The sequence below is a fragment of the Diaphorobacter sp. C33 genome (assembly GCF_030503915.1).
GTDB classification, from domain to species: Bacteria; Pseudomonadota; Gammaproteobacteria; order Burkholderiales; family Burkholderiaceae_C; genus Diaphorobacter; species Diaphorobacter nitroreducens.
In genome coordinates this window covers 1896795-1952440 of the sequence record NZ_CP129980.1, presented here as the reverse complement: position 1 = coordinate 1952440, position 55646 = coordinate 1896795, and the positions used below count along the sequence as shown (strand labels likewise).

The following is a 55646-nucleotide window of genomic DNA, read 5'->3' as shown; positions in this document are numbered from 1 at the left end:
CATCCACCACGTTGTCGTCCTGCGCGGCAGCACCGGCGGAGCCACCGGCGGCAGCTTGCGCGCCGGCAGCCTCGGCCCCTTGAGCGGCCTGCGCATCGCCGTACATCTTCTCGCCGAGCTTCTGGCTGGCAGCCATCAGTGCGGTGGTCTTCTCGTCGATGGCGGCCTTGTCCTCGGTCTTCAGGGCAGCTTCCAGGTCCTTGACGGCGGCCTCGATCTTTTCCTTCTCACCGGCGTCCAGCTTGTCGCCGTGCTCGGACAGGCTCTTGTTCACGGTGTGCACGGCGGCCTCACCCTGGTTGCGGGCCTGCACCAGCTCCAGCTTCTTCTTGTCGTCGGCGGCGTTGAGCTCGGCGTCCTTCACCATCTTCTGGATCTCGTCCTCGGACAGGCCGGAGTTGGCCTTGATGGTGATCTTGTTCTCCTTGCCCGTGCCCTTGTCCTTGGCGCCCACGTGCAGGATGCCGTTGGCGTCGATGTCAAAGGTCACTTCGATCTGGGGCGTGCCGCGCGACGCCGGGGGAATGCCTTCCAGATTGAACTCGCCCAGCAGCTTGTTGGCGCTGGCAATCTCGCGCTCGCCCTGGAACACCTTGATCGTCACGGCGGGCTGGTTGTCCTCGGCCGTCGAGAAGGTCTGCGCGAACTTCGTCGGGATCGTGGTGTTCTTCGTGATCATCTTGGTCATCACGCCGCCCAGGGTCTCGATGCCCAGGGACAGCGGCGTCACGTCCAGCAGCAGCACGTCCTTGCGGTCGCCCGACAACACCTGACCCTGGATGGCTGCGCCCACGGCCACGGCCTCGTCAGGATTCACGTCCTTGCGCGGATCTTTGCCAAAGAACTCCTTGACCTTTTCCTGCACCTTGGGCATGCGGCTCATGCCACCGACCAGGATCACGTCGTCGATGTCGGACACGGAGATGCCGGCGTCCTTGATGGCCGTGCGGCAGGGGGCGATGGTGCGCTCGATCAGCTCGTCCACCAGGCTTTCCAGCTTGGCGCGGGTGAGCTTGATGTTCAGGTGCTTCGGGCCCGACGCATCGGCGGTGATGTAGGGCAGGTTGATGTCGGTTTGCGCGCTGTTGGACAGCTCGATCTTGGCCTTTTCGGCGGCTTCCTTCAGGCGCTGCAGGGCCAGCACGTCCTTGGACAGGTCCACGCCTTGCTCTTTCTTGAACTCGCCGATGATGTAGTCGATGATGCGCTGGTCGAAGTCTTCGCCGCCCAGGAAGGTGTCGCCATTGGTGGACAGCACTTCGAACTGCTTCTCGCCATCGACGTCGGCGATCTCGATGATGGACACGTCGAACGTGCCGCCACCCAGGTCATACACGGCGATCTTGCGGTCGCCCTTGTCCTGCTTGTCCAGGCCGAAAGCCAGCGCGGCGGCGGTAGGCTCATTGATGATGCGCTTCACATCCAGGCCCGCGATACGGCCGGCGTCCTTGGTGGCCTGACGCTGAGCGTCGTTGAAGTATGCGGGAACCGTGATCACGGCCTCGGTCACCGGTTCGCCCAGGAAGTCCTCGGCAGTCTTCTTCATCTTGCGCAGCACTTCCGCGGAGATCTGCGGGGGGGCCAGCTTCTGGCCGCGCACTTCCACCCAGGCGTCGCCGTTGTCGGCGCGGGTGATGGTGAAGGGCATCAGGTCGATGTCCTTCTGCACTTCCTTCTCGTCGAACTTGCGGCCGATCAAGCGCTTGGCGGCGTAGATGGTGTTCTTGGGGTTGGTCACGGCCTGGCGCTTGGCAGAGGCGCCCACCAGAATCTCACCGTCTTCCTGGTACGCGATGATGGACGGCGTAGTGCGCGCGCCTTCGCTGTTCTCGATCACGCGCGTGTTGTTGCCTTCCATGATGGCCACGCAGCTGTTGGTGGTGCCCAGGTCAATACCGATGATTTTTCCCATGTTTTTCTCCGTGATGTCTGAAATGGCTGGATAGCCAGTAACTTGTGGATAACTTGCCCGTCTTCAAGCGGCGGTGCTGAGATTTATTTACTTGGGCGCGGCCACCGTGACCAGCGCTGGGCGCAGGACGCGGTCAAAGATCAGATAGCCCTTTTGCAGCACGCTCACGACGGTGTTGGCTTCCTGGTCGGCGGGCACCATGCTGATGGCCTGGTGCTGGTGCGGGTCGAACTTGGTGCCGGTCTCGGGGTTCACGATGACCACCTTGTTGCGCTCCAGCGCCGACATCAGCTGGCGCAGGGTGGCGTCCGAACCCTCGCGCAGTTGCTCGGCCGTGGCGTTCTCGATGGCCAGGGCGGCGTCCAGGCTGTCGCAGACAGGCAGCAGGCTTTCGGCGAAGCTCTCAATGCCGAACTTGCGGGCCTTGGCTACCTCATCCTCCGCACGCCGGCGGGCATTCTCGGCCTCGGCTTTGGCGCGCAAAAATTGATCGGCCAGGTCGGCGCTCTTGGCTTTGAGTTCGGCCAGTTCGCCCTGCAGGCGGTTCAGTTCGTCGGCGGCATTGGCGGACATCGCCGCTTCAATCTCTTCAGGAGAGGGAGGGGGATTCTGGTTCTCGGACATGTCGACTCGGGTTGAATTGGAATGCTTGTGCGCGCCAGTTAGGGGCGTATCCGCGGTTTTCAAGCGCGAATGGTGCAAATGGCGTTCTTTGCGGGCAACGCGGGGGCTTTGGCGTGCCGCGTGCAGGAGTGTGGACGGTGCGCAGTGTACAAGGTGAGCGCGCGTTGCTATAATCTTGCGCTTTGCCTTGCCACACCGCTACACGACGCGGCGGGTGGTGTCATCCAAAAGGAGTTTGCATGCGTCACTACGAAATCATTTTGTTGATCCATCCGGATCAGAGCGAACAGGTTCCGGCCATGCTGGAGCGCTACAAGGGCATGATCGTTGCCGGCGGCGGCCAGGTGCACCGTGTGGAAGATTGGGGTCGCCGTCAACTGGCTTACCTGATCAACAAGCTGGCCAAGGCCCACTACCTGTGCCTGAACATCGAAGCCGACCAGGCTGTGATGGCCGAACTCGAGCACGCCTTCAAGTTCAACGACGCCGTGCTGCGTCACCTGACGGTGCAGAAGAAGAAGGCCGAAACGGGCGCGTCCTCCATGATGAAGACCGTCGAGCGCGAAGAAGCACGCAAGGCCAGCCAGGCCGAGTTTGCCGCTTCGAACGAGCGCTGATCGACCAGCCTGTCAGCCAGGAGGTGTGAACAACCATTGGGTCCTGACAGCCTGTATCGCCGAGGTCCAGCCTCTGCGCTACACGCCCGCCGGCCTGCCGGCGCTGGATATACGACTCGAGCACGAGTCGCTCCAGCGGGAAGCCGGGGCGGATCGGCAGGTCAAGGCCAGCGTGAAAGCCCTCGCATTTGGCGCTCTTGCGGAGCGTCTGGCCCGGCAAGCACTGGGAAGCGTCTGGAAGTTCCAGGGCTTCTTGGCCACGGGGCGCGGCGGCAAGGGATTGGTGTTCCACATCCAGGATATTCAACAAGATTAATTTTCAAGAGGTCCGAAAATGGCCACGTTCAAGAAATTCAACAAGGACAAGCGCCCGAAGCGCAACACCCAGTCGCTGCTGTTCAAGCGCAAGCGCTTCTGCCGCTTCACGGTCGCAGGCGTCGAAGAAATCGACTACAAGGATGTCGACACCCTGCGTGACTTCATCGCAGAGAACGGCAAGATCATCCCCGCGCGCCTGACCGGCACGCGCGCGATCTACCAGCGCCAGCTCAACACCGCCATCAAGCGCGCCCGCTTCCTGGCCCTGTTGCCCTACAGCGACCAGCACAAGATCTAAGGAGCACGATTACCATGCAAATCATCCTGCTCGACAAGGTCGTGAACCTCGGTAACCTCGGCGAGATCGTCAAGGTCAAGGACGGTTACGCCCGCAACTTCCTGATCCCCACGGGCCGCGCCCGCCGCGCCACCGAAGCCGCCAAGGCCGAGTTCGAGGCCAAGCGCGCCGAACTTGAAAAGGCCGCCGCCGAGAAGCTGGCTGCCGCCCAGGCACAAGGCGAAAAGCTGGCCGGCACCACCGTCAAGCTGACGCAGAAGGCTGGCGTGGACGGCCGTCTGTTCGGCTCCGTGACCAACCATGACATCGCCGAAGAGCTGAACAAGCAAGGCTACAACGTGGTGAAGTCGCAAGTCCGCCTGCCCAACGGCCCTATCAAGGTCGTGGGCGACAACACCGTCACGGTGGCCCTGCACACCGACGTGGCCGTTGAAGTCACCGTGTCCGTCTACGGCGAAACGGCCTGAGCGGTTCACACCCTGGCTCTGCCATACAAAGCCGCCCTTGGGCGGCTTTTGTTTTTTCACCCGCACCTGTGCACCTGCTGCCCACTGCCTTTGCACGCCTTATCCACAGAGTTGTGCAATGACGGGCATGGCACCGCCCGCTAGCATCGTCTGCTTGCCCTCCTGAAAGCCCCTGAGTCCCATGTCTGCCGTTGTGCCCACCCTTCCTGACGGTTATGCCGTCCCATCGCTGGATCGCGAGGTGGCCCAGTTGCGCGTTCCGCCCCATTCCATCGAGGCAGAGTCCAGCGTGCTGGGCGGCCTGTTGCTGGACAACATGGCGTGGGACCGCGTGGGTGACCTGCTGGTGGATGGCGATTTCTACCGCCACGAGCACCAGCAGATCTACGCCGCCATCGGCGCGCTGATCAACGCCAGCAAGCCTGCGGACGTGATCACGGTCTACGAGCATCTGCAGGGCATGGGCAAGGCCGAGGAGATCGGCGGGCTGGCCTATCTGAACAGCCTGGCCCAGTACGTGCCCAGCGCCAGCAACATCCGCCGCTACGCGGAGATCGTGCGCGAGCGCGCCATCCTGCGCAAGCTGGTGACCGCCAGCGACGACATCGCCACCAACGCCTTCAATCCCCAGGGCCGGCCGGTGGAGCGCATCCTGGACGAGGCTGAGCAGAAGATCTTCGCCATCGGCGAAGAGGGCTCGCGGATGAAGCAGGGCTTCCAGTCGCTCGACTCGCTCGTGATCGACCTGCTGGACCGCGTACAGGAGATGGCCGACAACCCCATGGACGTGACCGGCGTGCCCACGGGCTTCGCCGACCTGGACCGCATGACCAGCGGTCTGCAGGCAGGCGACTTGGTGGTGCTCGCGGCACGCCCCTCCATGGGCAAGACCTCGTTCGCGGTGAACATTGCCGAGCATGTGGCGCTCAACGAGGGCCTGCCGGTGGCCATCTTCTCGATGGAAATGGGCGCCGCCCAACTGGCGGTGCGTATCGTGGGCTCGATCGGGCGCGTGAACCAGGGCAACCTGCGCACCGGCAAGCTCAGCGACGAGGAGTGGCCGCGCCTGACCGAAGCCATCGAGCGGCTGCGCACCGTGAGCCTGCACATCGACGAGACGCCGGGCCTGACCCCATCCGAGCTGCGCGCCAACGCGCGCCGCTTGGCGCGCCAGTGCGGCAAACTGGGCCTGATCGTGGTGGACTATCTGCAGCTCATGAGCGGCTCGGGCAGCAACAGCTCCGACAACCGCGCCACCGAGCTGGGCGAGATATCGCGGGGCCTGAAGATGCTGGCCAAGGAGCTGCAGTGCCCGGTGATCGCGCTGTCGCAGCTCAACCGTTCGGTGGAGCAGCGCACCGACAAGCGTCCCATGATGAGTGACCTGCGCGAATCGGGCGCCATCGAACAGGACGCGGACATCATCATGTTCATCTACCGCGACGACTACTACAACAAGGAGTCCAAGGAGCCGAACATTGCCGAAGTCATCATCGGCAAGCAGCGTAACGGCCCCACGGGCACGGTGAAGCTGTTCTTCCAGAAGAACCAGACGCGCTTTGAGAACCTGGCGGTGGGCGCAGGTGACGATTACTATTAAGAGTCAAAAATGGCTCTAGCGCTTACTGGGTAAGCGCTAGTAGCTATTTATTTAGTAGTGATTGAGCGGTCTCAACGCGACAGTGCCCAGGCGAGCAGCGCCAGCGTGCATACGCCGAGCCCGCAGACGGCGAGCAGCAGGTGCAGGCTGCGCCGGCGCAACCCATCGACGGCGCGCACCAGTTGGGCGTTCTGCTCGGCCAGCGATTCGATCAGCGCGGCGGACGCGCGCTGGTCTTCTTCCAACTGGGCCATCCGCGCTTGCAGTACTGCCAGTTGATCGGGCGTGCTGTCGATCCGCTGCGCGGGCGCCTCGGGCGGTGGGGCTTTGCGCGTGTTGCTGATGAGTTTGCGCGCGGCCTGCATGATCTGGGGCGTGGCCTCGATCACGTCGCCCCAGGGCACAAGCTTCAGCGCGGACATCCAGCCCACGGCCATCAGAGCACCTCGCTGGCGAAGTCGGCCAGGCGCGAGCGCTCGCCGCGCGCGAGCAGGATATGCCCGCTGTGCGGCCAGCCCTTGAACCGGTCCACCGCATAGGTCAGGCCGGAGGAGCCTTCCGTGAGGTAGGGCGTGTCGATCTGTGCCAGGTTGCCCATGCAGATGATTTTGGTGCCGGGGCCCGCGCGGGTGACCAGCGTCTTCATCTGCTTGGGCGTCAGATTCTGCGCCTCGTCGATGATGACGTACTTGTTCAGAAAGGTACGCCCGCGCATGAAGTTCATGCTCTTGATCTTGATGCGGCTGCGGATCAGCTCGTTGGTGGCCGCGCGACCCCACTCGCCAGCATTGCCCCCGTCGCCCTTGGCAAGAAATTCCAGGTTGTCGTCCAGCGCGCCCATCCAGGGGCCCATCTTTTCTTCCTCCGTACCGGGCAGGAAGCCGATGTCCTCGCCCACGCTCACCGTGGCGCGGGTCATGATGATCTCGGTATAGCGGCGCTCGTCCAGCACCTGGGTCAGGCCCGCGGCCAGCGCCATCAGCGTTTTGCCGGTGCCGGCCGTGCCGGTCAGCGTCACGAAGTCCACGTCGGGGTCCATGAGCAGGTTCATGGCGAAGTTCTGCTCGCGGTTGCGGGTGTTCACACCCCAGACCGTATTCTTGGACGAGCCGTAGTCCTTGAGCGTCTCCAGCACCGCCGTCTTGTCCCGGATCTCGGTCACGCGCGCATACAGGCTGGGTTCGCCCGGCGCCTCGAAATACACAAACTGGTTGATCATCAGCTGCGCCACCACGGGGCCGCTGATGCGGTAGTACATGTGCACGCCGCTCTGCCAGCTTTCGACGTTCTTGCCGGCCTTGGTCCAGAAGTCCGTTGGCAGCGCAAGGCTGCCTGAATAGAGCAGGTCGCCGTCTTCCAGCGTCTTGTCGTTCTGGTAATCCTCCGCGACCAGGCCCAGGGCGCGCGCCTTCACGCGCATGTTGATGTCCTTGGACACCAGCACCACCTCGCGCGGCGCATGCAGCTTGCGCAGCGCTTCCACCACGCCCAGGATCTGGTTGTCGGCCTTGCCCTGTGGCAGGCTGGAGGGCAACTGGTAGTTCAGCGGGGCAGTCTGGAAATACAGGCAACCGCCGGCGGCGCGCTGGCCCGTGGAATCCAGGCGCAAGCCCAAGGCCATGTCGGCGCTGCCATGGGCTGCCGCCAGCGCATCCAGCGTACGGCTGGCCTGGCGGCCGTTGCGGGCCACTTCGGTCATGCCCTTCTTGTGGCCGTCGAGTTCCTCCAGCACGATCATTGGCAGGAAGATGTCGTGTTCTTCGAAGCGGAACAGGCTCGTGGGATCGTGCAGCAGCACGTTGGTGTCGAGCACGAACATCTTCTTCGGCCCGGCAGCACGCTTCTTGCGCAGTGCAGCGTCCGGTGCGGCGCGCGGCGCGGCAGCCGGGGGCACTGCGGTGACGGGGGGCCTCATGCGCACTGCGCCCTCATCCGCAGGGCGTGCGCGCGAATGGGCGGGTGCAGCAGATACCCCCGCTTTGGTTGAGCGGCCTGCACTGGATGGGATGGCGGTATCAGGTGCGGCGGCTTTCTTGGCGGCGCTGGTCTTGGTGGCCGCGCGCTTGCGAGTGGGGGCGGCCGCTGTAGCGGGCGGGGCCGCGGAAGCCTCCGCGGCCTCGTCATCCTCGAAAACCGTCATGCGATAGGCGTCTGGTTTGAGCAGGGCGGCGCGCTGGGTCGGGGCGGGGGGCAGGGGCATTGCAGGGAGCCTTGAGGAAAGTAACGTTCAAAAAGCACAAAGCCGCCTAGGAGACCGAGGCGGCTTTGGATTGCGGGGAGCGTGTTGCGTTTCTCAGCAGCATTGACCCATTATGCATGCTCCCCGTGACGGCCCACGGTAGAGCCGTTGGGTGTTCAAGCGGCTTTCTTGACAGGGGCTTTGATCGCCTTCACGGCCTTCAATACCTCGTCCACATGGCCGGGTACCTTCAGGCCGCGCCATTCCTGCACCAGAATGCCTTCGGGATTGACGAGGAAGGTGCTGCGCTCGATGCCCTTGACCTTCTTGCCGTACATGATCTTGTTCTTCACTACGCCGAACATGTGGCACATCTTCTCTTCGGTGTCGGCGATCAGCTCGAAGGGCAGCTCCAGCTTTTCCTTGAAGTCGTCATGCGACTTCATGTTGTCGCGCGACACGCCGAAGACCACAGCACCGGCCTTCTCGAAATCCTTGAACTTGTCGCGGAACTGCATGGCCTCGGTGGTGCAGCCCGGGGTGTTGTCCTTCGGGTAGAAATACAGAATCAGAATCTGGCCCTGGTGCGAGACGTTGGAAACCTTGATTCCGCCAGTCGCGTTGGCTTCAAATTCAGGAAGGGGTTTGTTGACAACGATCGCCATGGCACTTCTATCTCTCACGAATTAGTCGAAGAAAAGCCGGGGGAGTGGGGGTGTACTCTTTTTTGGGTGGTGCCCCCGACCGCAACAGGCTATTTTACCCCGAAACCCCCTCCAGGAGAACCGGCCGCACTGGCACCCGGATACGGCGACAGGGGAAATCTGCTGTTACTCGGTTTCCAACAGCAGGGCCGCGACCACGTTGCGCCCTTCGCCCGCCAGGACGTTGTAGGTCCGGCAGGCGGCCTGGGTGTCCATGGTTTCCAGGCCGATGCGCCGCGCCATCAGTGGCTGCAACCAGGCGGGCGGTGGAAAGCGGTTGCGCAGGCCGCTGCCGAAGATCACCACCTCGGCGTCCAGTTCGGCGAGTTGCGCGAAGTGCGCGGCAGTCAGGTCCTCGAAGCGGCGGCAGTTCCAGGCGATGCGCTGGCCGCGCGCACCGATGATGACGCTCTCGGTCACCCGATCGGCGTCCACGCCGATCCAGTCCGGCCCGTAGGCGGTGATGGACTGGGTATCGGGGCGTTCGGGCTGGAATTTCATGGGCGTTGCGGAGGCTGCCCGCACCCTGCGCGGTTGTGGGGCGGCCGGGGCCTTGGGTGGAACTGTGGTCAAATTATAGGTTTCACCGAGGCGCCCTGCGCCCGGCGGGGCCGCAGCCCCACTTGTGCCCCTCTCCTCACGCCTGCCCGCACATGAAGCCCATCCGCAAATCCGCCAAGCTCAACAATGTTCTCTACGATGTCCGGGGCCCCATCGTGGACGCGGCCAAGCAGATGGAGGACGAGGGCCAGAAGATCATCAAGCTGAACATCGGCAACCTGGCGCCGTTCGGCTTTGACGCGCCCGAGGAGATCCAGCAGGACATGATCCGCAACCTGCCCAACTCGGCGGGCTACTCGGACAGCAAGGGCATCTTTGCGGCACGCAAGGCCGTGATGCACTACAGCCAGCAGCAGGGCGTGGCCGGCGTGACGCTGGACGATATTTACCTGGGCAACGGCGCGAGCGACCTGATCACCATGGCCACCAACGCGCTGCTCGACGACGGCGACGAGCTGCTGGTGCCCGCACCCGACTACCCGCTGTGGACGGCGGCGGCCAGCCTGTCGGGCGGTCGGCCTGTGCACTACCTGTGCGATGAAGACAACGGCTGGATGCCCAGCCTGACGGACATCCGCGCCAAGATCACCCCGCGCACGCGCGGCATCGTGGTCATCAACCCCAACAACCCCACGGGCGCGCTGTACTCGGATGAGCTGCTCAAGGGCATCGTGCAGATCGCGCGCGAGCACAACCTGGTGCTGTTCGCCGACGAGGTGTACGACAAGGTGCTGTACGACGGCGTCAAGCACACGGCCATGGCCAGCCTGTCGACCGACGTGGTCACGCTCACGTTCAACTCGCTCTCCAAGGCCTACCGCTCCTGCGGCTACCGCGCCGGGTGGATGGTGATCTCGGGCGACAAGACGGCCGCGCGCGACTACATCGAGGGCATCAACATGCTGGCCAACATCAAGCTCGGCTCCAACGTGCCGGGCCAGTGGGCCATCCAGACCGCGCTGGGCGGCTACCAGAGCATCAACGACCTGGTCAAACCCGGCGGGCGCCTGTGCCGCCAGCGCGACCTGGCCTACGAGCTGATCACCGCCATCCCCGGCGTCACCTGCGTCAAGCCGCAGGCGGCGCTGTACATGTTCCCCCGCCTGGACCCCGAGATGTACCCCATCGCGGACGACCGCCAGTTCTTTATGGAAGTGCTGCGCGCCACGCGGGTCATGCTGGTGCAGGGATCGGGCTTCAATTACCCCGACAACCAGCACTTTCGCATCGTGTTCCTGCCGCACGAAGACGACCTGCGCGAGGCCATCGGCCGGCTGGCGGGCTTCCTGGCCGCCTACCGGCAGCGCCACGCCAAGGCGGCGTGAACTTCATTTTTGATAGCTGCCAGCGCCCGTCAACAGGGCGCTGGAGCCTTTTTTGACGGATAACCCTGATATGAAACCGATCCAAGTGGGCCTGCTGGGCATTGGCACCGTGGGCAGCGGCGTGTTCAACGTCCTGTCGCGCAACCAGGAAGAAATCCGCCGCCGCGCCGGCCGCGGCATCGAGATTGCTTGTGTGGCCGACCTGGACACCGCCCGCGCACGCTCCATCGTGGGCGAGAACGCCCGCGTGGTGGGCGACGCGCGCGAAGTGATCGCCAACCCTGAGATCGACATCGTGGTCGAGCTGATCGGCGGCTACGGCATCGCCAAGCAGCTGGTGCTGGAGGCGATCGCCGCCGGCAAGCATGTCGTGACGGCCAACAAGGCCCTGCTGGCCGTGCATGGCACAGAGATCTTCAAGGCCGCGGCCGAGAAGGGTGTGGTGGTCGCCTACGAGGCGGCGGTGGCCGGCGGCATCCCGATCATCAAGGCGCTGCGCGAAGGCCTGGCGGCCAACCAGATCCAGTGGGTGGCCGGCATCATCAACGGCACCACCAACTTCATCCTGTCCGAGATGCGCGACAAGGGCCTGGACTTCGACGTGGTGCTCAAAGAAGCGCAAGCGTTGGGCTACGCCGAGGCCGACCCCACCTTCGACATCGAGGGCGTGGACGCCGCGCACAAGGCCACCATCATGAGCGCCATCGCCTTCGGCATTCCGGTGCAGTTCGACAAGGCCTACGTGGAGGGCATCACCAAGTTGTCCGCCGTCGACATCCGCTATGCCGAGCAACTGGGCTACCGCATCAAGCTGCTGGGGATCGCCAAGCGCCGCCAGGGCGACGCGACCAAGCGCACGCCCGATGGCGTGGAGCTGCGCGTGCACCCCGCGCTGGTGCCGGCCAAGCGCCTGATCGCCAATGTCGAAGGCGCGATGAACGCCGTGGTGGTGCACGGGGACGCCGTGGGCACCACGCTGTACTACGGCAAGGGTGCGGGCAGCGAGCCCACCGCCAGCGCCGTGATCGCCGACCTGGTGGACATCACCCGCCTGATCGAGGCCGACCCCGCGCACCGCGTGCCGCCGCTGGCCTTCCAGAGCCACACGCTGCGCGAGGCGGGGCAGGAGCTGCCCGTGCTGCCCATGGCCGACGTGGTCACCAGCTACTACCTGCGCATCCGCGTGGCCGACGAGGCCGGCGTGCTGGCCAAGATCACCGGCATCCTGGCCGGCGCGGGCATCAGCATCGACGCCGTGCTGCAGCGCGAGGCCGACGAGGTGGGCGGCGAAGGCAGCACGCAGACCGACCTGATCATCCTCACGCATGACACGCGCGAGGGCGACATGGACGCCGCGCTCGCCCAAATCCAGGGCCTGCCCACGGTGCTGGCCAGCATCACGCGCATCCGCAAGGAAGAGCTCAACAACTAAGAGGGGCTGCACGCCATGCTGTACCTGTCCACCCGCGGCCACCCGGACCGCAAGCATTTCTGCGACATCCTGCTCGAAGGGCTGGCGCCCGACGGCGGCCTGTACCTGCCCGAGCGCTACCCGCAGATCAGCGACGCCGAGCTGACCGCGCTGCGCACCGCCTATCACACGCAAGGCTATGCCGAGCTGGCCTTCCGCATCCTGTCGCTGTACATCGACGACATCCCGCCCGCGGACCTGAAGCGCCTGTGCGAGAAGACGTACACCGCCGAAGTGTTCGGCACGGGCGAGATCGTGCCGCTGCGCCACCTGGAAGACGGCCTGTGGATCGAGGCCCTGTCCAGCGGCCCCACGCTGGCCTTCAAGGACATGGCCATGCAACTGCTGGGCAACCTGTTCGAGTACGAACTGGCCCGCCGTGGCGAGCAGCTCAACATCCTGGGCGCCACCAGCGGCGACACCGGCAGCGCGGCCGAGTACGCCATGCGCGGCAAGCAGGGCGTGCGCGTGTTCATGACCAGCCCGCACGGTCGCATGAGCCCGTTCCAGCAGGCGCAGATGTTCAGCCTGCAGGACGCGAACATCCACAACCTGGCCATCGAAGGCGTATTCGACGACTGCCAGGACATCGTCAAGGCGGTGAGCAACGACCACGCTTTCAAGGCCCAATACAAGATCGGCACCGTCAACTCGATCAACTGGGCGCGCCTGCTGGCGCAGGTGGTGTACTACTTCGCGGGCTACATCCAGGCGACGGAGACGAACGGCCAGAAGGTCAGCTTCACCGTGCCCAGCGGCAACTTCGGCAACATCTGCGCCGGCCATGTGGCGCGCCAGATGGGCCTGCCTATCGATCGCCTGATCGTTGCCACCAACGAGAACGATGTGCTCGACGAGTTCTTCCGCACCGGCGCCTACCGCGTGCGCGGCGCGGCCGACACGCACGAGACCAGCAGCCCCAGCATGGACATCAGCAAGGCCAGCAACTTCGAGCGTTTCGTGTTCGACCTGCTGGGGCGCAATGCGGAGCGCACGCGCGAGCTGTTCGCCGAGGGCGTGGCCAAACAGGGCTTCTTCGACCTGGGGAGCGACCCCGTGTTCCGAGACGCACGCGCCAAGTACGGCTTCGAGAGCGGCAAGAGCACGCACGCCGACCGCCTGGCCACCATCCGCGACACGTACGAGCGCTTCGGCCAGATCATCGATACCCACACCGCCGACGGCGTGAAGGTGGCGCGCGAGCACCGTGGCGATCCCGCTGTGCCCATGATCGTGCTGGAGACGGCCCTGCCCATCAAGTTCGCCGAGACCATCCAGGAAGCCCTGGGCCGCGCACCCGAGCGCCCGGCCAGGTTCGAGGGCATCGAGCAATTGCCCAAGCGCCTGCAGGTGCTGGCGGCCGATGCCGAGCAGGTCAAGGCCTATATCGCAGCCCATTGCGATTAGGGATCAAATCGGCCTCTGGCGATTATCCATCAAGCGCTGGTAGCTATTAATAGATGAGTGAAACTGAAGGAGTGTCGGGATGAAGGTGGTTGGCTTTGCCGGCTATTCAGGCAGCGGCAAGACCACGCTGGTGGAGCAGCTGATTCCCGAACTGCGCCTGCACGGCCTGCGCGTGTCGGTGGTCAAGCATGCGCACCACAAGTTCGACATCGACCATGTGGGCAAGGACACCTGGCGCCACCGCGAGGCCGGCGCCTATGAAGTGGCCGTGGCCTCCGACCGGCGCATGGCGCTGATGCGCGAATTCGAGCAGGAGCACACGCCCAGCGTGCACGAACTGCTGGCCGAGCTGGATCCGCGCGTGGACTGGGTGCTGGTGGAAGGCTTCAAGGAAAGCGACCTGCCCAAGATCGAGATCTGGCGCGCCGCATCACCCGATTACCGCGAACGGCCCGCACTCTATCCGCACGATCCCTGCATCATCGCCGTGGCCACCGACGCGCCGCTGCCGCCGGTGCCCACCGCGCTGCCGGTGCTCAACCTGGACGACCCTCACGCCGTGGTGCAATGGTTGCTGGCACAGGGCGCGCGTTTTGACTATGTGCCCGACCGGGCGGAGGCCTGCGAATGAAACCCCAAGCGCGTGCACCCCTCAAGCCACTGGACGAAGCCCTGGCCGAACTGCTGGCGCAGGCCGCCCCGCTGGCAGGCACCGACACCGTCAACACCTTCGACGCCGACGGTCGCGTGCTCGCGCAGGCCGCCACCTCGCCGCTGCAGGTGCCGCCCAACGACAACAGCTCGATGGACGGCTACGCCGTGCGCTGCGCCGACGTGCCGGCAGCGGGGGTGGAGTTGCCGGTGGCGCAGCGTATTCCCGCGGGCGCCTTCGGCGTGCCGCTGGCGGCGGGGACGGCGGCGCGCATCTTCACGGGCGCGCCGGTGCCCGAGGGGGCCGATGCCATCGTGATGCAGGAAGACTGCGAGGCGCTCGACGGGGATCGCGTGCGCGTGAATGCCGTACCGGCCCAGGGTCAGTGGATTCGGCGCGCGGGCGAGGACATCACCCGGGGTGCTGAGGTGCTGGCCGCTGGCACGCGCCTCACCCCCGCAGAGCTGGGCCTGGCTGCCAGTATCGGCTTGGGCACCCTGCAGGTGGCGCGCCGGCCCCGCGTGGCGCTTTTTTCCACGGGCGACGAACTCGTCATGCCGGGTGAAGTGCCGCCCGCGCAGATGAAGCCGGGCGCCATCTACAACAGCAACCGTTTCTTCCTGCGCGCCATGCTGCTGCGCCTGGGCTGCGAGGTGAGCGACTTGGGCATCGTGCCCGACCGGCGCGAGGCCACCGTGGCCGCGCTGCGCGAGGCTGCCCAGGGACATGACCTGATCCTGACCAGCGGCGGCGTGAGTGTGGGCGAGGAAGACCACATCAAGCCGGCGGTAGAGCGCTTGGGCACGCTGCAGCTCTGGCAGATCGCCATGAAGCCGGGCAAGCCCTTCGCCTACGGCCAGATTCCCCACGCGGGCGGCAGTGCACACTTCATGGGCCTGCCGGGCAACCCCGTGTCCAGCTTCGTCACCTTCGGCCTGCTGGTGCGCCCCTTCCTGTTGCGCCTGCAGGGCGTGCGTGATGTTGCTCCTAAAGCGATAGCTGCTAACGCTGGATTCGACTGGCCCCGGGCCGATAAACGCCGTGAATTCCTGCGCGTGCGCCAGGGCGCCGATGGCACGCTGGAGCTGTTTCCCAACCAAAGCTCGGGCGTGCTTACCTCGGCCGCCTGGGCGGACGGCGTGGTGGACAACCCCGCCGGCCAGACCATTGCGCGCGGCGACACCGTGCGCTTCCTGCCATTTGCGGAGTTGCTGTCATGACCACGCCCTTCACGATCACGGTGCGCTACTTCGCCTCCATCCGCGAGGCCGTGGGCACGGGGCAGGAGACGGTGCAGACCGGCGCCACCACGCTGGGCGCCTTGCGCGATGAACTCATCGCCCGTGGCGAGCCCTGGGCCACCTGCCTCTCGCGCGGGCGCGCCGTGCGCGTGGCCCTCGACCAGACCATGGCGCATGACGCCACGCCGTTGGCGGCAGGCGCCGAGGCGGCGTTCTTTCCGCCCGTCACGGGCGGCTGACGGCGTTCAAGGCTGCTGCACCGCCAGGGCGGGCAGCTCGGGGCTGCGCCACCCCAGCAACTCGGCCAGGCGCAGCGTGATCCAGCGCGCCTCGGCTGGGGTCACGCCCGCGTCCGGGCCGGCCAGGCCGGCGTGGATGCCCAGCAGCACCCCTTCTTCCGACCGCGCACCGCCGTGGTACAGCTGCTGCGCCTGTTCCACCAAGTGGCAGGCCAGGTCCTCGCACCACTCGTAGCGCGCCCGCACCTCGGCGGCAGGCGCCTGCAGGCGTGCGCGTGTGTCGCTGTACAGCGCGATGAAGGAGGGCGGGACCAGGATCTGGTTGTCGTCGTGCATCTGCCTATTGTCTGGCACGGCGAAAAAACACAGGCGCCGCTCTTGCCGGAGACGGCGCCCGCGCGGGTCTGGAGCGGATCAGCGCTTTTGCTTTGCCGGGGGCGCATCGTTGCGCGTGAACAGCCAGATGAAAAAGCCCCCCATGCACAGCATGAAACCGATGCCTATGGCGCTGAACAGACCCACCTCGGTGGTGAAGAGTTGCTTGAGCAGTTGCATGGCATTTTTCCTCCGTCGTTATGTGATGGAGCCATTGCAGCGCAGCCCGGCGGGAGCCCCTTTGAGACAAGTCAAAAATCCGGGTATACCCCACTATTGTCGTCAAGTACCTTCAATCAGGCACGAACAGGCGCTCAAAGCGCTGCTGGTCGCCTTCCAGCTCGAAGGTCACGAGCTGGCCCATCTTCGCGTCAGCCTTGCGGTGGGCGGAGAACAGGCTGTAGCGGCCCGCCAGGTCGAAGCTGGGCAGATCGACCAAGGCATAGGGGTGGGGCACGAAAGTCTGGAACTCAAACACCACACGGTGCGCATTGCGCGGCGAGGGGTAGAGCAGGTAGTCGTCGGTGGTGATGGTCTGCAGGGCCATGGTGTGCAAGTGTGGGGTGGGCGTTAAAGTGCCGTCAATCCCGCAATTCTGCCGCTGACCACTGCCATGCACCGCGTTTCCATCCAGACCCATGACTTCGACGTTTCCACCGAGCTGGAGGCGCTGCGTGCGCGGGACGCGCGCGTGGGGGCGGTGTGCTGCTTCGTGGGCACGGTGCGCGACCGCAACGAAGGGGACAGCGTGGCCTCCATGGAGCTGGAGCACTACCCGGGCATGACCGAGAAATCCATCGAGGCCATGGTGGATGCGGCGTTTGCACGTTTTAACCTCTATGGCGTGCGCGTGATCCACCGCGTGGGGCTGCTCGCGCCCATGGACCAGATCGTGATGGTGGCCGTGACCTCGGCGCACCGCGGCGAGAGCTTTCAGGCCTGCGAGTTCGTCATGGACTACCTCAAGACCCAGGCGCCGTTCTGGAAGAAGGAGCAGACGCCAGATGGTGCGCGCTGGGTGGATGCGCGCGTAAGCGACGATGCGGCGCTGGCGCGCTGGGGCATCGCCGCGCCGCCCCAGGTGGGCTGACTTTTATCGTCCGGCGGCTTGAAATCGAGGCCCCGGAGCCCTAGCTAGCGACAAGTTGGAGGTTTCACATGCGTCTTGATAAATTCACCACGAAGTTCCAAGAAGCGCTGTCTGATGCACAGTCGCTGGCCCTGGGACATGACAACGCCTACATAGAGCCCGTGCACATGCTGGTGGCCATGCTGCGCCAAGATGAAGGCCCGCGCGCGCTGCTGCAGCGTGCCGGCGCCAATGTGCCGGGCCTGCTGGCTGCGGCCGAGGCCGCCGTCAAGCGCCTGCCCCAGGTGCAGGGCCAGGACCAGGTGCAGGGCAGCCCCGAGCTGGGCCGTGTGCTGCAGGCCACCGAGAAGGAGGCCATCAAGCGCGGCGACCAGTTCATCGCCAGCGAATTGTTTTTGCTGGCGCTGGTCGACAGCAAGGGCGAGGCCGCGCAGCTGGCCAAGGACAACGGCGTGACCCGCAAGAGCCTGGAGGCGGCCATCGACGCCGTGCGTGGCGGCCAGAAGGTGGACAGCGCCGAAGCCGAGGGGCAGCGCGAGGCGCTGAAGAAATACACGCTGGACCTGACCGAGCGCGCCCGCCAGGGCAAGCTGGACCCGGTGATCGGCCGCGACGACGAGATCCGCCGCGCCATCCAGGTGCTGCAGCGGCGCAGCAAGAACAACCCCGTGCTGATCGGCGAGCCCGGCGTGGGCAAGACCGCCATCGTCGAGGGGCTGGCCCAGCGCATCGTCGAGGGCGAAGTGCCCGAGACGCTGAAGAACAAGCGCGTGCTGGTGCTGGACATGGCCGGCCTGTTGGCGGGTGCCAAGTACCGCGGCGAGTTCGAGGAACGCCTGAAGTCCGTGCTGAAGGAAGTGGCGCACGAGGAAGGCCGCATCATCCTCTTCATCGACGAGATCCACACCATGGTCGGCGCCGGCAAGGCCGAAGGCGCCATGGACGCGGGCAACATGCTGAAACCCGCACTGGCGCGCGGCGAGCTGCACTGCATCGGCGCGACCACGCTGGACGAGTACCGCAAGTACATCGAGAAGGATGCGGCGCTGGAGCGGCGCTTTCAGAAGGTGCTGGTGGACGAGCCCAGCGTGGAAGACACCATCGCCATCCTGCGCGGCCTGCAGGTGCGCTACGAGGCGCACCACGGCGTGGACATCACCGACCCGGCCATCGTGGCCGCGGCCGAGCTGTCGCACCGCTACATCACCGACCGTTTTTTGCCTGACAAGGCCATCGATCTGATCGACGAGGCCGCGGCCAAGATCAAGATCGAGATCGACTCCAAGCCCGAGTCGATGGACAAGCTCGAGCGCCGCATGATCCAGCTCAAGATCGAGCGCGAGGCGATGAAGAAAGAGACCGATGAGGCCTCGCAAAAACGCCTGCAGCTCATCGAGGAAGAGTTGGGCAATGTGGAGCGCGAGTACGCCGATCTGGAAGAGGTCTGGAAAGCCGAGAAGGCCAGCGCGCAGGGCTCCGAACAGATCCGCAAGGACATCGATGCCATCCGCACGCAGATCGACGACCTGAAGCGCAAGGGCGATTTCAACAAGGTCGCCGAGCTGCAGTACGGCACGCTGCCAGAACTGGAAAAGCGCCTGAAGGAAGCGCAGGACAGCGAGGCCGGCGGGACCGGCACCAAGCACAAGCTGCTGCGCACCCAGGTGGGTGCCGAGGAAATCGCCGAGGTGGTCAGCCGCGCCACCGGCATTCCCGTGGCCAAGATGATGCAGGGCGAGAAGGACAAGCTGCTGCACATGGAGGAAAAGCTGCACGAGCGCGTGGTGGGCCAGGACGAGGCGATCTCCGCCGTGGCCAATGCCATCCGCCGCTCGCGCTCGGGCCTATCAGACCCCAACCGGCCGCTGGGCAGCTTCCTGTTCCTGGGGCCCACGGGCGTGGGCAAGACCGAGCTGTGCAAGGCGCTGGCCGGGTTTCTCTTCGACAGTGAAGAGCATCTGGTGCGCATCGACATGAGCGAGTTCATGGAAAAGCATAGCGTCGCGCGCTTGATTGGTGCGCCTCCCGGCTATGTGGGCTATGAAGAGGGCGGCTACCTGACCGAGGCTGTGCGCCGCAAGCCCTACAGCGTGCTGCTGCTGGATGAGGTGGAAAAGGCCCACCCCGACGTGTTCAACGTGCTGCTTCAGGTGCTGGACGACGGCCGCCTGACCGATGGCCAGGGGCGCACCGTGGATTTCAAGAACACGGTGATCGTGATGACCAGCAACATTGGCTCGCACCTGATTCAGGCCATGGTGGGCCAGGATGCCGAGGACATCAAGGAAGCCGTGTGGGGGGAACTCAAGGGCCATTTCCGACCCGAATTCCTCAACCGCATCGACGAGACGGTGGTGTTCCACGGGCTGGATGCCAAGCACATCGAAGCGATTGCACGCATTCAGTTGCGTCTGCTGGAGGCGCGGCTGGCAAAAATGGACCTGGCCCTGCAGGTGTCGCCGGCAGCGATGGGCGAACTGGCCAAGGTGGGGTTCGACCCGGTGTTCGGGGCACGTCCGCTCAAGCGCGCCATCCAGCAGCGCATCGAGAACCCGCTGTCCAAGCTGCTGCTGGAGGGCCGCTACCCGCCCAAGAGCGTGATTCCGGTGGATGTCGATCCTGTGACAGACCCAGGGGTATTCCACTTCGGCGAGGCCCGCCCCGCGGGGTGAGGTCTACCATTGATCGAGGGCGCGGGCCTTTCCCGCGCCTTCATCTACCAGAAAGGGGCATGGTTTGAACGAAATTGTGGCCGGTGCGATCCGGTGGACGTTGCGGCTCGTGGTCGTCGCCATGGGTGCACTTTTTTTCCTGAGTCTGCTGGCCGCGGCCGCCGTTCTGGCACTCGTGTGGGGCGCACGCGCCGTGTGGGCGCGCCTCACGGGCCGCCCGGTCATGCCCTGGGCCATGCGCATGAACCCGCGCGAGGGGTGGAGCACCGTGTACCGCAGCACGGCACGCTGGACGGCGCCCGGCCCGACGGCGCATGCCCCGCAGCGCAGCACGGACGTCACCGACGTCGTGCCGCGCGAAGTGCATTGATTGCTATTGAAATATGAGCTGCTGGCGCTTGCTGGATAAGCGCCGGAGGCTCAAAAGGCTATAACACTCTCCGCCCCGTGCATTCAGCCGTTGGGCGGCCCGTATTGCGCGATCACCTGCTGCTCGGTGAGCGTCGGCGTCTGGTTCGCGAAGGCGTAGTACGCGGGCTTCTTGTCGATGTAGATCTGGCTGGCCAGTTCGAAGTCCTGCGTCTCGAAGGCCCCGGCGGGAATGAAATATTCGCCCGTCGCCAGCAGCTTGTAGTACAGGTGTGTTCCGCAGCGCGTGCAGAAGGCCCGCTGTGCCCAATCAGAGGACGCATACACGCCGATATGCTCCTCACCCGTGAACTCCACATCCGGCCCGCAATGCACGGCCAGCAGCGGCCCGCCACCCCAGCGGCGGCAGAAGCCGCAATGGCAGGCGCCGATTTCCTTGGCCGCGGGGGACGTGAAGTGGACTGCGCCGCAAAGACAATGACCGTTCATCTCGTGTTCCTTTCAATCGGAAGGGCAGGGGCGCATCTTACGGGGGCAGGGCGGCAACACAATGTCACGCGCGGCTCGGTCTGGCGGTGGGGCGGCGAGCCCTATCATGCACGGCATGAGCCCTGATGACATCCGCCACCTGTTCGACCTCCAACGCCAAGCCAGCCGCGCCCACCCCGATGTGCCCTTGATGGTGCGTCGAGAGCGTTTGCTGCGGCTGTCCAAGATGCTGGACGAACATGGGCCGGTGCTGGCGGCGGCGGTGCAGGCGGACTTTGGCATGCGCTCGCAGCGCCTGACGGAGGTGGCCGACCTTTTCGTGCTGCGCGCGGAACTGGGGCATACGCTCAGGCATCTGGCGCGCTGGAGCCGGCGCACGAGGGTGCGCACGCCGCTGTTCCTGCAGCCAGCGCGTGGCTGGATCGAGCGCCAGCCGCTGGGCGTGGTGGGCATCATCTCGCCGTGGAACTACCCGGTGCAGCTGGCGCTGGGGCCGGCCATTGGTGCGCTGGCCGCGGGCAACCGGGTGATGCTCAAGCCGAGTGAGCTCACGCCCCACACGTCCGCCCAACTGGCCGCGCTGGTGGCGCAGTTCTTCGCACCCGAAGAGTTCTGCGTGGTGCAGGGCGACGCGGCCACGGCCGCGCTCGTGGCATCGCTGCCATTCGACCATCTGGTGTTCACCGGCTCCACCGCCGTGGGGCGCAAGGTGGCGCAGGCGGCGGCGGCCAATCTCACGCCGACCACGCTGGAGCTGGGCGGCAAGTCGCCGTGCATCATCGATGCGGACTGCGACATGCAGGAGGCAGCGCTCAAGATCGCCCATGGCAAGCTGCTCAACGCGGGCCAGACCTGCATCGCACCCGACTACGTGCTGCTGCCGCGTGGCAACGAGGCGGCCTTTGCCGAAGCGTTCCGCGTGGCGGTGGCGCGGCTGTTTCCGTACTTCGAGGGCAACCCGGACTACGCCTCCATCATCAGCACGCGCCACCTCGCACGGCTGCGCACCATGCTGCAGCAAGCCCAGACGCAAGGGGCGGAGGTACACGTGCTGCAACCCGTGCCGGGCTCGCCCCCGCCACCGCCTCCGGGTATCGGCGACGGCGTAGGGCGGCAGATGGCGCCAACGCTGGTGTTCGGTGCCAGCCCGAACATGCAGCTCATGCAGGAAGAAATCTTCGGGCCCGTGCTGCCCGTGCTCAGCTACGAGCGCCTGGACGATGCCATTGCCCACATCAACGCGCACCCGCGTCCGTTGGCGCTGTATTGGTTCGGGCGCAGCGAGGCGGTGCGCGACGATGTGCTGCGGCGCACCGTGAGTGGCGGCGTCTCGGTGAACGACACGCTGATGCACATCGCGCACGACGCGCTGCCTTTTGGCGGCGTGGGTGACAGCGGCTGGGGCGCCTACCATGGCGAGGCCGGCTTTCTGCGCTTTTGCCACCAGAAGTCGGTGCTGGCGCAGTCGCGCTGGTCGCTGGGACACCTGCTATACCCGCCCTATGGCGCGCGTTTCGACCAAGTGATGGCGCTGCTGCGCCGCCTGATGTAGCGCGGCGTAGCCGTGGCATGCGCGCTATGCCACAGATGGCCGCGTTTGCGTGCAATGGTGGGGTTGGCAAGGTGGAAACTGCGGGGCATGAGAGGCGAAGCGGTATTTGCGCGAAAATGCTGGGTTTTTCGCTTTTCACCTGCTTTCGTTTTCCCATGTCCAGTATCCAGGTTCGTCCCGCCACCCTTCGCGATGCCAAAGCCATTGCCCAGGTTCATACCTCCGCCGCGTTGGAAGCTTACCGAGGGCTGCTGCCTGACGATCAGTTGAAGTCCATGTCGTCCGTCGAGAAGCGCCAAGCCTACTGGCGCGAGGCGATCGAGTATTGCGAGCCCCAGGTCCAGGTGGCCGTGGACGGCGACAAGATCGTCGGTTTCGTCGGCTTCGACCGCTCGCGTGATGAAAAGACGCGCAACACCACCGGTGAAATCTGGGCCATCTACGCGGCCCCCTCGCATTGGAACAAGGGTGTGGGCGTGGCCCTGTGGGACGCCGCGCGCGACGGCCTGCACGAAGAGGGCTGCACCACCGTGACGGCCTGGGTGCCGCTGCGCAATGAGCGTGCCCTGCGCTTTCATGAACTTGCCGGCTTCAAGCGCGAGATGACGACCGCCAAGACCGCTGTGGTCGGCGGCGTGAAGATCGAGGAAGTGCGCCTCAAGCGCCCGATCAACTGAGCCCCGCCATGATCCACTGGAGCGAACACGGCGAGGACCGCAGCGCGCCGTGGCGCTCCGAAAGCGGCGCCAGCGCGCCGCGCCGGGTGGTGTTGGCTGACGACACGCTGGCTGCCGATGCGGCCTATCGCCTGGTATGCGAAGGCACGGCCCTGCTGTGGCGCGGCGACTTTCAGAACGCGCGCCATCTGCTGGACGCGCTCAAGCGCCGTATCGAACGTCCGCGCAAGAGCGGCAAAGGCGGTCGGAACAGCGCCGTGCCCGCGGCGGAGTTCCCGCACGCCTTTCATTTGCATCGCCAGGCGCAGGCACAGCGCGCCCGCCTGCTGGGGCTGCTGCTGATCGAGCTGCAGCCCGACTGGAGCATCGCCCTGCGCCGCGCCCCCGACTGGCGCGCGGCCTGCGCCGAGGCCTGGGGCCCGGCGCTGCAGGAGTCCACCGTTGTCTCGCTGCGCGAGTTGCTGGGCGCCGTGGGGGCGCACGAATGGCGCCGCAAGGGGGTGGATGTGCCCGCTCTGGGCGCATGCATTTACCCGCATTACGGCGTGTTTTCGCCCGTGCGGGGCGAGTATGTGGACCTGGTCGCCCAGGCCCCGCTGCCGCCGGGCGCGGATGCGCTCGCTTTCGAGATCGGCACCGGCACCGGCGTGCTGGCCGCCGTGCTGGCACGGCGTGGCGTGGCCCGCGTGGTGGCGACCGAGTTGGACCCGCGTGCCCTGGCCTGTGCGCGGGACAACCTGACGCGGCTGGGCCTGGAGGACCGCGTGCAGTTGCTGCAGACCGATCTGTTCCCGCCCGCGACCACCTTCGGGCGGGCGCCACTCATCGTCTGCAACCCGCCCTGGCTGCCGGCCAAGGCCAGCGCGCCCATCGAGCGCGCGGTGTATGACGAAGACAGTCGCATGCTGCGTGGTTTTCTGACGGGGTTGCCTGCGCACCTGGCGCCGCACGGCGAGGGATGGCTCATCCTGTCGGACCTGGCGGAGCATTTGCGCCTGCGCACCCGCGACGCACTGCTGGGCTGGATTGGCGCCGCGGGGTTGCGGGTGCTGGGCCGCCACGACATCCGCCCGCGCCACGCCAAGGCCACCGCCGGTGGCGATGCACTGGCCGACGCGCGCGCGGCCGAGGTCACGTCGCTGTGGCGCCTGGGTTTGGCAAGCCCGACGCAACAGTCCTGAATCGCATGCGCTCGGGCGATATGGCGCTCCTGTTTTTATAGCTTACAGCCCTTGAACAGTAAGCGCTAGAGGCTTGTTTGACCCATAAGCTGCTGATGAGCACGCCCGCACCACTGCTGCTCGCCCCCATGGAAGGGCTGCTCGACTTCGTGCTGCGCGACGTGCTCACACGGGTGGGCGGGGTGGACCGCTGTGTGTCCGAGTTCATCCGCGTCACCGGCAGCCTGCTGCCGGACAAGGTGTTCCTGCGTTACATACCCGAGCTGAACCACGGCGGCCGCACGCTGGCAGGGGTGCCCGTGCGGGCGCAGCTGCTGGGATCGGACCCGGTCAGCATGGCCGAGAACGCGGCCCGGCTGGCAGAGCTGGGTCCGGAAGGCATTGACCTGAATTTCGGTTGCCCCGCCAAGACGGTGAACCGCCATGGGGGTGGCGCGGCCCTGTTGCGCGAGCCCGAGCGCATCGCGGCGGTGGTGGAGGCGGTGCGCCGCGCCGTGCCCGCGCATGTGCCGGTGTCCGCCAAGATGCGCCTGGGCTACGACGATGCAGGCCTGGCGCGTGAATGCGCGCGGGCCATGGCACGCGGCGGCGCCTGCGAGCTGGTGGTGCATGCGCGCACGAAGGCCGACGGCTACCGCCCGCCCGCATACTGGGAGCAGATCCCCGCGATTCGCGAGGCGGTGGGCATTCCGGTGGTGGCCAACGGCGAGATCTGGACCGTGCAGGACGCACTGCGGTGCCGCAGCGTGTCGGGCTGCGACGCTCTTATGCTGGGCCGCGGCATCGTGGCAGACCCGGGCCTGGCACTGTCTATCCGCGCTCACGACCGCGGTGCGCCTGCACTGGGCCTGCCCTGGGAAGACCTGCTGCCGCACATGGCGCGCTTCTGGCATCTGGTGTGCGAAGACCTGGAGCCGCGCCAGCGCGCCGGCCGGCTCAAGCAGTGGCTGAACCTGCTGCGCCGCCGTTACCCGCAGGCGCAGGCCGCGTTCGACGAGGTGCGCGTGATGACCGACCAGCAGGCCATTACCGCCTGGGTGGCGCGTGTCTGCGCTGGGGCATCTGTCACAGCAGGTGGTCGGGCGCCAGCGGCCCCAGCAGCTTGAGCAACAGCCGCAAGGCCAGGCTGCTGTCGGGGTCGGTGTGCGCATCCTCCAAGCCGCTGCCCTGCGGCGCGCGCCAGACCAGGTCACCGTCGGCGCTGCGTTGCAGGTGCCACGCCCCCTCGCGCATGGCGGTGTCGATCTGCTGCGCTGCTTCGGCGGCCAGGGCGCGGCTGCGAATCAGCAGGGCGATCTCGGTGTTGTGCAGCTGGGAGCGCAGATCCAGGTTCATGGAGCCGACCACCACCATGCGGCCGTCCACGACCATGACCTTCGAATGCAGCATGGAGCGCGAAGCCCCCGCCGCGCTGGCACCCGAACTGCCAAAGGCCGAGCGCAGGCCGGCCTGCTCGCTGCGCAGTTCGTACAGCTCCACACCCATGGCCAACAGGTCTTCGCGGTGGCGGGCATAGCCCACGTGGGCAATGGGCGCGTCATTGGACGCTAGCGAATTGGTGAGCAACCGCACACGCACGCCGCGCTGGCGCGCACGTGCAAAGGCGCGCTTCATGTCGTCGCCTGGAACGAAGTAGGGTGAGATGATGAGCAGCTCGCGCCGTGTACGGTCCATGAGGGTGAGCAGCCCGTCCACCACCGTGTCCCCGCTGGACACGGGCGCTGCGGGCGCCGGCGGTGCCTGGGGCGTGTCGCTGGCTTCCGGATGGGCGCCCGGCGTTGTGCCCACGCGTATCGCGGCGGACGGTGCCGGTTCGTCACCCTCCAGCGGAATCTTGGTCGGCTCGTCCACCAGCATGGCGGCGGGCGCCCATATGAAATCGACGGTGCGCAGGTCCATGGGCTGCGTGTCCCACTGGGGCGATGAGGCGAGGGAGCGGTCTGCAGGGGCGGTGGAGCCGGGCGAGCCGGCTTCCGCGCCTGCCTTCTCGCCACTGCTGCGCACCTGCGCACGCAAACGGTCCAGCTCTTCTCGGCTGACGAGCGACTGCACGGGATAGGCGCGCGGGTTGTTCCAGTAGCTGTCAAAACTGCGCGACATGTCGGCCACGATGGGGCCGACGGCCAGCACGTCCAGGTCAACAAAATTCTCGGCCTCTGCCTTGCCGAAGTACGCGTCGCCCAGATTGCGCCCTCCGGTCACGCCCATCATGTTGTCGGCCAGGAACAGCTTGTTGTGCATGCGCTGCTGCACACGCGAAAAATCGCTGACCGCGCCCCACATCCGGCCCAGGAACGATGCGCGGGGGCCCGCCACCGGGTTGAACATGCGCATTTCGATGTTCGGCTCGAACGCCATGCGCATGACCAGCGCGTTGCGCCCCGTGCTGTGGAAATCGTCGAGCAGGATGCGCACGCGTACGCCGCGCCGCGCTGCGTTCACCACGCTGCGCAGCAGGTGCGCGGAACTGGCATCGGCATGGATGGCGTAGTACTGCAGGTCCAACGTCTTCTGCGCCGATTGCACCAGCGCGAGCCGGCTGCCATAGGCCTCCTGCGGGCCGCTCAAGAGGGAGAATCCTGACGCATGGCGGGCGCCTGCCTTCTGGCGCAGCTGTTGCACCATGGTGGCTAGCTCCGTACGCTCGCCCGCCGTGTCCAACGCCGTGGACACGGGCCGGTCCACATCCTTGGGCAACCCACCGCAACCGCCGAAGGCCAGGACCAGCAAAGCCATGATTGGCCAGCGCGACCAGGTGCGATGGCGAAGGTGGCGGAGCAGGTCTATGAAGGACATCGAACGCAATAAAGTGAGGTGACGACAGGGGTATAGCGCGAAACTCGGCTGCGCGACTGTCGGACAACGGCATGCAAGCACGCGGGCGTGTGGCGCATCGCCTGGACCGCGCAGGGGGGATTCAGAAGTCTGCGCGCCCCGCGATGCGGGACACCACCCGTAGATCGGGCCCCACCTGCTGCACGGTTTGGAATTGCATCGGAATCCCGTCGGCCAGCGTCTGCAACGGCCCCCAGTTGGACAGGCCCTGGGCTCCCTGGCCCAGCATGAGCGGGGCCAGATAGAGCAGCAGCTCATCCACGAGCCCTTCCCGCAGGAAGGAGCCGTTGAGCTTGTGACCGGCCTCCAGGTGCAGTTCATTCACGCCTTCGCGGGCCAGGTCGTGCAACAGGGCGGGCAGATCCACCTTGCCCTGGTCATTGGGCAGTTCGATGACCGTGGCGCCGCGTGCCCGCAGCGACGTGGCGCCAGCGGCATCTGGCCGGGCGGTGTAGATCAGTACACGCCGGTCGGCAACGTTGAACAGCCGGGCATTCGCAGGCGTCTGCAGCAGGCTGTCGACAATCACCAGATGCGGCTGGCGTGGGGTGGCGATCTCCCGCACATCCAGGCGCGGGTCATCCGCCAACACGGTGCCGATGCCTGTCAACACGGCGCAGGCGCGGGCACGCCAGGCATGCCCGTCGGCACGGGCCGCCGGGGATGTGATCCATTGGCTGGTGCCATTGGCCAATGCGGTCACGCCATCGAGCGAGGCCGCGGCCTTCATGCGCACCCAGGGGATGCCGCGCACCATGCGGCTGAAGAAGCCGATATTCAGATCGCGCGATTGCGTACCGCCGGGGCCCACCTCCACCTGCACTCCCGCAGCCCTCAGCCGCGCGAACCCTTGACCCGCCACCAGCGGATTGGGGTCGGCGATGGATGCCACTACGTGTGCAATCCCGGCCTGAATGAGCGCATCGCAACAGGGACCGGTGCGCCCCTGGTGTGCGCACGGCTCCAGCGTGACGTATGCGGTGGCGCCGCGCACGTCGCATCCCCGCGCGGTTGCGTCACGCAAGGCCATCACCTCGGCATGGGGCGCCCCTGCGCGCTGGGTAAAGCCCTGGCCCAGCATGTTGCCGTTAACGTCGGTGATGACGCATCCCACGCGGGGGTTGGGATTGGAAAGAAAAAGCGCCTGGGCGGCGAGCCCAAGCGCTTGGTTCATGGAGGGAGAAATCTCAGTCATGGCGCCGCGATGGTAGCGCCCCGGGCTGAATTTATTTGCCCCAGCAGTCGGGGTCGTAGCCGCTCTCTCCGGACTTCTTGCCGGCGGCTCCCCGCACGCCGGTATTGCTGAGGGTATAGGTGCCGCATTTGTCCCCTGTCTGTGCGCCCTTTGGCGTGGCAGTGAGAGTGAACGCAGCGGTTGTATTACCTGCTTGAAAAGCAATGTCGTAGCGTTTAGTGGTATCGCCATTCCAAGTAAAGGCCGCAGGCAGTGCCGTGGGATAGAGGCCGTTAGCAGTGGCGGCACGCTCCAACCACTGCTGTGCCTGCAACAGCCCCGCGCGTGCATCTGCCCGGTGACCACGGCGCACATACTCGGAATAGCTGGGGTAGGCAATGGCCGAGAGAATGCCCACGATGGCTACCACGATCATCAACTCGATCAATGTGAAGCCCCGATGCTTCTGTTGCGCAACATTGTGATAAATCATCGCAACCTCGTCATTTCACCTGACGCCAGCTCGGACGCAGTGTTTGCTCGGGCATCAAGGCCAGGGCTTCCTTGTTGTTCTTGGTATCAATGTCATTCATCTTATTGCCCTGCTTGATGAGGATGTGGGATCCTTTACTGACGACTGAATACGAAACGCCGCCATCGTCACTGTTATACAAACCGTCTTTGTTCGCATCTACCAACTGAACCGATGGGGCTTTACCGTCCATGATGTTGATGAGCAGACGCGCCTGGCGCTCTTCGTCCACCGACGTGGACTCGCAGCTTTCCGTGGTGGACTCCACCAGCGCTCCCTTGGCAGGCACCTGTGGCCAAGCCACCATGATGTTGCTGCCGTCATAAATCTCCATCGGTTTGAGCAAACGTTGGCCAACCGAAGGAAAGTCTACATACCAGCCGTTGAAGTTGGACCACGTGTCTTTGGTTAGTTCGTCAACTTCGACGATGACTCCATTGTCGCCATTGATGTCGATCTTGCGCTGTGCAAGTTTTGCATTGGTCACGCCAGATCCCAGCGGCGTCGGAACAGGCACGCAGTCGTCCGCAGGAACGGGGGCACAAGTGCCGCCGCCTGGGTGCACTTGTAGGCGCTTGCCCATGGTAGTGCTGACAACCTTGTACCGCGTGTTATCCAGGACTGAATACAGCGTCTGCACCTTCACGTCATTCTGGTCATCCTTGGTGACATTGCGACCGGTGCCGAAGGACACCATCACACCACCAACGCGCACGGTCTTCGCGCTGCTACCGGAGCCAACGGTCATTGTGCGGTCGTTGGCGCGCACGGTTGGAGCGATGGTGATGGATTGCGCGTTGGGTCGGCTCGTCCCGTTGAGTGCTGTAGGCCCTGCGGCCGTGAACAACGGCTGGCCGCCGAAGGCTACGTTCCAGTTGGCCTCATTCTCACTGGTCAGGTCAAATTTCCACATGTTGCCCAGGTTGTCGCCTGCATAGGCTACATCTGGCATCCCGTCGCCATTGAAATCCATCAAGCGCGGGGCAGACAGACCGTTGTCTGCCGCGTTCCCGGTACCGGCTTGGTCATTGGTGGTAGCCAAGCGTTTCAGTTCTTTGTTGCCGTCTAGGTACTGGATCAGCAGCACTGGGCGTTGATTGGTGCTGTTGTAGCCGTTACCTAGCACTGCGGCCCAGCGACCGTTGTTTAAACGGGTGATCTGTGCAGTGCGCGCAGGATTGTTCTCGTCCAGCACGGGTTGTGCAGTGATGTGGCCGATGTCCTTGTCTTCTTCAACGGCGGTTTCGCAGGCCGTTTTTTGGGTTCCAGTCAAAGTTGTGCAGTCGTTTGCGGTCTCGCTGGAGCCGCGAGTGCGATCCATTTGCACTAACTGGCTGGCATTGGCATTGATGAAGCCGGCGGTGGCCGACGGATCAGTCACGTCCAGCACAAAGTAGCCTTTGCCGCCCAGGCCTAGCGACCCGACCAACACTGTGCGCCAATTTGGTGTATCTGTTGAGCCAGTATCCACGTCGCCAGTCATGGGCGACCCATCCACGAAATACGCGTGTTTGTTGTTGTAGTCCTGGCTGGCCAAATCCTTCAACTTCCCAATAATGCCGCGAGGTACGTAGGCAATGCGTTCCTTTCCGTCGGCGGCAGAGAATCCATGCAACATGCCGTCATTGCCGCCCACATAGATCACAGGATCCCGATCCTTTTGTGCCTTGGTGTAGGCAGAGTATCCCTTCAGTGGGTAATTGCTGGCCGGTGCTCCGGTGTACCAGACTACGGAATTGATAATGTCTCCCTGGCGGCTCTTGCGTTCGCGCAATTTGGTTGAGCCTTCCTGGGTGCGATCACCCCGCACGTAGTTCAACAGGTGCTGTCCGCTGGTGGTTACGGGGCTGGTGGTATTTAGGCCTAGAGCGGCTTTTTGTGCTGTGCTCAGATAGGTCTGATCACTCGCCCACTGAAACAACACGCCGCCCTTCGGAGCGTTGTTAGCGGCGATCCATTGATCACTCCAACTCAGGATAAAGCGTGTGGAAAGGTCTGCGATGGCATCCAGCCGATCGGCTGTATTTTTCCCCTCCCATCCTGCGGCTGAAATGATGGAACCATCGGTTTTCACTGTCTCCGCAGTCACGAAGCCTTTCCAGGCATTCGTGGGTTCATAAGCGCCGATGAACTTGCCTACGTTGCTGCGAGTGTTGTTGGAACCGCTGGTTGCCGTGGATGTCAGGTCTGGTGCTGTTTCAGTACTGATCTGACCGAAGATTTCACGGAAGGCCTTTTCCAAATCTTCGCCTTTTTCTACCGCGTAAAAGCGGCCGCGGCCGTTCAAAGCGGCGTGCCACAGGTCCAGTGCCCGTACGGCCTCGCCGCCGCCGTTCATGTCGGGCCAAGTCTTGGTGCCATTCGCCAGGTTGGGGAAACTGCCATCGTAGCCAAACGGCACCATGCTGGTGGGCGGTGAGATGTTGAACTTGGCGTCGCTGTAATTCTGCTTCCACGTATAGGCCATCGCGCTGAAACCGATGGTGTAAGTGACCATGTGTGGCCAAGTGGCAGGGTTGTATTTTGGGTTCCAGTAGCGTTCCAGCGTGGCGGACGTGCCGCTACTGTTTGTAAAGGTTTCTGTCGCGGGTGCTTTGCGGTATTCCGCTGTGGGCTGCATGGTGCCAGTCATGCCCGTGGTGTGGGGTGGCACTGCCCAACTGTTGAAAGCCCAGTCGGCCAGGGTGTTGGTGTAGGAGTCGCGATACAAGGCAGTCTTGGATCTAGCTGCAGCAGTAGAACCACCAAATACCGTTCCATCAGGCAGGGTTAAGCTGTTGGCGTTGTCGGTTTGGCCTGGTGTGGAAGGGGTGTTGTTCCACCGGCCGTCCGTCATGATGATGTGGTAGCTGCGGCGGCAAGCCAGATAGGGGGCTCCCGTAGTGCCAGGCTTGGATGCCCAAGGGCTGTTTTCGCTCAACGGCTGTCGCATGTAGGCGTCGGCCTGGCTGAACATCTTGTGCGATGGCGTGCCGTTGTTTGCCACCAGGCCATTAACGAAGCTCACAAAGTTGGCGCGGTGCGTGGCTTCCAACGGCCGCATGGAGTTGGTATTCATGCTGGCGCTATTCACGCTGCCCGCTCCAGAAGCCTTACCGTTGTTCCACATCGCTTGCCATGCAAGGCGGATTTTCCCGTCCGGCAGCAGCGTGGTGTCGCGGAAGACGCCGCCCGCGCCGTTGTTACCGATCAGTGCGTACTTCAGCACGTTGATGCGCTTTGCGTTGACAGGCCATGACCCATCGGCATTCGGTACCGAAGTATTGGATACGTTGTTGCTGCTTTCGCTGTCCAGACGGTAGCCCATACTACCCGAGTCATCCACTGAAATGATGACGTTAGGCGTGACATAAGGCTCTTTAGTACCAGGTGGCGCGGTTGCAAGGTCCAAAGCCCATGCGCCATGCGGCGCCAGCGCGGCGCTGGCGGCCAGCGCTAGCAAGGTCTTGCGGAAATGGGGCGTAGTGTTGCGAATCATGGGTGCCCTCCTGTTGGATGACATTTGAAGTTGAATACTGCGTTAGGCACTTGCGGAACAAATGCGTGATGCTCATTCGTTAATAACGAAAATTAATCCTTGAGCTTTTGCTGTGCGTATGACTGTTGCAATACCACTTGAGTGCTGGACTTGAGACCTTGGGCCACGGCTGTAATACGGTAGATGACACTAGGTGTCAGGTTCAATGGCAGCAGATTGTTGGCTGTGCCTACGATCACTCCAGAATTTTTGCTGCTTTCGTCATAGGGCAATACTTCAATCCAGTACCAACCTCCCCTTCCGGAGGAGGAGCGATCTGCCAAAATGGGATTAATAGGTTTGTCACTTGAACTCTCCCACTGCGCGCCCGTGAACTGCCCGTAGCGCGCACCGGCGGTTGTGCCGTCCGGCCGGGCCGTCGTCATTTGCCCGAGCGTGATGCCTTTGGTACTGTCCTTGTTATTCCAAAAATCCTGGCTGCCGGTGCGCTTGGCGCACAAACCATTACGGCATTGGCCGAGGTGGGCCTCCAGGCTGCTTAGTAGCGGGCCAATGTCCTTCGCCTCCAGCGGAATTTTTTCTGCCGTGGCCGTGCGGCACACGTTTCCAGCGCCGACACACATGCTCCCGTCCGGGTTTTCACCGCGGATGTCCAGTTCGGCGTCTTGCAGCAAGGCTTGCGCGGCCTCGAAGGCACGCTGGTAGTCGGCATCGTTACTCACTACCATCTCATTAAAGAGCGAGGTGCGCGATGCCCACAGGGCCAGTAGCATCGAGAGCATGATGAACACAATGACCGTGAAGAGCGCAACTCCGTCTTGGAAGCGACGCACGGTGTATGGCACGTGTGGCATGGTGATGAAAAGTTAAAGCGCGGAGCCGACCAGCCCTTGGCTGCGCAATTGGAAAACGTTACGGAACGGGATGTGCATGCGCCGCGCGCGCGCTCCGGTCAGAGAAGTCATGTTGACCTGCGTAGAACCGTCGCAGTCCGTGTAGCTACTGCCTGGGGGCATGTCGATGGCCTCGTTGCCGTAGAGTACTAGGCAAACCTCCACGGCTTGTATTCGAGACCAGTCGGGTTGGCCATTGCCGTCGGCGTCTGGGATGTTGTCCGCCGTGAAATAGCGGATTTGTGGGTTACCCGGCGTGGATGTGTTGTCCTGTAGCAGGTAGCGCACCTGGAAATTGGCAACGTTTTGCACGAGGGGTTGGGCCGTCGCACCGTTGCCTCTGCAGCGCAGTTCACTGCCATTCAAGGAGAAGGTGCTTTCGATTCGTTGATGAGTGGTATTGGTATCGGCCGGCCCGCCCAGACAATTGCGTCCGGTGTACTGGGCCGTGCCGCCAGGAAACAGGGGCTCCATATAGCGGCTGTAGCCCGCGGTGAGTGCTACCGGGCTGGCAGTTCCGCCAAGTGCGTTGGTAGCCGGATCGAATGTGTCCAAACCTCCACCAGGGGTGCCGATCGTGGCCACAAACCCCACCGGAACAAGAGCCAGGCTGCCTGCAGCCTCGGTAGTGGCGCCGCTGGGATTCAGATCCAGAAATAACGAACCCGACTGGCGTAATTGCTGCCCAATGATGCGCATGGCATAAGAGGCTTGTTGCTGTATGCCGCTGGCGTCGCTGACAGTGCCTGTCACACCACGCGAGACCATCAGCGCGCCGAGGGCCACTGCCACTACCAACAGGCCGATCGAAAGGCCGACCATCAGTTCGATTAGCGTGACACCACGCTGTTTCAATGGACCGGCCGCTGAAAGGATAGTTTGGGTACGCATGTGTCAGGCCCCCGGGCAGAAATATTGCGTGAAGCCTCCACCCAGATAGGGTGCGCAGCGCGCAGAAACGGGGATGTACTGCAGGTGGCAGGTAAAACCATCGGGGCAAGTATTTGTGCCGCCTCCCGTGGCATCGGCAAACGATCCGTCGCTCTGCTTGATCTTGCTGGCGTTGATCTCGTCTTTGTAGGCGTCTTCGGTGCTGCGTTCGTTCTCGCGCCAGGCGATGATCACGCCAAGCTGGCGCTGATTGCCCGCCGCGGGCTCGGCGGCAGCCGTGAAGATGCTGGCACGGCCCAGGGGAAGGGTGTTGGCGACGGCCTGCTTCCATACGCGCAGGTCGTAGTTCGCCAGTTGATCGCGGGTGCATGCGGCGCTTGCGCAGTCGCCAGTGGTGGGTACATCGGTATAACCGGAGGTGTAGTCGCCCACGTTGCCTAGAGCATTGGGGTGTACCTTCAAGCGCTCGCTCAGATCTTCAATCAAGCGTATAGCCTGCGCCCGTCGTACTGTCGTTTGCGTATCGCTCAAAGTACGCAATTGCACGCCAAGGATGCCCAGGATGCCCAGGGCAGCAATGACGATAGCGACCAGGGACTCGATCAGTGTGATCCCGCGCTGGCGTTGGGTTGGAAAAGGTGTTTTCATGGGTGTTACCCGGTGCAAGGGATATCCTCGGGGGGGATGATTCGGACTCGCCCGCCCGAGCTCATGCAGACGCCTCGTGCGGCGGAGTTGGAAAGGCTCTTGCCCAGTGGAACCAGACTGAACCCAAGCCAGGTGCCATCCACCAAGCCCCAGCGGTTGAGTTGGATGCGCGCGCCACCGCTGCTTCGCGTGACCTCTAGCCTGGCAGGTGTTTCAAAGCTCTGAAGCACTTCAGGGTCAGCGCAGGTGCCGCTGGCGTTGATACTGCTGCAGGACAAAACTTGCCAGCCGCAGTTCCAGTCGTCCACATTGTCTGCCGTGCAACTCGTGCTGCTGGGCAACTTCTGTATGACGACATTGCCCCCCCGCTTGATAGCTTCGGATCGCGCGTAATACAGTGTGGATTCCAGGCCGTTGGCTGCCTGCCGCACGCGCCATCCTTCAATGATCGGAGTGAAACTAGGCGTAGCAAGCGCTGCAAGGACGGCCATGATGGTCACCACCACCATCAGCTCGATGACGGTGAAACCGCGTTCGGCAGTCTGAGGCCAGTGCTGTCTGGAAGGTGCGTGCGGGAGTTGCATGCCGGCATGCTAGGCAGAATTCATTGCATGTGTTTGGAACGAAGGATGAGCGGGGGGTTAGTGCCGACAGACGGCGCATTGAGACGTGTGGTCAGCAGATCCGGTGTCCGACAAAGCATGAGTTAGCGCGAACCGCGCGGCTTCCGTGTATCGCTTGTATTCACGTTAGGCTCGCCCCATGCCGCTCTGGACTTTGGATCCTTTCCTCCTGGCTTGCGCCCTACCGCTGGCGCTGGCCATCGACGGCCGCTGGGGCGAGCCCCCTGCTGCCTTTCACCCCGTCGTGTGGATGGGGCGGGCGCTGGGGTGGGCAGGGATGCGCATCGCGCCGCTGCAGGCCACAGGCCGGGATATACGGTCTTTTTGCGCTGCAACGCTTGTCTGGTGTGCGCTAGCAGCTATCGTTTTAATAGTATCCAGCGCTTTGCAGTGGGTCGCCATCGCGTTGCTTCCCGTCTGGGGTGCAGCGCTCGTAGTGGGATTGCTGCTGAAACCTATGCTGGCCTGGCGCATGCTGCGCGGGGAAGTGCTGGCGGTGGAAGATGCGCTCGCGCAGTCGCTAGATGCGGGGCGCGAGCGACTGTCCTGGCTGGTCAGCCGTGATGTGCAAGGGCTCGATGCGGCGGCCGTGCGCGAGAGCGCCATTGAATCCCTGGCCGAGAACCTCAGCGACTCCGTGATTGCGCCGCTGTTCTGGTTCGTGCTGCTGGGCCTGCCCGGTGCGGCGCTTTACCGCTTTGCCAATACGGCCGACGCGATGTGGGGATACCCCGGCATGCGCGGTGGGCGCTACTGGCAATGGGCGGGCAAGTGGGCGGCGCGTGCGGACGATGTGCTGTCCTGGCTGCCCGCGCGCATCACGGCGGTGCTGTTGTGGGGTGTGTCGCGTGGCAACGGCGCCCGCTGGAGTGATCTGCGCGCGCAGTCGCGCCTCACGCCGTCGCCCAACGGCGGGTGGCCTATGGGGGCGATGGCGCTGGCGTTGGGGGTGCGCCTGTCCAAACCAGGTGTGTACGTGTTGAACGCCCCCGGGCGTGCGCCCCAGGCCGCGGACACGCAGCGTGCGGTGCATTTGGCATCAAAAACACTGCTAGCGCTTGTGGTGCTTGCGGTAACAGCTCTGTTATTGATAGCTATAGTGCACACCCATGTCTGACCATGCGCCACAGCACGGCGGCCCGGATGCGCTGGGTGTGCCGCTGCATGACTTCTCCACCAACGCCAACGCCTGCGGTCCTTGTCCGCAGGCCATCGCGGCGCTCCGGCAGAGTGACTTCATCCACTACCCCGACCCGGCCTACACCGCGCTGCGCGCGCAGATTGCCACGTTCCACGGCGTGGCGGTGCAGCGCGTGGTGCTCGCCGCCAGCGCCAGCGAGTTCATTCATCGCATCACCACGCACGCGGCACGCAGCGGCGTGCGCCAGGTCGCTGTGCCCGCGCATGGCTACGGCGACTACACCCGCGCGGCCCAAGTGTGGGGGCTGGACTGCCGCCACACACCTTCTTCTGAGCCGGCGCTGCACTGGGCGTGCGAACCCGCCAGCCCGTTGGGAACGACCGATGCTGCACTGACGGCGTGGTGCGCCCCGGCCCCTGTCGGCGTGTTGCGCATACTGGACTGCGCCTATGCACCCCTGCGCCTGGAGGGAGCCGCCACCGTAGCGCCTGATGCCGCCTGGCAGATGTTGACGCCCAACAAGGCGCTGGGCCTGACCGGCGTACGCGCGGCCTATGCCATTGCGCCGAGTGCCGCGGTCGCCGATGGCAGTGTCGCCGCTGTGCAGGCGCTGGCGGCCTCCTGGCCGGTCGGTGCCGACGGTGTTGCCCTGTTGGCGGCCTGGGTCCGGCCGGATACGCAGGCATGGCTCGCGCAATCGCTGGCGACCCTGCGCGAATGGAAGGCCGCGCAACTGGCGCTGTGCGCGGCCCTGGGCTGGGCCGTTGCGCCGGGCAGTCTCGCCAACTTCTTCACGGCATGTCCGCCGGTGCAAGATGTGGGGACCTTCCTGCAATGGCTGCGCTCGCGTGGCGTCAAGCTGCGCGACTGCACCTCGTTTGGCCTGCCCGGGCATGTGCGCCTGGGCGTGCTGCCACCGCAGTCGCAGCGGGCGTTGGAGGTATCGTGGCGCCTCTACAAGGAATCGCAATGAACAAGACCCGACCCGGGCCGGCGCGCTGCGTCATGGTGCTGGGCACCACCAGCGGCGCGGGCAAGAGCTGGCTGGCCACCGCGCTGTGCCGCTACTACAGCAACCAGGGCCTGAAGGTGGCGCCTTTCAAGGCGCAGAACATGAGCAACAACGCGCGCGTGGTGGCTGCACCGGGCGAGCAGTTCGGCGAGATTGGCAGTGCCCAGTATTTCCAGGCGCTGGCAGCGCGGGCCGTGCCCGACGTGCGCATGAACCCGCTGCTGCTCAAGCCCGAAGCGGACACGAAGAGCCAGGTGGTGCTGCTGGGACAGGTGAGCGATGAGCTTTCGCAACTGCCATGGCGCGGCCGCAGCCAGCGTGTGTGGCCGCAGATCGCGGCGGCGCTGGACGCACTGCGGGCAGAGAACGACGTGGTGGTCATCGAAGGCGCGGGCTCGCCGGCAGAGATCAATCTGCACGCCAGCGACGTGGTCAACATGCGCGTGGCGCGCCATGCTGAGGCGCGCTGCCTGCTGGTGACGGATATCGACCGCGGTGGCGCCTTTGCCCACCTGTTTGGCACATGGGCGTTGCTGCCCGAGGAAGAACGCGCGCTCATCGCTGGCTTCGTGCTCAACAAGTTCCGTGGCGACGAGGCACTGCTGGCGCCCGCGCCGCAAATGCTGCAGGACAAGACCGGCGTGCCCGTCGTCGCCACCATTCCGATGCAGTGGAACCATGGCCTGCCCGAGGAGGACGGCGTGTTCGACATGCGCTCCACCGCCGTCGGTGCCGTGCATACGCGCATCGCCGTGGTGGCGTATCCGCGCATCAGCAATCTGGACGAATTCCAGCCGCTCAAAAATGTGCCGGGTGTGCGTCTGTCCTGGGCGCGCAGCCCAGCGGATGTGGAGGGCGCCGACTGGATCGTCCTGCCCGGCAGCAAGGCCACGGCGGCTGACCTGGCCTGGCTGCGCGCACAGGGGTTGGACGCGGCGATTGCTGCCCATGCGGCACGCGGTGGCCGTGTGCTCGGAGTCTGCGGTGGACTGCAGATGCTCGGCGAGGCGTTGATCGACACCGTGGGGGTGGACGGCAATGGCCCCGGCCTGGGCCTGCTGCCGTTGGTGACGAGCTTCGAGGCCACCAAGACCGTGCGGCCCACGCGCCAGTGCTTCGGCGCCGTACAAGGCGTCTGGCGGCATCTCGCCGGCGTGGCTGTGCAAGGCTACGAAATCCACCACGGCCAGACTGCGCAGCACCCGGCCATGGCAGCCAGCGGCGATGTAGCGCGCGAACTCATGCCCGGGTTGGCGTGGCAGAACCCCGGGGGCAATGTGCTGGGCCTGTACCTGCACGGCCTGTTCGAGGACGCAGCCGTGCTGCGGGCGCTGTTCGGTGCCGATGCTCCGACGCTGGATGCGGTGTTTGAGGGGCTGGCCGCCGGCATCGCACGGCACTTCGAGCCCGGGACGTTGGATGCCCTCGCTGTGCAGTAAAGGACGATAACTGCGGTTGTTATCATCCCCGTCCTCAGGTGCCCGCTGCCGCAAGGCAAAGGGAGAATCGGGAAGGCGGTTGGAGTCCGCCGCGTGCCCAACGCTGTAAGGAAGATGACCCCCGCTCAATGCCACTGGCCGCCAAGGCTGGGAAGGCGCGGCGGGTCAGATGAATCCAAGCCAGAAGACCGGCCTGAACGTTCATCGCGCTGCAAGGCCAGGCAGCGTGCGACCTATTCACGCACAGGGGACTGCCATGAATACCGCGCAGGCGCAAGCCACGCAAAGCGTTCACGCCTTTACGCAAGAGGCCCGCGACGCCATTTACCACACCATTTTTTCACGCCGTGATGTGCGGGGGCAGTTTCTGCCCACCCCGGTACCGGACGAGGTGCTCAGCCGCATCCTGACCGCGGCGCACTATGCGCCTTCCGTAGGCTTCATGCAGCCATGGAACTTCCTCGTGGTCCGTTCGCAGGACACCAAGCGCCGGGTGCATGATGCCTTCGCCAAGGCCCATGCCGAAGCGGCCGGTATGTTCGAGGGCGACAAGCGCGCGGTATACCAGCGTCTCAAGCTCGAGGGCATTCTGGAGTCGCCCATCGGCCTCTGCATCACGTGCGACCGCGAGCGCACCGGTCCGGTGGTGGTAGGGCGTACCCACATGAAAACCATGGACCTGTACAGCAGCGTCTGTGCCGTGCAAAACCTGTGGCTCGCCGCGCGCGCCGAAGGGCTTGGGGTGGGATGGGTGAGCATCTTTCACCAGGCCGACCTGCAGCAGGCGCTGGGTATTCCCAAGGGCATCACCCCCATCGCCTACCTGTGTGTCGGCTACGTCAGCCACTTCCATGCCAAGCCCGAACTGGAAACCGCTGGCTGGCTTCCGCGCCTGCCCGTGGAAGACCTGGTGTACTTCGAGCAATGGGGGCAGCGCGACGACCAGCAGCCGCTCATCGCGCATCTGCGGTGCGACCAGGCTGCGGCGCAGTGCAGTCGCCAGACCGCACCGGCATAAGCCAGCCACAACGCATGGGGCCCGCCCCGCAATACGGCCACCTCTTGATGTGCGCCCCGTGAGTCGGGGCCGCGCTGGACCTTTTTTTGACAATCGAAACACGCCATGATCATCGACCTGCCTTTCGTTGCTGACCTCACCGATCTGCCGCTGACGCAGGCCCTGCAACACAAGCTGGACAACAAGACCAAACCACTGGGTGCGTTGGGGCGCCTGGAGCAACTCGCCCTCCGTCTGGGCCAGATCCAAGGTACCGAATCACCCATGCTGCAGGCGCCGCAGATGCTGGTGTGCGCGGGCGACCATGGCCTGGCGGCCAAGGGCGTATCGGCCTACCCGAGCGACGTGACCTGGCAGATGGTCGAGAACTTTCTGGCAGGCGGCGCAGCCGTGAGCGTGCTGGCGCGCCAGCACGGCCTTCAGCTCACCGTGGCCGACTGCGGCGTGGCGCGCGAAGTACCCGCGCGCGACGTCGTTCCCGGTGCGCCCCGCCTGGTGCACTGCCGCGTGGCGGCGGGCACGCAGGACGCGAGCGTCGGCCCTGCGATGACCGAGGCGCAGTGCGCCCAAGCGCTGCGCAACGGCATGGATATCGTGCGCGCCATGCCCGGCAACGCGCTGCTGCTGGGCGAGATGGGTATTGGCAACACGTCCGTGGCGTCGCTGCTGTTGGCGCGTCTGGCGGGCGTGCCGCTGGCCGAGTGCACGGGTGCCGGTACGGGACTGGATGCGGCAGGCATCGCGCGCAAGCAGGCCGTGCTGGAGCAGGCGCTGGCGGCCAACGCCGGTGCTACGCAGCCCTTGGAGGCCCTGGCCGCCCTGGGGGGTTTTGAAGTCGCCACGCTCACCGGCGCCGTGCTGCAGGCCGCCGCCGAGCGGCGTGTGATCGTGGTCGACGGCTTTATCACCTGCGCGGCTGTGCTGGTGGCCGCGCGCCTGGCGCCTGCCGTGCTGCAGCGCTGTGTGTTTGCCCATCGCTCCGGCGAACGGGGCCATGGCCACATGCTGCAGGCTTTGCAGGCGCAGCCGCTGCTGGACCTGGGGCTGCGCCTGGGAGAAGGCTCAGGTGCCGCTCTGGCTTGGCCGTTGCTGGAGTCGGCATGCCGCGTGCTGCGCGAGATGGCAAGTTTTCAAGCGGCCGGGGTGGACGGAGCGATGCGCTAAGTGTCTTGCCGGCACTTGCCATCTTCAGGACGGGCGCATGAGGAATTCGAAGGGGCTGTGCAACCAGACGCCGTCCTATCACGCACTGGGTAAATAGTTAAATGCTATCGATCAAATTTGCCAATTGATGAAAATGCGGTAAGAATCTTCTCCACCAAAGTGACCTATTGAAACTCTGGTAAGGGTGCGTGAAGATCACGGCGCGTGTCGCCAGGGGCTACACGGCAGCGGCCCCGGGGCTGCCGATCGATAGGTTGAGGGAAGAGAGGCACCTTATGACTTGCATCGATGAACAGCCCGCTCCCGTCCTGATCATTTCCGGCACACGCCCCGAGATCATCAAGCTGGCACCGGTATATCACGCCCTGCGAGGCGCGGAAAGTGTTTGCCCCGTGTGGCTGCATACCGGCCAGCACAGCGACATGGCCGTGCAGATGCTGGACTGCTTCGATATCCGGCCCGACCATGTGCTCGAGCGCCAGGGAAGCACGCTCCTGGATTTCAGCCTCGGGTGCCGCCGCCAACTGGAGGGCGTGATGGGGCAGCAGCCCTGGAGCGCCGTCATCGTGCAGGGTGATACCGAAAGCGCCTTCCAGGGAGCGCTGGCGGGCTTTTCCCATGGGGTGCCGGTGTTGCATGTCGAGGCTGGGCTGCGTACCTACAACCTGCGCCGCCCGTTCCCCGAGGAAGGACTGCGGCAGATGATCAGCCGCATCAGCCGCCTGCACTTCGCGCCCACTTTGCGTGCAGCGCAGGCGCTGGAGCGTGAGGGGATCGCCTCGCGCGACATCCTGGTGACCGGCAATACGGTGGTGGACGCGCAATTGTGGGTGTGCGAGCGCCATCACATCCGCCGTCGGGTGCAAGGTCGCGGCCATATCCTCGTCACCATGCACCGGCGCGAGAACTGGGGGCCGGACATCGACAACGTGTGTGCGGCCATTGCCGACATCGCCCGTGAATTCCCGTGGATGACCGTGCTGTTCCCGGTGCACCTCAACCCCGTGGTACGCGACCCCGTGCACCGGCACCTGGGCGCGCTGCCCAATGTGCACCTGACGGCGCCGCTGGACTACCTGGCCATGCAGCAGGCGATTGCCGATGCCTGGCTGCTGCTCACGGACTCGGGTGGTCTGCAGGAAGAGGCGCCGACCTTCAAGGTGCCGCTGCTGGTACTGCGTGAAGAAACCGAGCGGCCGGAGGTCATCGATGCGGGCTGCGCCGCGCTGGTCGGGGCCGACCGCCAGTTGATCGTGCACTCCCTGCGCCATCTGATGGACGACGGAGAGGCTTACGGCCGCATGCAGGCCGCAGCCAACCCCTTTGGGGATGGCCAGGCGTCCCAGCGCATCGTGGCACGGCTGGAGCAGATGCTGGCGCCCCCCGCGCCCGCGCCCGCACATGCGGCTGCGCCCGCGGTTGCGGCCCTGAGTATCTAGAGGAGCCGCACCATGTCCTGGATAGATGTTTTTACCGCCTATCTCTACCTGCTCAAGATGGTGGCGATCGGGGTGGCTGTCGTCATCTTCATCAGCAGCCTGGATGACCTGTTCATCGATATCGCCTACTGGGTCCGCCGCGTCTGGCGCGCCTTCACGGTGTACGCACGCCACGCGCCGCTGAACTACAAGACGCTCTACGACGCCGAGGAGAAGCCGCTGGCCATCATGGTGCCCGCCTGGCAGGAGCACGGCGTGATTGGCCAGATGGCGCAACTGGCCGCCACCACGCTGGACTACGAGAACTACCACATCTTCATCGGCACTTATCCCAACGACCCGCAAACGCATGCCGACGTGGAGCAGGTGCGTGCACGCTTTCCCAACGTGCACACGGTGGTCTGCGCGCGTCCCGGACCGACCAGCAAGGCCGACTGCCTGAACAATGTGGTGGACGCCATCCTGCAGTTCGAGAAGCGTTCTGGCGTGCGCTTTGCCGGCTTCATCCTGCACGATGCCGAGGACGTGCTCTCCAAGTTGGAACTGCGGCTGTTCAACTACCTGGTCAACCGCAAGGACCTCATCCAGCTGCCCGTGTACCCGCTGGAGCGGCCCTGGAACGATTTCACCGGCGGGCACTACCTTGACGAGTTTGCGGAGCTGCACGGCAAGGACATCGTGGTGCGCGAGGCCCTGGTCGGCCAGGTGCCAAGCGCGGGCGTAGGGACGTGCTTCAGCCGTCGCGCCATCATGGCCCTGCTGCAACAGGGCGATGGCATTGCCTTTGACACGCAGAGCCTGACCGAGGACTACGACATCGGCTTTCGCCTCAAGCAGCTGGGCATGCAGGAGGTGTTCGTGCGCTTTCCCGTCGAGGAGGACGATCACATTGGTCGCGCGCCCTCGCCGGAGCGCGTGCCCCTGCGCAGCGAACGCGAGGCCAGCGTCATCTCCGTGCGCGAATTTTTCCCTGACACCGTGGCCGCCGCCGTCCGGCAGAAGTCCCGCTGGATCACGGGCATCGTCATCCAGGGTTTTCGTACGCTGCGCTGGACGCACAGTGCCGTGCTGAACTACTTCCTCTGGCGCGACCGCAAGGGAATCATCACCAATTTCGCCAGCTTCACGGCCACGCTGCTGGCCATGCAGCTGATCGGCATCTGGCTCTACCAGCGACTGGTGCCGGATGCCTACCGGTTCCTCTCGGTCTTCGAAGGCGACTGGTGGTTCCATGCACTGCTCTTGGCCAACCTGGTGCTCATGTTCAACCGCATCGTGCAGCGCGTGTTCTTCGTCACCAGCTACTACGGCGTGGTGCAGGGATTGCTGTCGGTGCCTCGGCTGCTGTGGGGCAACTTCATCAACTTCCTTGCCGCCTGGCGGGCGCTGGCCCAGGCATGGCGCGCCAAGGACCTGCGGCGCATGGCCTGGGTCAAGACGGACCACGAGTTTCCCCTCCTGGGCGAAGGGCCGCGTCAGCATCGCGCACTGGGGCAGATCCTGGTCCACCAAGGCGCCCTGACCGAAGCGCAACTGCTTGATGCGCTGGAGCATCCCGTGCGCGGACTGCGTCTGGGTGCAGCGCTTGTGCACCGTGACGTCATCACGCCCCAGCAGTTGGCTGCGGCGGTTGCCGAGCAGGCCGGTGTGCCATGGGAAACCCTGGGAGGGCAGGCCGTGGACAGCGACCTGGCGGCACTGGTGCCTGCGGCCGTGGCGCTGCGCTATAGCGTCGTGCCGCTGCGCGAGCAGGGACGGGTCCTGGTGGTGGCCAGCGAGGCGGCGATCGACCCGGTGTCGCTGGCCGCCATCGAGCGCAAGCTGGGACGTACCGTGCGCTACGTCATCGTGCCCAAGGGCGAGGTCACCGTGGAACTGCGGCGCCTGTATGCACACCACGGCACAGAACCCGCACGCGACCTGCTGGCGCAGGCCGTGCAGCAGCAGCGCGTTACCGCCGAAGAGGCGCGGGGCATCTGGGCCCGCTATCTCTCGCGTCAGTTGCTGCTGGGCGACGTGCTTCTGGCCGTGGGCAAGATTGACCAGGCGGTGCTGGGTGCCCTGCTGCTGCAAAAGGAGAAGTCTGATGCCAGCCTGGGCGCCTTCCTCGTGGAGCATGGCGTTCTGACAGAGGCGGCCGTGCAGGAGGCGCTGCAGCTGCAGCAGCAGCTGCAGGTCACCATGGAGCAACTGCTGTGCCGCGCCAATGCGCAGCCCACCGTCCGGGCCATTGCTTGAGAAGGCCGTCATCATGAATTTCGCCCCCCGCATTCTTGCCCTCGCCGTCATGCTGGCCTCCACGGGCGCCCCGGCGCAGACCCTGGACCTGGGCCCCGACATCAGTCCGCTGAAGCGGTTCCAGGTCTATCCCCACATCGACAAGGCCTTCGAGGCGATGGCCCGCGGCGACGGCACGCGCGCGATTGCCGAGCTGGAACATGCCCACCGGCTCGCCCCAGAGAACACCGCGATTGCGCTGCACCTGGCCCAGGCGTACCAGCGCTTTGGCCAGCCCGCGCGTGCCGCGGCGTTGCTGCGGGCCCAGCGGTCACGGCACCCGGGCGATGCGCGCATCGCCCAGGCACTGCGCGAATTGCAGCCCCCACCCGCAACCGTGCAGGAAAGCGCCACGGTCGTCGCGCAGCCCGAGGCAGCACCCGCCGCGCCAGTGCTCGCCGCTGCGCCTTCCGCAACTGCGCCCGAACCTGCGTCAGAACACGGCACGCCTGCGGCGGCTCCGGCCATTGCGGCGCCGCCCGATCAGCTTGCCAAGCCTGCGCCTGCGGTGCGTGCGCAGCGGCGCATGGCGCAGGTGCCACGGCCTCGGCGGGCCGACGGCGCCCCGGGCTATGCCGCTGCCAGCCGTGCCTACGAAGCGGTGGAGCGTGCAGAGTTGCCCGCCGCCCTGGCGTGGGCGCGCGAGGCCGCGCAGGCCGCCCCTGCCAATGCTGACTACCAGCGCCTGCTGACCTACCTGCTGATCGAGAACGGGTTGTACGAGGAGGCACAGACCAAGGCACGGGAGGCGGAACTGACTTTCGCCCCGCAAGGCGATACGCAATGGCAGGCCTTGGGCGACACCGCGCGGCAGCGCCACGCCTATGCGCAGTTCGAAGCCGCATCGCAAGCGCAGCGGCGGGGCCGCGCCAGCGATGCCCTTGCCCATGCGCAGGCGGCAGCGGAACAAGCCCCGGGTGTGCCGGCGTATCGCCTGCAGTGGGTAGGCCTGCTGTTGGCCGCGGGCCGCCATGCGCAGGCGCAGCAGGTGGCCGAGCAGGGCCTGGCCCAGGGCGATGGCGCGGCACTGCAGGTCCTGCGCGGCGCGGCGTTGCAGGCGCAGGGGCAGACGGACGATGCGGCGCGGGTTTTCGACGGTGTGATTGGCAGGCCGGATCTTGCGCCGCACGAGCAGCAGAACTACCGGGTGATCGCCGCCGATGCGGCGCTCGCGGCGCGCCAGCCCGAACGCGCTAAAGCCCTGCTGCAGCCGCTGGCGCAAGGCGGCGCCGTGGATGTGTCGGGGCGAGAGGCTGAGATACGGGCCGCCACGCGCCGGCCGATCTCGGCCGCATCCCTGCAGACGTTCTCCCTGCGCTTGCCGGTTGTCAATTGCTTTGGCAGCGCCCAGGCGCCCGGCTGCGAAGTGTGGCCCGGGCAGGACGCGCCGGACCCTGCGCGTGCCGTGGCGCAGGAGGCGTTCCGCGCCTATACCGAGCGCGACTATGGACTGGCCGCGGCCAAGGCCGAGGAAGCCGCGCGGCTGCAGCCTGCGCATTTGCCGTACCGTCTGTTGCGGCTGCAGGCCTTGGTGGCCGCGGGCCAGGTGGAGCAGGCTCTGCGCGAGGCCGACGACACCCTGCAGTCGCGCGCCGACGGGGCGGAGGTGCTGGCCCTGCGCAGCCGGGTGTACCACGACCTGGGGCGGCGCGAGCAGGCCTCTGCCGATGCGCGCGCGGCCCTGCAGGCAGGTGGCCTGTCCCTGTCGAGTGAAATCAACCTGCTGCTGCAGGAAGGCCGGCGCGACGAGGCCGTGCAGCAGTTCGCACACGCGATGGCGGGGCCGGATTTCGCGGGCAGCGCAGACCCCGATCTGGCCTACCTCGCTGCCCGGGTGGGCGACGACCGCACCGCGCTGGCCGTGTTCGACCGCGCGCACGCCAACGACGCGCTGCCGGCCGCCGCGTTACCCGACGGCGCCTACACCGCGAGCCGCCTGGCCGAGAACGACCGCGCCATCTACTACCTGCAGCAGACCATCGATGCGGTGGAGGCGGGACGGCTGGAGCAGACGCCCCGCCAGCAGTTCGCCACCCGGCGCGAGCTGGCAGACCGTACCCGCACCTGGGGCATCAATGCGTTGCTGGGTTACCGGGGCATGTCTCCCGGCTCCATCTCGCCCGTGCCGGGCCTGTACCGGGATGCCGCCCAACTGGTGGGGGAGGCCTATTGGCGCCCGCAGGGCTATCGCGACGGCAGCTTCTGGGAAATCTATGGCGGCGTGGTGCAGACGGTCTACAGCCGCCACGGCGGCACGAGCGGCAGCGACACCACGCAAGGCGCGCTGGGCGTGCGCGCCAAGCCTTTGCGCGACCACAACCTCGTGTTGTCCGCCGAGCGGCGCATCCGTATCGGCTCGTTGTCCTTCAGCGACTGGCTGCTGCGCGCCGGTTATTCCTACGGCGTGGGCACCGACCTGCGCGTGGACGTTCCGGACTGGTTCACGTTCAACGTCTATGCCGAGGCGGGGCGGTTCCTGCAGCGCAAGCAGGACTACGTGACCTTCGAGGCGCAGGCCGGGCGCAGCTTCCGCATGGGGGATGCGGACTCGCGCCTGGTGCTGTTCCCGCACGCGGTGGTGGGCGTGGACTACAACTCCGCACGCACGGCCGCGGGCTACAACGGCGCTGCGGGCGCGGGCGTGGGCATTGCGCTGCGCCGCTGGTTCCACGAGGACCGCTACAACGCGCCGCGTTCGTACCTGGACCTGTCGCTGCAGTACCGCGCGCGCCTTGCGGGCGACGAGCGGGGCAAGGGCGTGTTCCTGCGCGCTGCGCTGGTCTTCTGACGGCAGCGACCGATAGGTTTTATTTTGCTTCAATAAATATAGCTGGGAGCGCTTGATCCAAAACGGTTTCAAGGTGTTTTATGCATGAAACCTTTGATGGAAGAGCGCGAGCTGCTATTCGTTTTGTTCAACCTTGGCTGCCGCGGGAGGAGACCATGAACCGACTGTTGCGATACACCCTTGTGGTACTGGGCGCCCTCGCGCTGCACGCGTGTGGTGGCGGAAGTGATCCGTTCTACAGCGCGCCGAGCGTGCCGCTCTCGCCGTTTGGCACCAACGACCCCGTCCGGCGCGACCCCATCGCCTCGATGCCGGCGCCCGTGCGCGCGCAGCCGGCCGGGCCGCGCGTGCTGGTGCTCTACGACCAGCCGCCTGGCAGCCCCTTCGCCAAGATGGGCGTGGGCTACGCGATCATGCTGCAGAACCTGCTGGGACATTTCGATGCGTCGGTGGACATGCGCCCCGTGGAGCAATACGCGGCGCAAAGCCTGGCGGGCTACCAGGCTACGTTCTACATCGGCTGGGCCGAAAGCGACAGCATTCCCGCAGCGTTCTTGCAGGACGTGGCCGCGGCCAGCCAGCGCGTGATCTGGCTGGGTCGCAACTTGCAGCAACTGGCGGATGAGCAGGGCGCGGCATTCGTGAGCCAGCGCGGCTTTCAGCCCGTGGGGCCGCGCACGAAGGACAACGCACCGGCCGGCGTGGAGCCGAGCTTTTTCAGCGATGTCTACTACCGCAAGCACCCGGGCCTGTTGTTCCAGAAGGCGGTCAAGACGATCAACGGGGAGCCTGCCGCCGCGTGGGACATGTTCATGACCCAGGTGACCGACGGCGCCAAGGCGCTCGTGCATGCGGACATCATCAACCCGGCATCGAACGAGCAGGGGCCCTATGTGCTGCAGTCGGGCAACTTCTGGTTCGTGGCCGATACGCCCTTCGATTACGCGGGTCCGCGCGACCGGTACGTGATCTTCTCGGACTTGCTGCACGACATGCTGGGCATCGACCATGCCGAGAACCACCAGGCGATGATGCGTTTTGAGGATGCGGACGCGAAGGTGAACCCGGTCGCCTTCAAGCGGGTGGTGGACCTGGCGTTTGAGCGCAAGGTGCCTTTCTCGGTGGGGGTGGTACCGCACTACAAGGACCCGCTGGGCGCCCAAAGCGCGGGCGTGCCCACCGACATTCCCATGGCAAACGCCCTCAACCTGCGGCTGGCGCTGGACTACGCGCTGGCACGTGGCGGTGAGATCCTGCAGCACGGCACCACGCACCAGACCGAAGGCATGATCAACAATGCATCGGGTGCCACGGGCATCGACTACGAGTTCTGGGACACCGTCAACGACCGCCCGCTGCCCGGTGATTCCGTGGACTGGGCGAAGAACCGCATCAACAACGGCCTGCGCCAGATGCTGGACCTGGGCTATATGCCCGTGGCGTGGGAGACGCCGCACTACGTGGGCTCGCCGTCCACCCTGCAGGCCGTCGCGCAGATCTACGAGATGGGCTACCAGCGGCACACGTACTACACGTCCGACCAGCCCGACCTCAAGGCCGGGGACTACATGGTGGACCAGTTCTTCCCCTTCGTCATCGAGCGCGACCGCTACGGCCTGCGCGTGCTGCCGGAGAACCTGGGCAACCTGCAGTATTTCGAGTTCGGGGCGGATGAGGAGCTGACATCCAAGGAGGTGCTGGAAAACGCGCGCTACCAGAAGGTCGTGCGTGACGGCTTTGCCTCGTTCTTCTTCCACCCCTTCCTGGCGGTTGAGTCCCAGGAGCAGAAGTATGACGGGCGCGGTTATACGCACCTGAAGGAAATCGTGGATGGCCTGACGGCCATAGGCTACACGTGGACCTCACCCAGCCGCCAGCGCAAGCCCTGACCCTGACACGGCGCGCGGCCATGGCGGCCATGCTGCCGTGCGCGGTGTCTTTGCCGCCGTCGTCCGGCGCGCTATTGCGCCACCTCGGCGGCATGGTGTGGCAGCCCAGCCTGCGCACGCTGCGCCCCCAGGGCAACTGGGCGCAACTGGGCGTTCGCCGCCTGTTGGTGCAATGGACGGCGGTGGATTCACAGGCTTTTGTGCCGGGCACCGGCCTGCCTCCGATCGCGGCTGAGCTACCCGACTGGGAGCGCATCGCCGCCGAGCCCTGGGCCCAGGAGGTGATCGTGGGCCTGGCGGCCATGCATGGCGAGGCGCAGGCACGTGCCTCGGTGGCGCTGCTGGTGGAGCAGGCGCACGCCCTGGTGCCCATCGTGCAGCGGCTCCCGCTGAAGCTGGGTGGCTGGTATTTCCCCCTGGAGGTGGATCCCACCTGGCTGCCGGGGCCAGAGTGGTCCCAGGGCCTGGCGCAGTTGCCACGCCCGCTGTGGATCAGCGCCTATGACAGTGCCAACCTTGGTCCGCACGCGCTGGCGGACTGGATCGAGCGCTGGCTGCCGGCCGATGTAGGGGTGTTCTTCCAGGACGGCGTGGGCGTGCATGCGCGCAGTCCGGAGGTTGCGCTGAAGTACTTGCAGGTGCTGACCTACCGCCTGGGTCAGGCGCGCGTGCAGATGATTGCCGAGGCTTTTCGCCCCGCGCCAGAAGGCGGGTTCCGCAGCGCCACGGCGGCGGAGTTCCTGCCGCAGATCGATGCCTACAAGGGGTGGGAGGTGCTGGCCTTCGACGGCCCGCACTACCTGGGAGAGCCGCTGGTGGCTGAGCTGGTGGCGCAGGGCGTGCGCTGATGCCGGCGGCTGCCGCGGCAGCACCCCGTAAAGATGATCAACCCGCGTTGAACGGCGCCGGCGTCTTCGGCTCGTAGTCGCACCAGGGTGCGACCACGCATTCCCAGCAGCGCGGTTTGCGTGCCTGGCACACGTAGCGGCCCAGCAGAATCAGCCAGTGGTGGGCGTCCACCAGATACTGCGGTGGCACGCGCTGCAGCAGCTGCATCTCCACGGCCAGCGGGTTCTTGCCGGGCGCCAGGCCGGTGCGATTGCCCACGCGGAAGATGTGCGTGTCCACCGCCATGGTGGGCTGGCCGAACGCCACGTTCAGCACCACGTTGGCGGTCTTGCGGCCCACGCCGGGCAGGGCTTCCAGCGCCTCGCGCGTGCGCGGCACTTGGCCGCCGTGCTGCTCCACCAGGATGCGGCAGGTCTGCATCAGGTTCTTCGCCTTGGTGCGGTACAGGCCGATGGTCTTGATATAGCCCTCCAGGCCGTCCAGGCCCAGCTCCAGAACGGCCTGCGGTGTATTGGCGACCGGAAACAGCCGGCGCGTGGCCTTGTTCACACCCACGTCGGTGGCCTGCGCCGACAGCAGGACGGCGGCCAGCAGCTCGAACACGTTGGTGTATTCCAGCTCGGTGTTGGGCTGCGGGTTGGCGGCCTGCAGCGCCGCGAAGAAGGGCTCGATGTCCTGGGGCTTCATGGGCGGCGATTGTCGCCGGCTGTGGGCGCGCCGCAGGAAAGCTGCGCGGCAATTGGCGACAATGGGGGCTACCGTCTTTCACCCATCGACCCGATTGCCGTCTATGCCGCTTGCCTTTGCCGACCGCCTGAATAACGTTGAAACCTCCGCCATTCGCGAACTGTTCAAGCTGCTGGGCAAGCCCGGCATCATCAGTTTTGCGGGCGGCTTCCCGGACAGCGCCATGTTCGACGTGGCCGGCATCCGCGCCGCCAGCGAGCGCGTGCTGGCCGAGGAGCCCGGCGCCGCGCTGCAGTACGGCGCCACCGAGGGCTACCAGCCGCTGCGCGAGCAACTGGCCACCTTCATGCAAGGCAAGGGCGTGGCGGGGCTGGCGCCCGAGCAGCTCATCGTCACCACGGGCAGCCAGCAGGCGCTGGACCTGCTCGGCAAGACCATGATCGACCCCGGTGACAAGGTGATCGTCGAGGGCCCCACCTTTCTTGCGACCATCCAGTGCTTTCGCCTCTATGGCGCCGAGGTGATCAGCGCGCCCGTGGACGGCGAGGGCGTGCAGCCCGATGCGCTGGAGCGGCTGATCGTCGAGCACCGCCCCAAGCTCGTCTACCTGATTCCTACCTTTGGCAACCCCAGCGGCGCCACCTTGAGCCTGGAGCGCCGCAAGCGCGTGCTGGAGCTGGCCGCGCGGCACCAGGTGCTGGTGGTGGAGGACGACCCCTATGGCGACCTGTACTTCGGCGAGGCGCCGCCGGCCAGCCTGCTGGCGCTCTCGGCCCAGGTGCCGGGCAGTCGGGAGTGGCTGGCGCACTGCGGCAGCCTGAGCAAGGTGTTGTCCCCCGGCCTGCGCGTAGGCTGGCTGATCGCACCGCCCGAGCTGTTGGCGCGCGCCGTGATGTGCAAGCAGTTCAGCGATGCGCATACCAGCACCTTTGCCCAGGCCACGGCCGCGCAGTACCTCAAGAGCGGCGCCATGCCCGCGACGCTGGCCCATGTGCGCACCGTGTATGCCGAGCGCGCGCAGGCCATGGGCGATGCGCTGCGTGCGGAACTGGGCGACGCGGTGGAGTTCGTGCAGCCGCGCGGCGGCCTGTTCCTGTGGGTGCGCCTGACAGGGGCGCGCGGGCAGGAGCGTGATGCCGGCGCATTGGCCAAACGCGCGATCGACAAGGGCGTGGCCTTTGTGCCCGGCACGCCGTTCTTCAGCCAGAACCCCGATGCGGCCACGCTGCGCCTGTCGTTCGCCACGGCCGATGTGGCCAAGATCCGCGAAGGCGTGGCGCGCCTCGGGCAGGCGCTCAAGGGTTGAAGGCGATGGTGGACGCACGCACGCAGGAGCGGGTGGAAGCTCTGGAGGTCAAGGCCGCCTTCACCGAAGACCTGCTGGAGCAGCTCAACCTGACCATCTACCGCCAGCAGCAACAGATCGACGAGCTGGCGCGCACCGTGGCGCAGTTGCGCCAGCAGGTGCCCGAGGGGGGCGGCGCCACCGTGCGCAGCCTGCGCGACGAACTGCCGCCGCATTACTGAGGTTTACGTCAAATTGGTCGCTAGCGCCCGTCCATCAAGCGCTAGCAGCTCTTATTTCAATAGCGAAGGCTGCCCCATGCAATACCGCTTTCTTGGCAAGAGCCAGCTCCAGGTGTCCACGCTGTGCCTGGGCACGATGATGTTCGGCGACCAGACGGATAAGGCCGAGGCCGCTTCCATCGTCGCCCACGCGCGTGCGCATGGCGTGAACTACATGGACACGGCCGACGTGTACACCAAGGGCGCGTCCGAGCGCATGCTGGGCACGCTGCTGCAGGGCCAGCGCCACGACTGGGTGCTGGCCACCAAGCTGGGCAACAAGATGTCCGAGCGGCCCAACGAGGGCCGCTACTCGCGCGCCTGGATGCTGCGCGAGGTGGAAGCCAGCCTGACGCGGCTGCAGACGGACCATGTGGACATCCTCTACCTGCACCGCGACTACGAGGGCATGGACCTGGAGGAGCCGCTGTTCGCCATCGATGCGCTGCTGCGCGCGGGCAAGATCCGCTACTGGGGCGTGTCCAATTTCCGCGGCTGGCGCATTGCCGAGCTGGTGCACGGTGCGCGCCGCATCGGCATGCCCGGCCCCGTCGTGTGCCAGCCGTACTACAACCTGCTCAACCGCATGCCCGAGGTGGAGATCCTGCCGGCCTGCCAGCATTACGGGCTGGGCGTGACGCCCTACAGCCCTGTGGCGCGCGGTGTGTTGACCGGCAAGTACCTGCCAGGCCAGGCACCCCAGCAAGGCACACGTGCCGGGCGCGGCGACCGGCGCATGGGCGAGACCGAGTTCCGCGAGGAGTCGCTCCAGATCGCCCAGCAGCTCAAGCTGCATGCCGAGGCCCGGGGCATCACGCTTGCGCAGTTCGCCACGGCCTGGGTGCTGGCGCACCGCGGCGTCAGCTCCGTCATCGCCGGGCCGCGCACGCTGGCGCAGTGGCAGGACTACCTGCCGGCGCTCGACTATGGAGTCACGCCCGAGGACGAGGCGCTCATCGACAGCCTGGTGGCCCCCGGCCATCCGTCGACGCCGGGCTTCACCGACCCGGCCTATCCGCTGCAGGCGCGCCGCGCCTGACGCCCGAGGACCGGCGCCATGTATCCCTACGTCTTTGCATTGCACCTGCTGGCCGCCACCGTCTGGACCGGCGGCCATCTGGTGCTGGCATTCACCGTGTTGCCGCGCGCGCTGCGCCAGCGGTCGCCCCAGGTGCTGCTGGACTTCGAGCAGGGCTACGAACACGTGGGCATGCCCGCGCTGCTCATCCAGGTCGCCACCGGGCTGTGGATGGCCTTGCAACTCGTGCCCGACTGGGGGCAGTGGTTCAGCCCTGATGCGCCGCTGGAACGCGCCGTGTCGCTCAAGCTCGCGCTGCTGGCCGCCACGCTGTTGGTGGCCGCCCATGCGCGGTTGCGCGTCATTCCCACGCTGAGCGCACGCACGCTGCCGCTGATGGCGTGGCACGTGGCGGCCGTCACGCTGCTGTCGGTGGGCTTCGTGCTCACGGGCATCGCGTTCCGCTACGGCGGACTGGGAATGTGATGGAAGGGGCGGGCCCTGCGGTGCCGGGCTGCGATGCGCGGCGCCTGCAGTTGCTGCTGACGCGCGAGATGCCGTTTGGCAAACACCGTGGCACGGTGATTGCCGATCTGCCCGCCAACTACCTGCATTGGTTCGCCCGCGAGGGGTTTCCGCGCGGCGAGATCGGCCAGCTTCTCGCTCTGATGTACGAGCTGGACCATAACGGCTTGCGCGATCTGCTGGCCCCGCTGCGCGCTGCGCCAGGGCGGTGAGCGGCGGTCGCGGGCCGCTTTCACGCTGTTCACGCGAGGGCGCGGAGCGCCGCCATGCGGGCCCCGTCCGCGCCTAGCGGCTCACGCCCGTTGGCGCGCGCCGCTGAAGGGCATCAGCCGCCGCTGCACGAACATGCCGAGCCGCTGCCGCAGCCTTGCGAGGCGCCGGCCTCGAACTGCGGGAACAGCACGTTGTTCTCCAGGTGGATGTGGTTCACCAGGTCGTCGCTGAGCTGCGCGAGGCCCGCATACAGCGCGCGCCAGGTGTTGCAGGCGCCCATGGGCGGGGTGATGTCGTTGGTCAGGCGCGCGATCTGCTCCAGTGCCTCGCCGTGGTCCACGTGCTCGCTGCGCATCATGCCAATGGGTTGGGTCACGAAGGCGTTGCCGCCGCTGCGCAGCATGGGGAACAGGATGGCTTCCTCCTTGTGCATGTGGGTCAGCAGCTCCTGCTGCATCTCTTCCAGCGCGTCGGCCAGGCCGTGCGGCGTGTTGGGGTTGTCGCGGTGCACGGCTTCCACGCGGCGCGCCATGCGCACCAGCTCGGGCAACTGGGCGCGGTGCACCTCGTGGTAGCGCGCGACGATGTGGTCGATCAGTTCCGTGGGTGTGCCCGCGTCGGGCAGCTCGTTGGGGCGTTGCAGGGCGGAAAGCTCATCCACCACGGCCTGCAGGTCCAGGCCCTTGTCCGCGGCCGCCTGCTCCAGCGGCACTTGGCCGCCGCAGCAGAAGTCCAGCTTCAGGCGGCGGAACACGGCGGTCGCGCCAGGCAGTTCAACGGCAATCTGGCCGATGGCCTGACGGGGGTCGAGGGAGGGAGTGGTGGCGGTATTCATGGGGCTTCCTTAAAGGTTCACTTGTGATGAATATTTTATTCATTAAAATCCACATAAAGTGAATCTTTGTGTGAACCCTTGGTGCAACCATGCGACTGACCCAGTGGACCGACTACACGCTGCGCGTGCTCATGTACTGCGCCGCCTGCCAGGAGCGCGAGCAGCCCGTGACCATCAGCGAGGTGGCCGAGGCACACGGCATCTCGCGCAGCCATCTCACGAAGATCGTGCAGCAACTCGCGGCCCAGGGGCTGCTGGACACCACGCGCGGGCGTGGCGGCGGCATGCGCTTGATGAAGCCGGCCAGCGAGATCAACCTGGGCCAGATCGTGCGCATGACGGAGACCGACTTCGATATGGTCGAGTGCTTCAATGCCGAGTTGAACCAGTGCCGCATGAGCAGCCACTGCCGCCTGCAAGCCGTGCTGTCCGACGCCACGCGGGCCTATCTTGCGGTGCTGGACAGCCTCACCGTGGCCGATCTGGTCACCCCGTCCATCGCTGCGCAGCGGCAGGGCGGGGCGGCGCTGGTGCAGTCCATGCGCTGGGTGCCAGGGTTGCCCATCACCCGCCCCGAGACATTGGCGTAAAAATGGGCTCCAGCGCTTTACCTGCAAGCGCGAAGCGCTCTACTTTTTGATGATTCAGGCCGCCAGCGGCGGCTCCAGCCACTGGCGCGCCGCCGCCATCAC

At 65.5% G+C, this 55646-nt stretch carries 55 protein-coding genes and 1 riboswitch (2 of these 56 cut by a window edge); of the genes, 34 read left to right on the top strand and 21 right to left on the bottom strand.

Annotation, left to right across the window (positions count from 1 at the left end):
• Both dnaK and grpE read right to left on the bottom strand, forming a co-directional pair.
• Positions 1 to 1912, bottom strand: the 5' portion of a protein-coding gene (gene dnaK, locus QY917_RS09265) for a molecular chaperone DnaK (protein WP_123675922.1). It extends 29 nt beyond the left edge of the window; the window shows 1912 of its 1941 coding nt (coding positions 1-1912); the start codon lies at positions 1910 to 1912; its stop codon lies off the left edge, out of view.
• A gap of 87 nt (positions 1913 to 1999) precedes the next feature.
• Positions 2000 to 2536, bottom strand: a complete 537-nt coding sequence (gene grpE / locus QY917_RS09260) for a nucleotide exchange factor GrpE (RefSeq protein WP_123675923.1) — start codon at positions 2534 to 2536, stop codon at positions 2000 to 2002.
• Positions 2537 to 2775: 239 nt separating this feature from the next.
• Here grpE and rpsF point away from each other — a divergent pair, with 239 nt between their 5' ends.
• From rpsF to dnaB, 5 genes are all read left to right on the top strand, one after another.
• Positions 2776 to 3153 carry a 30S ribosomal protein S6 gene (rpsF, locus tag QY917_RS09255; protein WP_011806337.1) on the top strand — a complete coding sequence of 126 codons (378 nt, stop codon included), beginning with the start codon at positions 2776 to 2778 and terminating at the stop codon, positions 3151 to 3153.
• A gap of 25 nt (positions 3154 to 3178) precedes the next feature.
• Complete coding sequence (gene priB, locus QY917_RS09250) at positions 3179 to 3469, top strand: primosomal replication protein N (RefSeq protein WP_088886279.1); 291 nt, start codon at positions 3179 to 3181, stop codon at positions 3467 to 3469.
• An 18-nt stretch (positions 3470 to 3487) separates the two neighbouring features.
• Positions 3488 to 3769, top strand: coding sequence for a 30S ribosomal protein S18 (gene rpsR, locus QY917_RS09245; protein ID WP_011806335.1), 282 nt, complete (start codon positions 3488 to 3490; stop codon positions 3767 to 3769).
• Between the two features lie 14 nt (positions 3770 to 3783).
• Complete coding sequence (rplI, locus tag QY917_RS09240; protein ID WP_011806334.1) at positions 3784 to 4236, top strand: 50S ribosomal protein L9; 453 nt, start codon at positions 3784 to 3786, stop codon at positions 4234 to 4236.
• A gap of 181 nt (positions 4237 to 4417) precedes the next feature.
• A complete protein-coding gene (dnaB, locus tag QY917_RS09235; RefSeq protein WP_011806333.1) occupies positions 4418 to 5836 on the top strand; it encodes a replicative DNA helicase in 1419 nt (472 codons plus the stop codon).
• A gap of 71 nt (positions 5837 to 5907) precedes the next feature.
• Here the strand turns inward: dnaB and QY917_RS09230 are convergent, their stop codons facing one another.
• The 4 genes from QY917_RS09230 to QY917_RS09215 form a co-directional block, all read right to left on the bottom strand.
• Positions 5908 to 6273, bottom strand: a complete 366-nt coding sequence (locus QY917_RS09230) for a hypothetical protein (RefSeq protein ID WP_015913927.1) — start codon at positions 6271 to 6273, stop codon at positions 5908 to 5910.
• Positions 6273 to 8036 (bottom strand): PhoH family protein, encoded by a 1764-nt coding sequence (locus QY917_RS09225; RefSeq protein ID WP_123675924.1) that lies wholly within the window; start codon positions 8034 to 8036, stop codon positions 6273 to 6275. Before QY917_RS09225 ends, QY917_RS09230 begins: the two co-directional genes overlap by 1 nt.
• Before the next feature lie 155 nt (positions 8037 to 8191).
• Positions 8192 to 8680, bottom strand: a complete 489-nt coding sequence (locus QY917_RS09220) for a peroxiredoxin (protein ID WP_011806330.1) — start codon at positions 8678 to 8680, stop codon at positions 8192 to 8194.
• 165 nt (positions 8681 to 8845) lie between these two features.
• Entirely contained in the window at positions 8846 to 9220 is a 375-nt protein-coding gene (locus QY917_RS09215; RefSeq protein WP_015913925.1) for an Mth938-like domain-containing protein, read from the bottom strand.
• A gap of 152 nt (positions 9221 to 9372) precedes the next feature.
• Between QY917_RS09215 and QY917_RS09210 the strand changes: the two genes are divergently transcribed.
• The 6 genes from QY917_RS09210 (at position 9373) to moaD (ending at position 15615) form a co-directional block, all read left to right on the top strand.
• Positions 9373 to 10605: a pyridoxal phosphate-dependent aminotransferase gene (locus QY917_RS09210; protein ID WP_011806328.1), complete on the top strand. Its 1233-nt coding sequence runs from the start codon at positions 9373 to 9375 to the stop codon at positions 10603 to 10605.
• A gap of 70 nt (positions 10606 to 10675) precedes the next feature.
• On the top strand, positions 10676 to 12037 hold the full coding sequence (locus tag QY917_RS09205) for a homoserine dehydrogenase (protein WP_123675925.1): 1362 nt from the start codon (positions 10676 to 10678) through the stop codon (positions 12035 to 12037).
• Between the two features lie 15 nt (positions 12038 to 12052).
• Positions 12053 to 13483 carry a threonine synthase gene (gene thrC, locus QY917_RS09200; protein ID WP_123675926.1) on the top strand — a complete coding sequence of 477 codons (1431 nt, stop codon included), beginning with the start codon at positions 12053 to 12055 and terminating at the stop codon, positions 13481 to 13483.
• A 79-nt stretch (positions 13484 to 13562) separates the two neighbouring features.
• Entirely contained in the window at positions 13563 to 14114 is a 552-nt protein-coding gene (mobB, locus tag QY917_RS09195) for a molybdopterin-guanine dinucleotide biosynthesis protein B (protein WP_123675927.1), read from the top strand.
• Positions 14111 to 15355, top strand: coding sequence for a gephyrin-like molybdotransferase Glp (gene glp / locus QY917_RS09190; protein ID WP_123675928.1), 1245 nt, complete (start codon positions 14111 to 14113; stop codon positions 15353 to 15355). Before mobB ends, glp begins: the two co-directional genes overlap by 4 nt.
• Positions 15352 to 15615 carry a molybdopterin converting factor subunit 1 gene (gene moaD, locus QY917_RS09185; protein WP_047349457.1) on the top strand — a complete coding sequence of 88 codons (264 nt, stop codon included), beginning with the start codon at positions 15352 to 15354 and terminating at the stop codon, positions 15613 to 15615. Before glp ends, moaD begins: the two co-directional genes overlap by 4 nt.
• Positions 15616 to 15621: 6 nt before the next feature.
• On the opposite strand, the gene QY917_RS09180 is transcribed toward moaD, so the two are convergent.
• The 3 genes from QY917_RS09180 to QY917_RS09170 all read right to left on the bottom strand — a co-directional run bounded on the left by QY917_RS09180 (position 15622) and on the right by QY917_RS09170 (position 16537).
• Entirely contained in the window at positions 15622 to 15951 is a 330-nt protein-coding gene (locus tag QY917_RS09180) for a hypothetical protein (RefSeq protein WP_011806322.1), read from the bottom strand.
• 78 nt (positions 15952 to 16029) lie between these two features.
• A complete protein-coding gene (locus tag QY917_RS09175) occupies positions 16030 to 16170 on the bottom strand; it encodes a DUF3149 domain-containing protein (protein ID WP_123675929.1) in 141 nt (46 codons plus the stop codon).
• A 112-nt stretch (positions 16171 to 16282) separates the two neighbouring features.
• A complete protein-coding gene (locus QY917_RS09170) occupies positions 16283 to 16537 on the bottom strand; it encodes a hypothetical protein (RefSeq protein ID WP_047349459.1) in 255 nt (84 codons plus the stop codon).
• Positions 16538 to 16603: 66 nt separating this feature from the next.
• Between QY917_RS09170 and moaE the strand changes: the two genes are divergently transcribed.
• The 3 genes from moaE to QY917_RS09155 all read left to right on the top strand — a co-directional run bounded on the left by moaE (position 16604) and on the right by QY917_RS09155 (position 20122).
• A complete protein-coding gene (gene moaE / locus QY917_RS09165; protein WP_123675930.1) occupies positions 16604 to 17080 on the top strand; it encodes a molybdopterin synthase catalytic subunit MoaE in 477 nt (158 codons plus the stop codon).
• Between the two features lie 68 nt (positions 17081 to 17148).
• A complete protein-coding gene (gene clpB / locus QY917_RS09160) occupies positions 17149 to 19752 on the top strand; it encodes an ATP-dependent chaperone ClpB (protein WP_015913918.1) in 2604 nt (867 codons plus the stop codon).
• 64 nt (positions 19753 to 19816) lie between these two features.
• Positions 19817 to 20122, top strand: coding sequence for a hypothetical protein (locus tag QY917_RS09155; RefSeq protein ID WP_088886291.1), 306 nt, complete (start codon positions 19817 to 19819; stop codon positions 20120 to 20122).
• Between the two features lie 83 nt (positions 20123 to 20205).
• Here QY917_RS09155 and QY917_RS09150 read toward each other — a convergent pair whose 3' ends face one another.
• Positions 20206 to 20610, bottom strand: a complete 405-nt coding sequence (locus QY917_RS09150; protein ID WP_123675931.1) for a GFA family protein — start codon at positions 20608 to 20610, stop codon at positions 20206 to 20208.
• 115 nt (positions 20611 to 20725) lie between these two features.
• On the opposite strand from QY917_RS09150, the gene QY917_RS09145 reads away from it, so the two are divergent.
• The 4 genes from QY917_RS09145 to QY917_RS09130 all read left to right on the top strand — a co-directional run bounded on the left by QY917_RS09145 (position 20726) and on the right by QY917_RS09130 (position 25126).
• On the top strand, positions 20726 to 22162 hold the full coding sequence (locus tag QY917_RS09145; RefSeq protein WP_041838875.1) for a coniferyl aldehyde dehydrogenase: 1437 nt from the start codon (positions 20726 to 20728) through the stop codon (positions 22160 to 22162).
• Between the two features lie 155 nt (positions 22163 to 22317).
• A complete protein-coding gene (locus QY917_RS09140) occupies positions 22318 to 22839 on the top strand; it encodes a GNAT family N-acetyltransferase (RefSeq protein ID WP_015913914.1) in 522 nt (173 codons plus the stop codon).
• 8 nt (positions 22840 to 22847) lie between these two features.
• On the top strand, positions 22848 to 24020 hold the full coding sequence (locus QY917_RS09135) for a class I SAM-dependent methyltransferase (protein ID WP_123675932.1): 1173 nt from the start codon (positions 22848 to 22850) through the stop codon (positions 24018 to 24020).
• A 95-nt stretch (positions 24021 to 24115) separates the two neighbouring features.
• Complete coding sequence (locus QY917_RS09130) at positions 24116 to 25126, top strand: tRNA-dihydrouridine synthase (RefSeq protein WP_302076449.1); 1011 nt, start codon at positions 24116 to 24118, stop codon at positions 25124 to 25126.
• Here QY917_RS09130 and QY917_RS09125 read toward each other — a convergent pair.
• The 8 genes from QY917_RS09125 to QY917_RS09090 form a co-directional block, all read right to left on the bottom strand.
• On the bottom strand, positions 25086 to 26756 hold the full coding sequence (locus tag QY917_RS09125; protein WP_302076447.1) for a phosphatidylserine/phosphatidylglycerophosphate/cardiolipin synthase family protein: 1671 nt from the start codon (positions 26754 to 26756) through the stop codon (positions 25086 to 25088). The genes QY917_RS09130 and QY917_RS09125 overlap by 41 nt on opposite strands.
• 181 nt (positions 26757 to 26937) lie before the next feature.
• Positions 26938 to 28050: a bifunctional diaminohydroxyphosphoribosylaminopyrimidine deaminase/5-amino-6-(5-phosphoribosylamino)uracil reductase RibD gene (gene ribD, locus QY917_RS09120; protein ID WP_123675934.1), complete on the bottom strand. Its 1113-nt coding sequence runs from the start codon at positions 28048 to 28050 to the stop codon at positions 26938 to 26940.
• A 31-nt stretch (positions 28051 to 28081) separates the two neighbouring features.
• A complete protein-coding gene (locus QY917_RS09115; protein ID WP_123675935.1) occupies positions 28082 to 28522 on the bottom strand; it encodes a type IV pilin protein in 441 nt (146 codons plus the stop codon).
• A 10-nt stretch (positions 28523 to 28532) separates the two neighbouring features.
• On the bottom strand, positions 28533 to 32039 hold the full coding sequence (locus QY917_RS09110; RefSeq protein WP_123675936.1) for a pilus assembly protein: 3507 nt from the start codon (positions 32037 to 32039) through the stop codon (positions 28533 to 28535).
• Positions 32040 to 32131: 92 nt separating this feature from the next.
• Positions 32132 to 32821 (bottom strand): pilus assembly protein, encoded by a 690-nt coding sequence (locus QY917_RS09105; protein ID WP_162844550.1) that lies wholly within the window; start codon positions 32819 to 32821, stop codon positions 32132 to 32134.
• A gap of 84 nt (positions 32822 to 32905) precedes the next feature.
• Entirely contained in the window at positions 32906 to 33823 is a 918-nt protein-coding gene (locus QY917_RS09100) for a PilW family protein (RefSeq protein ID WP_123675938.1), read from the bottom strand.
• Positions 33824 to 33826: 3 nt separating this feature from the next.
• Positions 33827 to 34471: a type IV pilus modification protein PilV gene (pilV, locus tag QY917_RS09095; protein WP_123675939.1), complete on the bottom strand. Its 645-nt coding sequence runs from the start codon at positions 34469 to 34471 to the stop codon at positions 33827 to 33829.
• 5 nt (positions 34472 to 34476) lie between these two features.
• On the bottom strand, positions 34477 to 35055 hold the full coding sequence (locus tag QY917_RS09090) for a GspH/FimT family pseudopilin (protein WP_123675940.1): 579 nt from the start codon (positions 35053 to 35055) through the stop codon (positions 34477 to 34479).
• A 178-nt stretch (positions 35056 to 35233) separates the two neighbouring features.
• On the opposite strand from QY917_RS09090, the gene cbiB reads away from it, so the two are divergent.
• The 10 genes from cbiB (at position 35234) to QY917_RS09040 (ending at position 50109) form a co-directional block, all read left to right on the top strand.
• The gene (gene cbiB / locus QY917_RS09085) at positions 35234 to 36211 is read left to right on the top strand and encodes an adenosylcobinamide-phosphate synthase CbiB (protein ID WP_123675941.1); all 978 of its coding nucleotides are present in this window, start codon (positions 35234 to 35236) and stop codon (positions 36209 to 36211) included.
• Positions 36204 to 37208: an aminotransferase class I/II-fold pyridoxal phosphate-dependent enzyme gene (locus tag QY917_RS09080; protein WP_123675942.1), complete on the top strand. Its 1005-nt coding sequence runs from the start codon at positions 36204 to 36206 to the stop codon at positions 37206 to 37208. Before cbiB ends, QY917_RS09080 begins: the two co-directional genes overlap by 8 nt.
• Positions 37205 to 38686 carry a cobyric acid synthase gene (locus QY917_RS09075; RefSeq protein ID WP_123675943.1) on the top strand — a complete coding sequence of 494 codons (1482 nt, stop codon included), beginning with the start codon at positions 37205 to 37207 and terminating at the stop codon, positions 38684 to 38686. The genes QY917_RS09080 and QY917_RS09075 overlap by 4 nt, the downstream gene beginning before the upstream one ends.
• Positions 38687 to 38705: 19 nt before the next feature.
• Positions 38706 to 38898, top strand: a riboswitch (cobalamin riboswitch).
• 44 nt (positions 38899 to 38942) lie between these two features.
• Positions 38943 to 39704 carry a 5,6-dimethylbenzimidazole synthase gene (gene bluB, locus QY917_RS09070; RefSeq protein ID WP_123675944.1) on the top strand — a complete coding sequence of 254 codons (762 nt, stop codon included), beginning with the start codon at positions 38943 to 38945 and terminating at the stop codon, positions 39702 to 39704.
• Positions 39705 to 39809: 105 nt separating this feature from the next.
• A complete protein-coding gene (gene cobT / locus QY917_RS09065; protein WP_123675945.1) occupies positions 39810 to 40868 on the top strand; it encodes a nicotinate-nucleotide--dimethylbenzimidazole phosphoribosyltransferase in 1059 nt (352 codons plus the stop codon).
• 275 nt (positions 40869 to 41143) lie between these two features.
• Positions 41144 to 42307 carry a non-hydrolyzing UDP-N-acetylglucosamine 2-epimerase gene (gene wecB, locus QY917_RS09060; protein WP_123675946.1) on the top strand — a complete coding sequence of 388 codons (1164 nt, stop codon included), beginning with the start codon at positions 41144 to 41146 and terminating at the stop codon, positions 42305 to 42307.
• A gap of 12 nt (positions 42308 to 42319) precedes the next feature.
• Positions 42320 to 44545 carry a cyclic di-3',5'-guanylate-activated glycosyltransferase NrfB gene (gene nrfB / locus QY917_RS09055; protein WP_123675947.1) on the top strand — a complete coding sequence of 742 codons (2226 nt, stop codon included), beginning with the start codon at positions 42320 to 42322 and terminating at the stop codon, positions 44543 to 44545.
• Between the two features lie 13 nt (positions 44546 to 44558).
• Positions 44559 to 47372, top strand: a complete 2814-nt coding sequence (locus tag QY917_RS09050; RefSeq protein ID WP_123675948.1) for a tetratricopeptide repeat protein — start codon at positions 44559 to 44561, stop codon at positions 47370 to 47372.
• 155 nt (positions 47373 to 47527) lie between these two features.
• The gene (locus QY917_RS09045; protein WP_123675949.1) at positions 47528 to 49261 is read left to right on the top strand and encodes a DUF2334 domain-containing protein; all 1734 of its coding nucleotides are present in this window, start codon (positions 47528 to 47530) and stop codon (positions 49259 to 49261) included.
• A gap of 20 nt (positions 49262 to 49281) precedes the next feature.
• Positions 49282 to 50109 (top strand): hypothetical protein, encoded by an 828-nt coding sequence (locus QY917_RS09040; protein ID WP_123676075.1) that lies wholly within the window; start codon positions 49282 to 49284, stop codon positions 50107 to 50109.
• A 37-nt stretch (positions 50110 to 50146) separates the two neighbouring features.
• Here the strand turns inward: QY917_RS09040 and nth are convergent, their stop codons facing one another.
• Positions 50147 to 50797 carry an endonuclease III gene (nth, locus tag QY917_RS09035; RefSeq protein ID WP_015913889.1) on the bottom strand — a complete coding sequence of 217 codons (651 nt, stop codon included), beginning with the start codon at positions 50795 to 50797 and terminating at the stop codon, positions 50147 to 50149.
• Between the two features lie 103 nt (positions 50798 to 50900).
• Between nth and QY917_RS09030 the strand changes: the two genes are divergently transcribed.
• From QY917_RS09030 to QY917_RS09010, 5 genes are all read left to right on the top strand, one after another.
• Positions 50901 to 52103, top strand: coding sequence for a PLP-dependent aminotransferase family protein (locus QY917_RS09030; RefSeq protein ID WP_041836073.1), 1203 nt, complete (start codon positions 50901 to 50903; stop codon positions 52101 to 52103).
• Between the two features lie 5 nt (positions 52104 to 52108).
• Positions 52109 to 52324, top strand: a complete 216-nt coding sequence (locus tag QY917_RS09025) for a SlyX family protein (protein ID WP_123675950.1) — start codon at positions 52109 to 52111, stop codon at positions 52322 to 52324.
• Positions 52325 to 52400: 76 nt separating this feature from the next.
• The gene (locus tag QY917_RS09020) at positions 52401 to 53402 is read left to right on the top strand and encodes an aldo/keto reductase (RefSeq protein ID WP_015913887.1); all 1002 of its coding nucleotides are present in this window, start codon (positions 52401 to 52403) and stop codon (positions 53400 to 53402) included.
• 18 nt (positions 53403 to 53420) lie between these two features.
• Positions 53421 to 53867 (top strand): CopD family protein, encoded by a 447-nt coding sequence (locus tag QY917_RS09015; protein ID WP_123675951.1) that lies wholly within the window; start codon positions 53421 to 53423, stop codon positions 53865 to 53867.
• Entirely contained in the window at positions 53867 to 54118 is a 252-nt protein-coding gene (locus QY917_RS09010; RefSeq protein ID WP_015913885.1) for a DUF3820 family protein, read from the top strand. The genes QY917_RS09015 and QY917_RS09010 overlap by 1 nt, the downstream gene beginning before the upstream one ends.
• 113 nt (positions 54119 to 54231) lie before the next feature.
• On the opposite strand, the gene ytfE is transcribed toward QY917_RS09010, so the two are convergent.
• Positions 54232 to 54954 carry an iron-sulfur cluster repair protein YtfE gene (gene ytfE, locus QY917_RS09005; RefSeq protein ID WP_123675952.1) on the bottom strand — a complete coding sequence of 241 codons (723 nt, stop codon included), beginning with the start codon at positions 54952 to 54954 and terminating at the stop codon, positions 54232 to 54234.
• Positions 54955 to 55043: 89 nt separating this feature from the next.
• Between ytfE and QY917_RS09000 the strand changes: the two genes are divergently transcribed.
• Positions 55044 to 55544, top strand: a complete 501-nt coding sequence (locus tag QY917_RS09000; RefSeq protein WP_103737487.1) for an Rrf2 family transcriptional regulator — start codon at positions 55044 to 55046, stop codon at positions 55542 to 55544.
• 54 nt (positions 55545 to 55598) lie between these two features.
• Here QY917_RS09000 and QY917_RS08995 read toward each other — a convergent pair whose 3' ends face one another.
• A protein-coding gene (locus QY917_RS08995) for an HTH-type transcriptional regulator ArgP (protein WP_123675953.1) crosses the window boundary here: on the bottom strand, positions 55599 to 55646 show its 3' portion. The gene runs 864 nt beyond the window's last position; the window shows 48 of its 912 coding nt (coding positions 865-912); its start codon lies off the right edge, out of view — the gene reads right to left on this strand; it ends in the stop codon at positions 55599 to 55601.

Bases quoted from the DNA above. Each gene is read 5' to 3' on its own strand.
- QY917_RS09230 (WP_015913927.1), bottom strand. From the start codon at position 6,273: ATGGCCGTGGGCTGGATGTCCGCGCTGAAGCTTGTGCCCTGGGGCGAC.
- dnaB (WP_011806333.1), top strand. From the start codon at position 4,418: ATGTCTGCCGTTGTGCCCACCCTTCCTGACGGTTATGCCGTCCCATCG.
- QY917_RS09125 (WP_302076447.1), bottom strand. From the start codon at position 26,756: ATGGCTTTGCTGGTCCTGGCCTTCGGCGGTTGCGGTGGGTTGCCCAAG.
- moaE (WP_123675930.1), top strand. From the start codon at position 16,604: ATGCACCGCGTTTCCATCCAGACCCATGACTTCGACGTTTCCACCGAG.
- QY917_RS09020 (WP_015913887.1), top strand. From the start codon at position 52,401: ATGCAATACCGCTTTCTTGGCAAGAGCCAGCTCCAGGTGTCCACGCTG.
- ytfE (WP_123675952.1), bottom strand. From the start codon at position 54,954: ATGAATACCGCCACCACTCCCTCCCTCGACCCCCGTCAGGCCATCGGC.
- QY917_RS09040 (WP_123676075.1), top strand. From the start codon at position 49,282: ATGGCGGCCATGCTGCCGTGCGCGGTGTCTTTGCCGCCGTCGTCCGGC.
- QY917_RS09145 (WP_041838875.1), top strand. From the start codon at position 20,726: ATGAGCCCTGATGACATCCGCCACCTGTTCGACCTCCAACGCCAAGCC.
- QY917_RS09030 (WP_041836073.1), top strand. From the start codon at position 50,901: ATGCCGCTTGCCTTTGCCGACCGCCTGAATAACGTTGAAACCTCCGCC.
- cbiB (WP_123675941.1), top strand. From the start codon at position 35,234: ATGCCGCTCTGGACTTTGGATCCTTTCCTCCTGGCTTGCGCCCTACCG.
- QY917_RS09150 (WP_123675931.1), bottom strand. From the start codon at position 20,610: ATGAACGGTCATTGTCTTTGCGGCGCAGTCCACTTCACGTCCCCCGCG.
- glp (WP_123675928.1), top strand. From the start codon at position 14,111: ATGAAACCCCAAGCGCGTGCACCCCTCAAGCCACTGGACGAAGCCCTG.
- QY917_RS09075 (WP_123675943.1), top strand. From the start codon at position 37,205: ATGAACAAGACCCGACCCGGGCCGGCGCGCTGCGTCATGGTGCTGGGC.
- QY917_RS09105 (WP_162844550.1), bottom strand. From the start codon at position 32,821: ATGCTCTCGATGCTACTGGCCCTGTGGGCATCGCGCACCTCGCTCTTT.
- QY917_RS09100 (WP_123675938.1), bottom strand. From the start codon at position 33,823: ATGCGTACCCAAACTATCCTTTCAGCGGCCGGTCCATTGAAACAGCGT.
- QY917_RS09045 (WP_123675949.1), top strand. From the start codon at position 47,528: ATGAACCGACTGTTGCGATACACCCTTGTGGTACTGGGCGCCCTCGCG.
- cobT (WP_123675945.1), top strand. From the start codon at position 39,810: ATGATCATCGACCTGCCTTTCGTTGCTGACCTCACCGATCTGCCGCTG.
- ribD (WP_123675934.1), bottom strand. From the start codon at position 28,050: ATGACTGAGATTTCTCCCTCCATGAACCAAGCGCTTGGGCTCGCCGCC.
- QY917_RS09015 (WP_123675951.1), top strand. From the start codon at position 53,421: ATGTATCCCTACGTCTTTGCATTGCACCTGCTGGCCGCCACCGTCTGG.
- QY917_RS09180 (WP_011806322.1), bottom strand. From the start codon at position 15,951: ATGCACGACGACAACCAGATCCTGGTCCCGCCCTCCTTCATCGCGCTG.
- QY917_RS09025 (WP_123675950.1), top strand. From the start codon at position 52,109: ATGGTGGACGCACGCACGCAGGAGCGGGTGGAAGCTCTGGAGGTCAAG.
- QY917_RS09110 (WP_123675936.1), bottom strand. From the start codon at position 32,039: ATGATTCGCAACACTACGCCCCATTTCCGCAAGACCTTGCTAGCGCTG.
- QY917_RS09080 (WP_123675942.1), top strand. From the start codon at position 36,204: ATGTCTGACCATGCGCCACAGCACGGCGGCCCGGATGCGCTGGGTGTG.
- QY917_RS09090 (WP_123675940.1), bottom strand. From the start codon at position 35,055: ATGCAACTCCCGCACGCACCTTCCAGACAGCACTGGCCTCAGACTGCC.
- QY917_RS09140 (WP_015913914.1), top strand. From the start codon at position 22,318: ATGTCCAGTATCCAGGTTCGTCCCGCCACCCTTCGCGATGCCAAAGCC.
- QY917_RS09050 (WP_123675948.1), top strand. From the start codon at position 44,559: ATGAATTTCGCCCCCCGCATTCTTGCCCTCGCCGTCATGCTGGCCTCC.
- clpB (WP_015913918.1), top strand. From the start codon at position 17,149: ATGCGTCTTGATAAATTCACCACGAAGTTCCAAGAAGCGCTGTCTGAT.
- nth (WP_015913889.1), bottom strand. From the start codon at position 50,797: ATGAAGCCCCAGGACATCGAGCCCTTCTTCGCGGCGCTGCAGGCCGCC.
- pilV (WP_123675939.1), bottom strand. From the start codon at position 34,471: ATGAAAACACCTTTTCCAACCCAACGCCAGCGCGGGATCACACTGATC.
- QY917_RS09000 (WP_103737487.1), top strand. From the start codon at position 55,044: ATGCGACTGACCCAGTGGACCGACTACACGCTGCGCGTGCTCATGTAC.
- QY917_RS09220 (WP_011806330.1), bottom strand. From the start codon at position 8,680: ATGGCGATCGTTGTCAACAAACCCCTTCCTGAATTTGAAGCCAACGCG.
- QY917_RS09205 (WP_123675925.1), top strand. From the start codon at position 10,676: ATGAAACCGATCCAAGTGGGCCTGCTGGGCATTGGCACCGTGGGCAGC.
- QY917_RS09135 (WP_123675932.1), top strand. From the start codon at position 22,848: ATGATCCACTGGAGCGAACACGGCGAGGACCGCAGCGCGCCGTGGCGC.
- QY917_RS09215 (WP_015913925.1), bottom strand. From the start codon at position 9,220: ATGAAATTCCAGCCCGAACGCCCCGATACCCAGTCCATCACCGCCTAC.
- nrfB (WP_123675947.1), top strand. From the start codon at position 42,320: ATGTCCTGGATAGATGTTTTTACCGCCTATCTCTACCTGCTCAAGATG.
- rplI (WP_011806334.1), top strand. From the start codon at position 3,784: ATGCAAATCATCCTGCTCGACAAGGTCGTGAACCTCGGTAACCTCGGC.
- QY917_RS09010 (WP_015913885.1), top strand. From the start codon at position 53,867: ATGGAAGGGGCGGGCCCTGCGGTGCCGGGCTGCGATGCGCGGCGCCTG.
- QY917_RS09170 (WP_047349459.1), bottom strand. From the start codon at position 16,537: ATGGCCCTGCAGACCATCACCACCGACGACTACCTGCTCTACCCCTCG.
- rpsR (WP_011806335.1), top strand. From the start codon at position 3,488: ATGGCCACGTTCAAGAAATTCAACAAGGACAAGCGCCCGAAGCGCAAC.
- QY917_RS09115 (WP_123675935.1), bottom strand. From the start codon at position 28,522: ATGATTTATCACAATGTTGCGCAACAGAAGCATCGGGGCTTCACATTG.
- rpsF (WP_011806337.1), top strand. From the start codon at position 2,776: ATGCGTCACTACGAAATCATTTTGTTGATCCATCCGGATCAGAGCGAA.
- QY917_RS09210 (WP_011806328.1), top strand. From the start codon at position 9,373: ATGAAGCCCATCCGCAAATCCGCCAAGCTCAACAATGTTCTCTACGAT.
- QY917_RS09225 (WP_123675924.1), bottom strand. From the start codon at position 8,036: ATGCCCCTGCCCCCCGCCCCGACCCAGCGCGCCGCCCTGCTCAAACCA.
- thrC (WP_123675926.1), top strand. From the start codon at position 12,053: ATGCTGTACCTGTCCACCCGCGGCCACCCGGACCGCAAGCATTTCTGC.
- grpE (WP_123675923.1), bottom strand. From the start codon at position 2,536: ATGTCCGAGAACCAGAATCCCCCTCCCTCTCCTGAAGAGATTGAAGCG.
- bluB (WP_123675944.1), top strand. From the start codon at position 38,943: ATGAATACCGCGCAGGCGCAAGCCACGCAAAGCGTTCACGCCTTTACG.
- moaD (WP_047349457.1), top strand. From the start codon at position 15,352: ATGACCACGCCCTTCACGATCACGGTGCGCTACTTCGCCTCCATCCGC.
- QY917_RS09175 (WP_123675929.1), bottom strand. From the start codon at position 16,170: ATGCAACTGCTCAAGCAACTCTTCACCACCGAGGTGGGTCTGTTCAGC.
- QY917_RS09130 (WP_302076449.1), top strand. From the start codon at position 24,116: ATGAGCACGCCCGCACCACTGCTGCTCGCCCCCATGGAAGGGCTGCTC.
- wecB (WP_123675946.1), top strand. From the start codon at position 41,144: ATGACTTGCATCGATGAACAGCCCGCTCCCGTCCTGATCATTTCCGGC.
- mobB (WP_123675927.1), top strand. From the start codon at position 13,563: ATGAAGGTGGTTGGCTTTGCCGGCTATTCAGGCAGCGGCAAGACCACG.